Genomic DNA, 41365 nt, shown 5'->3' with positions numbered 1-41365 from the left:
ACCCCCCCCCCCCCCCCCCCCCCCCCCCCCCCCCCCCGCCACACCCCCCCCCCCCCCCCCCCCCCCCCCCCCCCCCCCCCCGGCGGCTCACGCCTCGGCGGCCGCGCTGAGGCTCATCCTGTAGATCTCCGTGTCGTCCTCGAAGAGGGTGACCCGGTCCGCGCCCCCGTCGAGGAGCTCCTTCCAGACCTCGCCGATCCAGGATTCGGCGTCCCCCTGGGTGGTGAACTCCTCCGGTTCCACCGCCGGGGTCGTCTCGGCGCCGTCGGCCTTCTCGAACCGCCATGTCCACACCATGTCCGCCTCCGTTGCTCGCACGCGATCTCACACTTCTCGGCATGAGTGTGCCCGCAGAGTAACCGGACGCGCACCAGTACCGGCGACGCGGGAGGATCTCTGTGTGGAACTCACCTTGCTCGGCACCGGAACCCCCGAAGGACTGCCCCGCCCCGGCTGTCCCTGCGCCGCCTGCGCGGTCTCCGTGGGCACGCTCGCCCGCGCCGCGACCGCCGTCCTCGTGGACGGCGCGCTGCTGCTGGACCTGACGCCCGGGGCGGTGCTGGCCGGGGCCCGCGCGGGGCATTCGCTGGCCGGCGTACGGCAGGTGCTGCTGACGCACCCGCACGACGGGCCGCCCGTCGAGCTGCCGCCCGGACTGCCCGCCGCGGGCCGGGTGCCGGACGGGCGGGAGCTCGCGGTGATCAGCGGGCACCGGGTGCGGGCGGTGCCGATGGATTCGCCGGGCACCGGGTACGAGGTCACCGGCCCGGACGGGAGCCGGCTGCTGTACCTGCCACCGGGCGGGGCGCCGGCCGGCACCAACGGGACGACGGCGCGGCGCGCGTACGACGTGGTCTTCGCGGACGTGCTCGGCCGCCCCGAGGCCCTGGCCCGGCTGCGCGCGAGCGGTGCCGTCGGCCCGGCCACCGACGTGATCGCCGTGCACGTGGACCACGACACCCCGCCGGGCCGGGAACTGGAACGCCGGTGCGCGGCCGCCGGTGCCCGCGCGGTGCCCGACGGCACCACGGTGGTGGCGGGCGACTACCACGCGGTGCCGGACGTACCGCGCCGCACCCTGGTGCTGGGCGGTGCCCGCTCGGGCAAGTCCTTCGAGGCGGAGCGACGGCTGGAGTCCTTCCCGGAGGTGGTCTACGTCGCCACCGGCGGCACCCGCGACGGTGACGCGGAGTGGGCCCAGCGCGTCGGCCTGCACCGCGAGCGGCGTCCGGCCGGCTGGCGGACGGTGGAGACCTGCGAGCTGGCGCCGCTGCTGGAGCGGGCCGGCCCCCCTCTGCTGATCGACTGCCTCGCGCTGTGGCTCACCGACGCAATGGACCGGGCCGGCGCCTGGGACGACTCGGTATGGGCGGCGGGCGGCCAGAAGGAACTGCGCGAACGGATGGCCGGCCTGGTGGCGGCGGTCCGCGCGACGCGCCGCCGGGTGGTGCTCGTCAGCAACGAGGTGGGCGCCGGCGTGGTCCCCGCGACGGCGGCGGGACGGCGGTTCCGCGACGAACTGGGCCGCCTCAACAACGCGGTGGCGGGCGAGTGCGAGCACGTCCTGCTGGTGGTGGCGGGGCAGCCGCTCGCCCTCAAGGAGCAGCCCCGGTGACGGCCCGCCAGGGGATCGGCGGGAGCGCCCCTGAGGGAGGGCCTGACCGGCTGTAGTCTCTGGCAGATGACCACGCTGAATCTCGACGACTTCTCCGATCTGATCGAACGCCCCGACGGGGGCGTCCGGCGTGACGCCGAGGATCGCCGTGAGCGGCTGGCCGTGCCGCCCGGCGCGCTGGGACGGCTCGACGACCTCGCCGAATGGCTGGCCGCCGCACAGGGGCGGGTCCCGGTGAAGCCGATCGACCGGCCGCGCGTCGTGCTGTTCGCCGCCGACCACGGGATCGCCGCCCAGGGTGTCTCGGCACGGGCCGCGGGCAGCACCCACGAGCTGGTCCGTTCCGTCCTGGAGGGGACCAGCCCGGTCTCCATCCTGGCCGGGCGGCTCGGCGCGGGCGTGCGCGTCGTGGACGCCGGACTGGACTGCGACCCCGGGCTGCTGCCCGAGGACGTGACCCGGCACCGCGTACGGCGCGGCAGCGGCCGGATCGACGTGGAGGACGCGCTGACGGCGCAGGAGGCCGAGGCCGCACTGCGCCTGGGCATCCGGATCGCCGACGAGGAGGCCGACTCCGGTACGGACCTGGTCGTCCTCGGCGACATCGGCGTGGGCGGCACCACCGTGGCGGCCGTGCTGGTCGCCGCGCTCTGCGGAACGGACGCGTCCGTGGTCACCGGCCGCGGCGGGGTGCCGATCGACGACCTGGCCTGGATGCGCAAGTGCGCCGCCGTCAGGGACTCGCTGCGCCGGGCCCGCCCGGTCCTCGGCGACCAGATGGCACTGCTGGCGGCGGTCGGCGGCGCGGACGTCGCCGCGATCACCGGCTTCCTCCTCCAGTGCGCGGTACGCCGTACGCCGGTCATCCTCGACGGGGTCGTCTCGGCGGCCTGCGGACTGGTGGCCCAGCGGGCCGCCTTCCGCTCCCCGGACTGGTGGCTGGCCGGACAGACCAGCGGGGAACCGGGCCAGGCCAAGGCCCTGGACCGGATGGCACTCAACCCCGTGCTCGACCACGGCGTCACAGTGGGAGAAGGAACCGGGGCCTTGCTGGCACTCCCCCTGGTCCAGGCGGCCGCCGCACTCGCGGCGGAACTTCCGGAGCGGGCGGCTGTGGAACAGCCGACGGACTGAGACACCGGGCACTACGGGCCTGACCAGTCCGCAGTGCTCGCACTGCCTGTGGACGGTGACGCCCCATATCATCGCTTTTCATGGGAGAGGTCCGCTTGACCAGCGCAGACACCGACCGGAGCCTCGATCAGGCCTCCGGCAAGGGTTCCAACAACAAGAAGGAGTCCGGCGGCGAGCCCGCCGCGAAGGCCGAGAGCCGCAGAGGAAGCGCCTCGTCGAGGCGCAGCGCCGCCTTCGCGGTCTGGTACCTGCGGGCCGTCACCTTCGTGAACTTCCTCAGCGCGGTGTGGCTTTCGCTCGGGCAGGACCTGCGCAGGCACAACACCGCCGACTTCTACACCCCGTACCTGCTGACGGCCGGGTTCGCGTCCGGCCTGTTCTCGATGCTGCTCGCGGTGACCATGGGCCGCCGCAAGCGGGCCGCGTGGATCCTGAACCTGGTGGTCAGCGGCATGCTGCTGCTGGCCTTCGCGGTCGCCGCGTTCGCCCCGTGCACGAGCGGCGAGTTCAACCTGTGCTACCCGGAGTTCCGCGACCACGCGCAGAACTGGGTCTCGCTCGCCCTGACGGCCGCCTTCGTCGGCGCGCTGCTGGTGGGCCGCCACGAGTTCTACGCCAAGGGCGACCGCTCGAACCCGAAGCTGGCCACCGCCGTCGCCGCCGTCGGCCTGCTGCTGACCTCGCTGGTCGCCGCCCTGCTGGTGGGCGCCACCAACACGGACCCGGACAGCGCCGACGCGACGTTCCTGGCCCGCTGGCGGTACGGCGTGATGCGGCTGATCACGCTCGCGCCCGACGACAAGGCGTACAACGCGATCACCACCCCCGCCTGGGTGGACGTCTTCATCAACGTGATGTCGATGCTGCTGCTGCTCGCCGTGCTATTCGCGGCCTTCCGCTCGCGCCGCGCCGTCGACCCGCTCACCCCCGAGGACGAGGAGCGGCTGCGGGCGCTGCTCGCCAAGCAGGGCGACCGCGACTCGCTCGGCTACTTCGCGCTGCGCCGCGAGAAGTCCGTGATCTGGTCCCCCACCGGCAAGGCCGCCGTCACCTACCGCGTCGTCGGCGGGGTCTCGCTGGCCTCCGGCGACCCCATCGGCGACCCCGAGGCCTGGCCGGGCGCGATCGAGCCGTGGCTGGCCGAGGCCCGCGAGCACGGCTGGGTACCGGCCGTGATGGGCGCCAGCGAGGAGGCCGGACAGATCTACGCCCGGCACGGACTGGACGCCCTGGAGCTCGGCGACGAGGCCATCGTGGAAACCGACGAGTTCACTCTGGAGGGCCGCGCGATGCGGACCGTCCGGCAGGCCTTCAACCGGGTCAAGCGGGCCGGGTACACGGTCCGCATCCGCCGCCACGCCGACATCCCGGCCGAGGAGATGGACGTCCTCCTCAAGAGGGCCGACGACTGGCGCGACGGCGCGACCGAGCGCGGCTTCTCCATGGCCCTGGGCCGCCTCGGCGACCCCGACGACGGCCAGTGCGTGATGCTGGAGTGCACCGACGGCAACGGCGACCTGCGGGCCGTGCTGTCCTTCGTGCCGTGGGGCCCCAAGGGCCTGTCGCTCGACCTGATGCGCCGTGACCGGGACTCCGAGAACGGCCTGATGGAGTTCATGGTCATCGAACTCCTGGAACGCTCCAAGGAGATCGGCGTCACACAGGTCTCACTGAACTTCGCGATGTTCCGCTCCGTCTTCGAGCGGGGGTCCAAGCTCGGCGCCGGACCGGTGCTGCGCATGTGGCGCTCCCTGCTGAGCTTCTTCTCCCGTTGGTGGCAGATCGAGTCCCTCTACCGGGCCAACGCCAAATACCGGCCGATCTGGGAGCCGCGGTTCATGCTCTTCGAGAAGAGTTCCGACCTGCTGCGCATCGGTGTCGCGGCGGGCCGGGCCGAGGGCTTCCTGGAGGCACCCGGCCTGCCGAAGTGGCTGCACCGCAGACATCTGGAGACGATTCGTTGACGTCGTGGTCGACGGCCCCACTACGGCGGTTCGCCCGCCGGGAGTGGGGCCCCATGTTCTGGACCATCCGGGACGCGCTCGTCCGCGACAAGTGGCGCGCGATCCCGATGACCATCGGCGCCGTCTGCCTGACCTCCTTCTTCCAGGTCGTGCAGAACACGTCGTGGGGCTTCCAGCCCGTCCAGGACCTGGGGTCCGTCAAGGCCGTCGACCCCCTGTGGCTCGCCGTGCTGCGCACGCCGCTGTCACTGTTCGTGCCCGCCCTCGACCTGCCGGTGTGGGGGGCCCTCGCCCAGATCCTGCTGGTGTTCGGGATCTCGGAGATCTGCATCGGCTGGTGGCGCACCCTGCTGATCGGCTACATCGCCACCCTCGCCGGGACCACCTACGCCCGGATCGGGCTCTCCCTGGGCCCCGACCACCCCTTCGGCCTGCCGCTGTCCGACCGGATCGTCAACGACACCGGCCCGTCCGCGGCCGTGGTGGGCCTCGCGATCTACGTCTGCTGGCGCTACCGGGCGTACTTCACCGGGTCGCTGGTGATCCTCGTGATGATCGGCGAGGTGCTGTTCAAGGACAACCTGGCGGGCAAGGAACACCTGGCGGCCATCGCCGCCGTGATGGCCGTGTGCACGGTCCGCGCGAAGTGGGGACCCGCCCGCTCCCGCGCCGCGGTCGTCCGCAGGCCTCCGCCCGTCCCTTAGCGGCACCCTGCCCTCCGGCCGGCAGGCCGTACCGTATCGGGGTGACGACAGACCTCGGGCCCTTCGCCCCCACCCGGCTGTGGATGCGGGCGCACCCGCTCGCCACCGACGCCGTGCTCGCGTTCGGGGCGTTCGTCTCCATGGTCGTCGGGTCCTTCGCCGATCCGCACGGACCGCACGGGCCCACCTTCGGGACCCGCACCCCCGAACCGTTCTCCCTGCTGCTGATGCTGATCGGCTCGGCGGCACTGGTGCTGCGCCGCCGCAGGCCGTGGACCGTACTGGCCGTCGCCTGCGGGGTCTCGCTGCTGGAGCTGAGCACCGGGGAGCCGAGGGCGCCCGTCGCGATGTCCGCGGTGATCGCCCTGTACACGGTGGCCTCCCGTACCGACCGGCCGACCACCTGGCGGATCGGGCTCGTGACGATGGCCGTGCTGACCGGCGTGGCGATGCTCGCCGGGCCGCTGCCCTGGTACGCGCAGGAGAACATCGGCATCTTCGCCTGGACCGGGATGGCCGCGGCCGCCGGGGACGCGGTGCGCAGCCGCAGGGCGTTCATCGACGCCATACGGGAACGGGCGGAGCGGGCCGAGCGGACCCGCGAGGAGGAGGCCCGGCGGCGGGTCGCCGAGGAGCGGCTGCGCATCGCCCGGGACCTGCACGACGTGGTGGCCCACCACATCGCCCTGGTCAACGTGCAGGCGGGGGTGGCCGCGCACGTCATGGACAAGCGGCCCGACCAGGCGAAGGAGGCCCTGGCCCACGTACGGGACGCGAGCCGCTCCGCCCTGAACGAGCTGCGCGCCACGGTGGGGCTGCTGCGGCAGTCGGGCGATCCGGAGGCGCCGACGGAACCGGCTCCGGGGCTGGCCCTGCTGGACGAACTGCTGGACACCTTCCGGCACTCCGGACTTCCGGTACGCGTGCTCATGCAGGTGGGGGCGGACGCCGAACCGCTGTCGGCCGCCGTGGACCTGGCGGCGTACCGGGTGATCCAGGAAGCGCTGACCAATGTCCGCAAGCACGCCGGCCCGGGAGCGAAGGCCGAGGTCAGCGTGGTGCGGGTGGGCGCCTCGGTGGAGGTGACCGTGCTGGACGACGGCGGGGACTCGGCCGACTCCGCCCCCGCGCCGACGGACCCGGGCGGCGGGCACGGCCTGCTCGGCATGCGGGAGCGGGCGGGCGCCCTGGGCGGCTCCTGCTTCACCGGCCCCCGCTACGGGGGCGGTTACCGGGTGCACGCGATCCTGCCGGTGGCCTGACCCGGCGCTAACAGGACTTCCTCCAGGGGCCCAGTTCGAGCTTCTTCTGCAGCGAGCTGAGCTTCAACTCCCGCGAGCGCGGACAGAACTCGTCCGTGGACAGTTCGTACTCCACGTGGAAGACGGCCTTGCCCGCCCGGATGAACGGGGTCAGCTCGTCGCACTCCCGGTACTGGGCGCACTGCTCGTTGACCGCGAAGTCGTAGTCGCCGAGCAGCTGCGGGATCTGGTCGAGGTCGTTCTTGAGGCCGACGGCCAGGCCCCGGTCGTGGGCGAGCTTCGCGATCATCCGGTTGAACTTCAGCTGGTCACCGGCGGTCACCGGGAAGCCGGAGTCGTTGTTGTAGGCGTCCATGTTGTCCGGTTCGACGGCGTCGAAGCCCTTGTCGCGGCACATGTCGAAGCGCTTGGCCATCAGCCGCTCGACGTCGGCCAGGCGCCGGACGTCGATCCACCGCTCGCCCTTCCAGCCGTTGCCCTCGCCGAGCATGTCCTTCGGGAAGTCCCCGGAGTCGGGGCGGAAGTCCTCCCAGGCGCCGGTGGAGATGTAGCAGATGGTGCGGCGGCCGGCCTTCTTCAGGCCGGCCACCTCCTCCTTGGAGGTGAGGAACCCGTCGATGTCGTACACGGGCACGTCCACGGAGGCGTCGAGCCCGCCGCTGAGCTGCCACTGCCAGGCCGTCCCGGGCAGCGGCTGCCAGCGGCCCCCCGGCGCCGGGGAGGGGACCGGGCTGGCGGCCGTGGACGGGGTGGGTCCCGGTTCGGGGGTCTCCTCGTCGTCGGGTTCGGAGGAGCAGCCGGTGAGCACGAGCAGGGCGCCGGCGGCGATGACCGCGAGCCCGGTGGTGAAACGCTTCATCCGGCTGCCTCCAGGGCGTTCGGGAGGGTCCCCCAGGGATGCGCGCCGGTGCCGGGGACCGCGCAGTGCACCCCGGCCCGGCGCACCGCCGCGAGCTCCGCGGCGGGCGCGCCCGGCGGGACCGCGTACACGAGGTGGCAGAACGTCCGGGCCGGGTGGCCGGCGGTCCAGGCGGGCGGCTCGGCCGCCGCGTCGCGGTAGGCGTCCCAGGGTCCCTCGAAGGTGACGAGCAGGTCGGCGAGTTCGACGTACCCGGGGTGCGGGTGGACGCCGTGGTTCAGGACGAGCGTACGGGCCCCCGCGGCACGGGCCGCGACGGCGAGCCGTCCGTAGTGGGGCAGCAGCCCGGGATCGGCGGCGGCCTGGTCGAGGAAGGCCCCGTCGGTGGCGTACCAGTCGCGGTGGCGCAGCAGGTCCTGGACCACCTCCGCGTGCGGGCGGCGCCCGTAGTCCGTGTCGACGTACCCGAGGACGGGCACGCCGGCGTCCCGCAGCCGGGCGCAGACGTCGGCGAACCGTTCGTCGGGGGCCCGGCCCGGACCGCTGTCGGGGTTGAGCACCACGGAGTGGAGCCGGCCCGCGGAGCGGATGAGCAGCTCCCAGTCCTCGGGCCGGTCGGCGGGGTGCTCGTAGAGCGGCACCAGCAGCATGGGGTCCTTCTCCTCGTACGCGGACACGTGATCGGAGCTCACCGGTGGGCCGTGGCCCTGCCGAGGAGCAGGCACACCAGGACGGCCAGGGCCGCCGCGGCGCCGCCCGCCACGACGAGCTGCACCAGCCGGGGCTGCCCCGCCCCGGCGAGCAGGGCCAGGCTCTGGGCGACGGCGGCGCAGGCGCAGACCACGGCCGCGGGCCGGACGGCGCCGAAGGACTGCAGGAGCAGTCCGGTCCACATCACGGCGCCCAGGAGCAGCAGGGTCGCGACGCGGATCCAGGTCAGGCCGGGGGCGTGCGGCCACAGCAGGGTTCCCGTGACGCCGAGGGCGAGCAGCACCGCCAGGTAGACGGCCAGGCAGCCGGTCAGGGTGGAGAGCATCCTGCGCCGGAACGCCCGGGGCGAGCGGGCGGCCCGCAGCCCGGCGAGGCTGCCGCTGCGGAAGCGGTGCAGCAGCCACTCGGCGGGGCCCATGCTGAGGGTGAGGGCCACCGCGGAGGGCGCGGCGACCGCCTCGGCGGGGCCGCCGGAGAGCACCTCCCCCAGCGCGGCGTACAGCACGAGCAGGCCGGTGCCGAGGCCGAAGACCCCGTAGGGCACCGAGTCCCCGATCCGGGGGCCGCGCCGGGCGTGGTCCTCCTCGGCGCCGCGCAGCATCCGCCAGCGCACCGGGCCCCGTTCGCCGGGCCGGCTCCGGAGCCGGCCGCGGATCCGGCGCACGGCGGCCCGTACGCCCCGTTCGACCGGGAGTTCGCGCAGGGCGAGCGTGCAGGCGGCCAGCAGGGACACGGCGAGCAGGGCCACCCGGAGCGGCACGGGCAGGTCCGTGAAGAGGGAGAGCACCGCCCCCGCGGCCATCGGGCCGAGCGCGGCGAGCAGCGCCCGCTCGCGGCCGAGCACCAGCAGGACGGTGGCGGCCCCGACGTACAGGGCCTGGCCGGCGGCGAAGCCGTACGAGAACGGCGGGCCGCCGGGGACGGCGAGCGCGGCGGCGGTGCCCAGCAGCGCCCCGGCCGGGGCTCCGGCGAGCAGGGTCCGCCGGGCGGCGGCCCGGTCGCCGAGGCCGAGCCAGGAGTAGGCGCGGTGGGACAGGGTCTGGTCCCAGACCCAGCCGATGAGGGCCCCGGCGAGCAGGGTCAGGGTGCCGGCGGGCAGTCCGAGCCGGTCCGGGGGGCCTTCGAGGAGGGGGGCGCCCAGGACGTAGGCGAGACCGGGCAGGACGAAGATCACCCCGCGGAGCAGGCAGGCGGTGAGGGAGACCTTCCAGGGGTCGGTGACCTCGTCCGGTTCCGGGAAGGAGCGCGGGACGCGGGCGTAGAGCTCCTCGGCGAGGGCGAAGGAGTCGTGGCGGCCGTAGGTCAGGCGGATGTACTCGTCGTTCATGCCGTCGGATTCGAGGACGGCGGCGATCTCGTCGGGGTGCACGGCGGCGGCGATGAACGCGCCGAGGCGGTCGGCGAGTTCGTCCATGGGATCGGCGGCGGCCACCGCCCCCGGACCGGTGCGCCGGGGCCGGGGGACGGCGGGGAGGGTGTCGGTGCGGCCGGCCCCCGCGCCGGGGCCGCCGCTCCCGCGGCCCGCGGCGGCGGCGTGGCCGACGTGGACCCAGCCGCCCTCCGGTCCGGGGGGCCTGAGCCAGAGCGATCCGCTCACCACAGGCTCCCGTCCGCGGCGAGTTCGCGGTACCAGGGGTCCGCGAGCCGCTGGGTCCAGTCGTCGCCCGCACGGACGGGCAGGACGGGCTGCCCGGCGAGTTCCCGGTAGATGTGCCGGAAGCCGTCGACGGACTGGTGGAGGGTGAACTTCTCGACGACCCGTTTGCGGGACGACCGGCCGAGCTCGGCCCGGCGCTCGTCGTCGCGCAGCAGGGCCAGGGTGGCGCGGGCCATGGTCTCGGGTTCGCGGGGCGGGACGACGAGCCCGGTGTCCCCGACGGCCTCGCGGACGCCCCCGACGTCCGTGGAGACGGTGGTGCGCCCGCAGGACATGGCCTCGATGATGCTGAAGGGGAAGCCCTCGCTGATGGAGGAGAGCATCACGACGCTGCCCGCCGCGTACGCCTTGGCGACCTCGGCGATGCGCCCCTCGTAGCTGATCCCGTCGCCGACGCCGAGTTCGGCGGCGAGCTTCTCCAGGCGCAGCCGGTACTCCTCGCAGCCCGCCGGGACCGGCCCGAAGAGGCGCAGGCGCAGGGCGGGCAGCTCCCGGCGCATGAACGCGTAGGCGCGGATGAGGGTTTCGAGGTCCTTGATCGGGTCGATGCGGCCGCACCAGCTGAGGGTGGGGACCTCGGGTTCGGGCCCGGCCTCGGGGAAGGCGTGCGGATCGACCCCGTTGTAGACGGTGCGGATCCGCTCGGCGTCGGCGCCCCCGCGCTCCTCCCAGCGGCGGTTGTACTGGTTGACGGGGGTGATCAGGTCGGCCTGCCGGTACCCCTCGGAGTTCAGCTCCCGGTAGAAGCCCAGCATCAGGGCCTTGACGGGCCAGCGCTGGGCGGCGGTGCGGTAGCCGAGGTAGCGCTCGCGCAGGTAGATGCCGTGCTCGGTGAGGAGGAACGGCACCTGGTCGAGGCGTTTGGCGGCGAGGGCCGGGAGGGTCGCGAGGCCGCTGCTCACGGCGTGGGCGACGCTGTCGGGCGGGATCCGCACGGACAGCGGGCGCAGGGCGTGTTCCAGCAGGTCGGTGGCGGTGAGCGCGTCGTGGACGGTGGGTTCGGCCCGGGCGGTGACCAGGCCGGGCCGGGTCCAGACGTCCATCAGGAGGCGGAGCACCGACTCGGAGCGCAGGGCCGGGGTGAGGCGGCCGGCCCGGGCGAGGCGGGCGAACTCGCCGAGGGCCTCGGAGAAACCGCCGTGCGCGGGGTCGATCAGCGAGAGCAGGAAGGTCTCGTAGAGGGCGGCGAAACGGCGGTGGGCCTTGCCCCGCAGCGCGGACCGGCGGGTCCGGGAGGGCGGCGGGCCCCAGAGCGGGAAGGAGGTGTGCCGGTAGACGTTGCGCGGCAGTTCCCAGGTGACCGGCTCACGTCCGGAGCCGGTCAGGGCTATGACGTTGAAGTCGACCTCCGGCATGCCGCGGACGAGCTGGTCGCACCAGGTGCTGACGCCCCCGTGGACGTGTGGATAGGTGCCTTCGGTGAGCATGGTGACATGACGCCCATGGCTCATGCGGTGTGTCCCCCCAGGACGGAAAAGGGGCCGGCGCCCGTGGGTTGGAGCGCCGGCGCTAGGTGGTACGCGTGACGGCCGGCAGGCGTTCCGGCCGTCGGGTCAGGCGAGCTTCAGGGTGACCGCCGACTGGAGCAGGTCGGGAGACGTCCAGGCGGAACGGGTGCCGGCGTAGGCGGTGCCGAAGTCCGCCGTGCCGAGCAGGAGCTGCTTCTTGGTCCCGTTGGGTGCGGTGACCGGGGCGACCACGCCCGAGGGCGCCTTGACGGTGACGTCCTTGCCGATGCGGTAGGCGGTGACCTGGTTGTTGGCGACCGCCTTGTCCCAGGCGGCGCGGCGGCTCAGCTCGACCCCGGAGTCCTTCATGCTCTGGTTGACGATCGGCGCGCTGGTCGCGTACAGCGAGCGGTAGGTGTCGAGGACCTGGTTGAGCACCGGGTACAGGGTGCGGTCCTCGGCCAGGTTGGACTGGTGGACGTAGTGCGGTTTCGGGTCGTTGGCGAGCACGTGGCGCAGGGCGGTCCGCGCCTCGGCCGGGACGATGTAGTCCTGGTAGCCGGTGTTCACGTCGAGCGGGGCCGGCAGACAGGTCGAGGTCGCCGGGTTGTCCTCGCAGAGGCCGCTGCCGCCGTCGGCCCGGCTGGTGTAGATCCAGTTGTACTCGTCGGCCATCTCCGCGTTGGTGCCCGTGTTGTAGTACACGTTCATCGGGTAGCGCGGGACGGTCAGGGCGGCTCCGACGGCACGCTGCGCGGGTTCGCGGGAGTTGTCGCTGCCCGCCCATTTCACGCCGTTGTCGGCGAAGGCGCCCGCCAGGTTGGGGTTGTCCGTGGGCTGCTGGGGGAGGGTCTTGAGACCGGAGTGCTCGCCGGTGACGATCTCGGTCCGGTCGGTGGCGATGCCGTGCGAGGCGGCCCAGTTGTTGTTGTCGCGGATCTGGGCGGAGATGTCGGCGCGGCTCATCCAGTTCGTCGCGCCCTGGGCGTTCTTCGTGCAGGTCCAGGGGGTGATGGAGGTGTCCTGGGTGCAGCCGAGGAAGAGGTGGGTGTAGGTGTGGTTCATCCACCGGTACTTGGCCCGGTCCGCGACCAGTTGCGCGGTCAGGGCGTCGGTGCCGCCGTTCTCGGTCTTCCACTCCTCCCCGGCGCCGGCGTTGAAGAGCATGTCGAGCTTGAAGTTCTTGCTCGTCTGCCACTGCGCCGCGTACTGGGCGTCGGCGGCGGTCATGCGGATGGTGCTCTCCTTGCCCTCGCCGCCCGCGCAGGCGTAGTCGCCGGGCGTGCAGTTGAGGGTCTTGTCCCAGCGGGCGTCCGGGGCGAAGACGTCGTCGACGTGGACCGCGAAGTAGTTGCGCTCCTGGCCGAGGTGGACGCCCTGGGTGAGCCACTCGACGATGCCCCGGGCCAGCAGCCGGAACTGCTGCTGGTACTGGTTGTAGGCGAAGGTGGCGACCAGTTCGCTGCGCCCGTCGTGGGTGTACTCGCCGAGGAGCGAGGCCCGCCCGGTGCCGCCGGGGACGGGGGCGTCCAGGTAGCTGGTGTAGCCGGCGCGCGGCTGCGCCATGAACCCGTAGCTCTCCATGATGAGCGGAGAGTTGTCCTCGAAGGCGACCTGACCCTGCAGGTACCCGAAGGGACCCGCCTTCCCCGCGGTGGTGACGGCGGCCTGGGTGCCGTCGAGCGTGCCGCCGTAACCGCCGTTGTCGGTGTACTCCAGGCCGACCTCGGGGTGCGCCCAGGTGTAGGCGTCGACCTGGCGGATGCCGTACGTCGTCTCGTACGCGGTGAGGGCGGCGAGCTCGGCCGAGCCCGCGCCGAACGGGTTCTCGTTCGGCAGGATGACCCCCTGGAACTTCGCTCGCGGACGGCCGGAGACCGTGTCGCTGAGGAACGCCGCGTCGATCACCGGGCGGCTCGCGCTGCTCAGGTCGACGCGGGTGTACGGGACTCCGGTGTCGCGGAGCTCGGCGGTGAGCGCCTGGACGGCGCCGCCGCCGTCGTCGACGACCAGCACCTTCAGGTCGATGCGCGGTGCGACGGTCGCCGCCTGGGCGGTCGCCGCGGGTACCGCGACCGCCATCAGGGCTGCTGCGGCCATCGCCGCGGCGGCCCTGTTCATCCGGTTCTTGTTGACCATTTCGGCCTTCCCCCCGCAGGCGTCCCTCGGCGGCGGCCCAAGGCGGAAGGCCGGGCCGGGGAGGCTCTGTGGAAATCATGCAAAGGGACCCCGCGTCCCCTTGCGAGAGTGGGTCGAGTCTCTCGGACCTCGTCAGGTCTAAAGAGCAAACCTGGAGCAGAGTCCACAGATGGGTGAACCTGATGGCCCTTTGATCGAACAACTTGCCAAACCTTCGAGTGACGTACGGGCGAGTACGTGCGCGTAGGCTCGTTTCCGGCGGCCGCCGGGCCCGAATACGATCGCTGCGGAGCGGCCGGAGATCCCGACGTGTCCGCAGCGCCCACACACACAAACGGAAGCGAGACTTCACCACCGTGACTGCTCTGACTCTCAGCACTGCCGGCGCGGCGACGCTGCGCGCCGACGCCCTCGTCGTCGGCGTGGCGAAGGGCCCCAAGGGGCTCGTCGTGGCCGCGGGCGCCGAGGCCGTGGACAAGGCGTTCGACGGAAAGCTCGCCACCGTGCTCGACGCACTCGGCGCCTCGGGCGGCGAAGGCGAGACCACCAAGCTGCCCGCGCCGGCCGGCCTCAAGGTCCCGGTCGTGCTGGCGGTCGGCCTGGGCGCCGCACCCGAGCAGGACGAGTCCTTCGACGAGGAGGCCCTGCGCCGCGCCGCCGGCGCCGCCGCCCGCGCCCTGCACGGCGCGAAGAAGGCCGCCTTCGCCCTCCCCCTGGACGACGCCTCCGCCGTCACCGCCGTGGCCGAGGGCGCGCTGCTGGGCGCGTACGCCTTCACCGCCTACCAGGGCGGCGAGAAGAAGGCCGGCAAGGGCTCCGGACCCAAGCAGCCGCTGGCCGAGGTCGCCCTGCTGGGCGCCAAGCCGCGTGACAAGGAGCACAAGGCCGCGGCCGAGCGCGCCACCGTGGTCGCCACCGAGGTCAACATCGCCCGCGACCTGATCAACACCCCGCCGAACGACCTCACCCCCGAGGCCTTCGCCGCCGTCGCGTCCGCGACCGCGAAGGAGAACGGCATCAAGGTCCAGATCCTGGACGAGAAGGCCCTGGTCAAGGGCGGCTTCGGCGGCATCATGGGCGTCGGCAAGGGCTCCGAGAACCCGCCGCGCCTGGTGAAGCTCTCCTACACCCACGCCAAGGCGGAGAAGACCCTCGCCTTCGTCGGCAAGGGCATCACCTACGACTCGGGCGGCATCTCCCTGAAGCCGGCCGGTCACAACGAGACCATGAAGTGCGACATGGCCGGCGCCGCCGCCGTCTTCGCCGCCGTCGTGGCCGCCGCCAAGCTGGGCCTCCAGGTCAACGTGACCGGCTGGCTCGCGCTCGCCGAGAACATGCCGTCCGGCTCCGCCACCAAGCCCGGCGACGTCCTGCGCATGTACAGCGGCAAGACCGTCGAGGTCCTCAACACGGACGCCGAGGGCCGTCTGGTCCTGGGCGACGCCCTGACCAAGGCCTCCGAGGAGAACCCGGACGCGATCGTCGACGTCGCCACCCTGACCGGCGCCATGGTGCTGGCCCTGGGCGACCGGACCTTCGGGATCATGGCCAACGACGACGCCTTCCGCACCTCGATCCACGAGATCGCGGAGGAGGTCGGCGAGGCCTCCTGGCCGATGCCGCTCCCCGAGGACCTGCGCAAGACCATGGACTCCCCCACCGCCGACATCGCCAACATGGGTGTCCGCATGGGCGGCGGTCTGGTGGCCGGCCTCTTCCTCCAGGAGTTCGTCGGCGAGGGCATCACCTGGGCCCACCTCGACATCGCCGGTCCCGCCTTCCACGAGGGCGCCCCGTACGGCTACACCCCCAAGGGCGGCACCGGCTCGGCCGTGCGCACCCTGGTCCGGCTGGCCGAGCGCACCGCCACGGGCGACCTGGGCTGACGTACCACCCCGTGAGACACGTCCTGTGAGACGCGACGCGCCCCGGAACCCGGTCACGGGTCCGGGGCGCGTTCGCTCTGGAAGAAACCTTGAGGATCAGTAGGTTTCTACGCCGCGGTAACCCCTACTTCGGGCAGAACGACCGTGCACACCCGGGGCCCGGCGTCCCGCGTTCCCCCGACAAATGCGAAGATGGGTTCTCGGCAGGACAGGGCCCCCACCACAGGGCCGAAGAAACAAGCGGCCGATTACCAGCCGCCGCCCGGTCACAGAGGACCGGTGCTCGGCGCACATGCATGGAGGACGTGACGTGGCGAACGACGCCAGCACCGTTTTCGACCTAGTGATCCTCGGCGGTGGCAGTGGCGGTTACGCCGCGGCTCTGCGCGCATCCCAGCTGGGTCTCGACGTTGCGCTGATCGAGAAGAACAAGCTCGGCGGCACCTGCCTGCACAACGGCTGCATCCCCACGAAGGCTCTGCTCCACGCCGGCGAGGTCGCGGACCAGGCGCGCGAAGCCGGACAGTTCGGTGTCAAGACCTCTTTCGAGGGCATCGACATCGCCGGTGTGCACAAGTACAAGGACGAGGTCATCTCCGGCCTCTACAAGGGCCTGCAGGGGCTGGTCGCCTCCCGCAAGGTCACCTACATCGAGGGTGAGGGACGCCTCTCCTCCCCGACGTCCGTCGACGTGAACGGGCAGCGCATCCAGGCCCGCCACGTCCTGCTGGCGACCGGCTCCGTGCCGAAGTCGCTGCCGGGCCTGGACATCGACGGCAACCGGATCATCTCCTCGGACCACGCGCTGGTCCTGGACCGCGTGCCCGAGTCCGCGATCATCCTGGGCGGCGGCGTCATCGGCGTCGAGTTCGCCTCGGCGTGGAAGTCCTTCGGCACCGACGTCACGGTCATCGAGGGCCTCAAGCACCTCGTCCCGGTCGAGGACGAGAACAGCTCGAAGATCCTCGAGCGCGCCTTCCGCAAGCGCGGCATCAAGTTCAACCTCGGCACCTTCTTCGAGAAGGCCGAGTACACCGAGACCGGTGTGCGCGTCACCCTCGCGGACGGCAAGACCTTCGAGGCCGAGGTGCTGCTGGTGGCCATCGGCCGCGGCCCCGTCTCGCAGGGCCTGGGCTACGAGGAGCAGGGCGTCGCGATGGACCGCGGCTACGTCCTGGTCGACGAGTACATGCAGACCAACGTGCCGACCATCTCGGCCGTCGGTGACCTCGTCCCGACCCTCCAGCTCGCGCACGTCGGCTTCGCCGAGGGCATCCTCGTCGCGGAGCGTCTGGCCGGCCTCAAGCCGGTCCCGATCGACTACGACGGTGTCCCGCGCGTCACCTACTGCCACCCCGAGGTCGCCTCCGTCGGCATCACCGAGGCCAAGGCCAAGGAGATCTACGGGGCGGACAAGGTCGTGGCCCTGAAGTACAACCTGGCGGGCAACGGCAAGAGCAAGATCCTGAAGACCGCGGGCGAGATCAAGCTCGTCCAGGTCAAGGACGGTGCCGTGGTCGGCGTCCACATGGTCGGTGACCGCATGGGCGAGCAGGTCGGCGAAGCCCAGCTGATCTACAACTGGGAGGCCCTGCCTGCCGAGGTCGCGCAGCTCATCCACGCGCACCCGACCCAGAACGAGGCCCTCGGCGAGGCCCACCTGGCCCTGGCCGGCAAGCCGCTTCACGCACACGACTAATCCACAGTCACGGGCGCGACGACCACTTCCGCACTTTCGTTAGGAGCAACAGAAACCATGTCGGTTTCCGTAACCCTTCCGGCGCTCGGTGAGAGCGTCACCGAGGGCACTGTCACCCGCTGGCTGAAGGCCGAGGGCGAGCGCGTCGAGGCCGACGAGCCGCTGCTCGAGGTCTCGACCGACAAGGTCGACACCGAGATCCCGTCGCCCGTCTCCGGCATCCTGGCCTCCATCAAGGTCGCCGAGGACGAGACCGTCGAGGTCGGCGCCGAGCTCGCCGTCATCGACGACGGCTCCGGCGCCCCGGCCCCGGCCGCCGCTCCGGCCGCCGAGACGGTCGTGGCCGAGACCCCGGCGGCTCCGGCCCCGGTGGCCGAGGCCCCGGCCGCCCCCGCACCGGCCGAGGCCCCCGCCCCCGCCGCCGCCCCGGCCGCGTCCGGCACCGATGTCGTGCTCCCCGCCCTGGGCGAGTCCGTCACCGAGGGCACCGTCACCCGCTGGCTGAAGGCCGTCGGCGAGTCGGTCGAGGCCGACGAGCCGCTGCTGGAGGTCTCGACCGACAAGGTCGACACCGAGATCCCCGCCCCGGTCTCCGGCACCCTGCTGGAAATCCTGGTCGGCGAGGACGAGACCGCCGAGGTCGGCGCCCGTCTGGCCGTCATCGGCGTCGCGGGTGCGGCTCCGGCCGCCGCCCCGGCCGCCGCCGCTCCGGCTCCGGTTGCCGCCCCGGCCCCGGCCGCTCCGGCTCCGGTCGCCCCCGCTCCGGTCGCCGCCCCGGCTCCGGTCGCCCCGGCCGCCCCGGTCGCCGCTCCGGCCCCCGTGGCCGCTCCGGCCCCGGTCGCCGCTCCGGCTCCCGTCGCCGCCGCTCCCGTCACCCCGGTCTCCGCCGGTGACGAGGGCGCGTACGTGACCCCGCTGGTGCGCAAGCTCGCCTCGGAGTCCGGCGTCAACCTGTCCACGGTTTCGGGCACCGGTGTCGGTGGCCGCATCCGCAAGCAGGACGTCCTGGCCGCCGCCGAGGCCGCCAAGGCCGCCGCTGCCGCCCCGGCCCCGGCCGCCGCTCCGGCCGCGAAGGCTCTGGCCGCCGCGGTGTCCGAGCTGCGCGGTCAGACCGTCAAGATGACCCGCATGCGCAAGGTCATCGGCGACAACATGATGAAGGCCCTGCACTCGCAGGCGCAGCTCAGCTCCGTGGTCGAGGTGGACATCACCAAGATCATGAAGCTTCGCGAGCAGGCCAAGGCCGGCTTCCTCGCCCGTGAGGGCGTCAAGCTGTCCCCGATGCCGTTCTTCGTCAAGGCCGCCGCCCAGGCGCTGAAGGCCCACGCGGTCGTCAACGCCCGGATCAACGACGACGAGGGCACCATCACCTACTTCGACTCGGAGAACATCGGCATCGCCGTGGACTCCGAGAAGGGCCTGATGACCCCGGTCATCAAGGGTGCCGGTGACCTCAACCTGGCGGGCATCTCCAAGGCGACCGCCGACCTGGCCTCCAAGGTCCGCGGCAACAAGATCACGCCGGACGAGCTGTCGGGCGCGACCTTCACCATCAGCAACACCGGCTCGCGCGGTGCGCTGTTCGACACCGTCATCGTGCCCCCGAACCAGGTCGCCATCCTGGGCATCGGCGCGACGGTCAAGCGCCCCATGGTCATCGAGACCCCCGAGGGCACCGTCATCGGCGTCCGCGACATGACGTACCTGACCCTGTCCTACGACCACCGCCTGGTGGACGGCGCGGACGCGGCCCGGTACCTCTCGGCGGTCAAGGCGATCCTCGAAGCCGGCGAGTTCGAGGTCGAGCTCGGCCTGTAAGGCCCCGCGCGCAGCCCCGGCTGCCGCTGGCGGCGCCCCCGTCCGGATCCGTCCGGGCGGGGGCGCCGTCGTTGTAACGAGCCTCACCCGGCGTCCCTGACCGGGAACGCATCGCAGCAGGCCACGACCGCCGTATTGTCTACGCATCAGGCCCCGCGTGCCCCTACAGGAGTTGAAACGCCGATGATCACCCCACCCGTCGTGCACTCGCTGCGCGAGCAGATCCGCGAGCACATCGTGGAGGGGATCGTCAGCGGCCGCTGGAAGCCCGGCGAGCGGATCGTCGAGCGGCGGATCGCGGTCGAGCTGGAGGTCAGCCAGACGCCCGTGCGGGAGGCCCTGCGCGAGCTGGAGACACTGCGGCTGATCGAGTCGGCGCCGAACAAGGGCGTCCGCGTACGGAACCTCTCCGCGGCCGACCTGGAGGAGATCTACCCGGTCCGGGCCGGTCTGGAGCAGATCGCGGCCGAGCTGGCCGCCCCGCGGCTGGCGGCCGACTGCACGGCCCTGGAGCCGCACGTGGCCGCCCTGTGGGAGGCGGACCGCAGCGAGGACGGCACGGCGCAGGTGCGGCACACCGTGGGCTTCCACCGCGAGATGGTGCGGGCGGCCGGGAACAGCGTGCTGCTGCACACCTGGGAGAGCCTGGGCATCGAGGTGTTCACGGCCCTGTCCATCCGCTGGCTGGGTACGGTCCAGAAGTCCTACGCGGAGGAGCACGAGGCCCTCGTGGCGGCCTTCCGCAGTCAGGATCCGGACATCGGACTGCTCGTGAAGCGGCACGTGCTGGGCTGCGCACCGCGCGCCTGAGCCTTTTCCGCGAGGGGTGCGCGGCCCGCCCCGGGCTCCCCGGGGCGCCCGGTTTCCGTACCTTGGGGAACACCCTCTGACCTGCGGCTTTTAGCAGATCGCCAGAGAACCGCTAGGGCTCGCTCGTGTACTCGTCCCATGGGCACCGGGTGCCTGAATTCATGGCACCCGGTGCCGACTTTTGGCGTAGTGACATTTATTCGCCACTTTTATTTGATCGATCATCGATCAGCGCTTTACAGTCGACGCGGACCCCACCCGGGTCCATCGACCCTGTCCTGCCCGTCAGGGTGTTTGATCACCACCTCCTCTCCTTTGTCCGGAAGGCGGCGCACACCGATGTCCGACCCCGTAGGAAAGCTTCCGAGCGAGCTCGACCAGCTCCCGGACCGCGACACCGAGGAGACCGCCGAATGGGCGGCCTCGCTCGACGCCGTCGCACAGGCCGCCGGTACGCGCCGCGCCGAATACCTGCTCCGCCGCACCCTCCAGCACGCCGAGGCCGCCGGCCTCGCCCTGCCGAAGCTGCTGGAGACGGACTACGTCAACACCATCCCCACCGCCGCGGAGCCGGAGTTCCCCGGTGACGAGGCGATGGAAGCCAGGATCACCGCCTGGAACCGCTGGAACGCGGCCGCCATGGTGACCCGCGGCTCCAAGTACGGCGTCGGCGGCCACATCGCCACCTTCGCCTCCGCCGCGTGGCTCTACGAGACCGGCTTCCAGCACTTCTTCCGCGGGAAGGAGGCCGACGGATCGGGCGACCAGCTCTACATCCAGGGCCACGCCTCCCCCGGCATCTACGCCCGCGCCTTCCTCGACGGGCGCATCTCCGAGCAGCAGCTCGACAACTTCCGCCAGGAGTCCGGCGGCAACGGCCTGCCGTCCTACCCGCACCCGCGGCGCCTGCCGTGGCTGTGGGAGTTCCCCACGGTCTCCATGGGCCTCGGCCCGCTCTCCGCGATCTACCAGGCGCGCTTCAACCGCTACCTGCAGAACCGGAGCATCAAGGACACCGCCAACTCGCACGTCTGGGCCTTCCTGGGCGACGGCGAGATGGACGAGCCCGAGTCGACCGCCGCACTGGCCCTCGCCTCCCGCGAGCGGCTCGACAACCTGACCTTCGTCATCAACTGCAACCTGCAGCGCCTCGACGGTCCGGTCCGCGCGAACTTCCGCGTCGTCCAGGAGCTGGAAGCCCAGTTCCGCGGCGCCGGCTGGAACGTCATCAAGTCCCTGTGGGGCTCCGCCTGGGACGAGCTCTTCCAGCTCGACACCACGGGCGCCCTGGTACGCCGCCTGCGCGAGGTACCGGACGCGCAGTTCCAGACGTACGCGACCCGCGACGTGGCCTACATCCGCCAGCACTTCTTCGGCGCCAACGCCGAGCTCGTCGCCCTGGGCGGCCTGCTGTCCGACGCGAAGATCGCCGAGTGCTTCCACAGCTCCCGCGGCGGCCACGAGCCCCGCAAGGTCTACGCCGCGTACAAGGCCGCCCTGGAGCACAAGGGTGCGCCGACGGTCATCCTCGCGCAGACCGTCAAGGGCTACACGCTGGGCGCCGGGTTCGAGTCGAAGAACGCGAACCACCAGATGAAGAAGCTGACGATCGACGAGTTCAAGGACATGCGCGACCTCCTTGGCCTCCCGATCCCGGACAGCGCCTTCGCCGACGGCAAGGTCCCGTACGGCCACCCGGGCGCGGACAGCCCCGAGGTGCGGTACCTCAACGAGCGCCGCGCGGCCCTCGGCGGCCCCGCCCCGGCCCGCAAGGTCCACCACGTGGCCCTGCCCGCCCCGGCCGACCGCTCCTTCGCCCCGCTGCTCAAGGGCTCCGGCAAGCAGGAGATGGCCACCACCATGGCCTTCGTCCGCCTCGTCAAGGACCTGATGCGGGACAAGGAGACCGGCAAGCGCTGGGTGCCGATCGTCCCCGACGAGGCCCGTACCTTCGGTATGGAGTCCCTCTTCCCGTCCGCCGGCATCTACTCGCCGCTGGGCCAGACGTACGAGCCGGTCGACCGCGACCAGCTGATGTACTACAAGGAAGCCAAGGACGGCCAGATCCTCAACGAGGGGATCACCGAGGCCGGCGCCATGGCCGACTTCATCGCCGCCTGCACGTCGTACGCGACGCACGGCGAGCCGATGATCCCGTTCTACATCTTCTACTCGATGTTCGGCTGGCAGCGCACCGCCGACCAGATGTGGCAGCTCGCCGACCAGCTCGGCAAGGGCTTCATCGTCGGCGCCACCGCCGGTCGCACCACGCTGACCGGTGAGGGCCTGCAGCACGCGGACGGCCACTCGCACCTGATCGCGTCCACGAACCCGGCGTCGCTCAACTACGACCCGGCCTTCGCGTACGAGATCGCGGTGATCGTCAAGGACGGTCTGCGCCGGATGTACGGCGAGCAGCCCGAGGACGTCTTCTACTACCTCACGGTCTACAACGAGCCGAAGGTGCAGCCGGCGATGCCCGAGGGCGTCGAGGAAGGCATCCTCAAGGGCCTGTACCGCTTCAACACGGCGGCGGACCTGGCGGAGGCGGCCCCGGCCGCCGACGCCCCGAAGATCCAGCTGATGGCCTCGGGTACGGCGATCCACTGGATCCTGGAGGCCCAGAAGCTCCTGGCCGCCGACTGGAACGTGGCCGCCGACGTCTGGTCCGCCACCTCCTGGGGCGAGCTGCGGCGCGACGCGCTGGAGTGCGACGAGGCGCTGCTGCGCGGCGAGGTCCGCACCCCGTTCGTCACCCGCGCGCTGGAGGGTGTCACCAGCCCGGTGCTCGCCGTCTCCGACTGGATGCGTCAGGTCCCGGACCAGATCAGCCAGTGGGTGGAGCAGGACTACACCTCGCTCGGTACGGACGGCTTCGGTCTGTCCGACACCCGTGAGGGCGCCCGCCGCCACTTCGGTGTCGACGCCCAGTCGATCGTGGTGGCCGCGCTGGCCCAGCTCGCCCGTCGCGGCGAGGTCCCGGCGTCCGCCATCAAGGAGGCCCGGGAGCGCTACGGCCTGTAGGCCGTACGCACCGATCCGACCGTGAGGCGGTCCGTCCCTCCGGGGGCGGGCCGCCTCAGCGCGTCTGCTGGGGCGGGGGCCGGTCCTCCCCCTGCATCCAGGCGGCCGTGCCCGCCGCGCCGGTCAGCTGGGCCAGCGTCTCCCGGACGCCGGCCAGCTGGGCGCTGATGGAGTCACGGCGCTTGGTGAGCGCGGCCAGCTCGCGCTCGGACTCGGTGCGGACCCGATCGGCCTTGGCGTTGGCGTCGGCGACGATGTCCTCGGCCTGGCGCTTCGTGTTCTCCATCAACTGGCGGGCACGGCGCTCGGCGTCCGCGCGCAGCTTCTCGGCACTCTCGCGGACAGCCGTCACGTCCCGTGTGACCCGCTCCCGCAGCTCCCTGATGTCCCGTTCGGCCTCGGCGCGTATCCGGGCCACCTCCGCCGCGCCGTCCACGTCTCCCGGTGCGGCCGGCGGCTGCGACGGGGGCTGCCGGTAGGCGGCCAGGAGGCGGTCCAGCTCGCGGACGACGGCGGCCGCGTCGGGCGGGCGGTGTGCCGGGTCCTTGGCCAGGAGGTGCATCACCAGCCGAAGTCCAGGACCTTGATCACGCCGGCGGAGGTGAGCATCGCGTTCCCCGGTTTGACGTCCCGGTGGACGATGCCGCGCGCGTGCGCGGCGGCCAGGGCGGTGGCGATCTTATCCGGACTACGGGCAGTGGCGGGGCCGGGGCCAGAGCGTCCTCTTGCCTGCGGCGTAGAGCCACACCGGGTCGGCATCATGCCAGGTCACAGACCCCAATGCCCGCCTGACCTCAAGGGACTCGGGAAGCTACTGTTCGAAGTGTGATGACGCCTGAGGGAATGAAGCTGGGGGCAGAGGCCGCGCATCTGCTGGCCGCCGCCGACTGCTGTGAGATAGAGCCCGGCTTGAGCGACGCCGAGTTGCAGCGCATCGAAGAAGAGTACGGATTCGAGTTTGCCGATGACCACCGCGCCTTCCTGGCAGCCGGGTTGCCGGTGAGCCAGCCGCCCGAGGAAGGGGCCACCTGGGAGAATCCATGGCCTGACTGGCGTCATGGCGATCCTGCGAAACTGCGGGAGCATCTTGACTGGCCGGTCGAAGGCATCGTCGTGGCGGTCCAGCATGGCTACTGGCACTCAGGATGGGGACAGCGGCCAGCAGGTGCCGACGACGCGGTCCGCGAGGCCAAGACGCTACTGGACCGGGTGCCAAAGCTCGTTCCCGTATACGCGCATCGATTCCTGCCCGCCGGCCAGGGGTCCCACGGCCACCCAGTCCTGTCGATCTGGGGAACCGACATCGTCTACTACGGTGCTGACCTGGCCGACTACATCAACCACGAATTCGACGATTTCAGCGCACACACCCCTAACGATTGCAACCCGAGAGCGACCGTCGCATTCTGGCAGAACTTCCTCGCATAACTCCTCCGAGCCAGCAGGCGCGCGCTTGGGCAAACCCATCATCGCGGTCTGGTGATGACGGGCATGCCGAGGTCGGTGGGACCGCTGTGGCCGGTGCTGCGGCCGCGTTCCAGACTGCGGTCGAGGGTGACAAGCTTCTCCTTGGCCTTGGTGAGGCTGACTTGGAGTCCTTGGACTTCGCCGAGCCAGCCATTCGCCCGCGCTTCTGCGATGCGCTCGGCGAGATTGCGGATGATCTCGATCAACCGGGGCCGCTGCCTGGGGGAAACCCGCAGCATCGGGCAGCGCAGACACGGGTGCTCATGCTGGCACGGGGTTCCATAGGGCCGCGCGCAGTCGCCGAGTTCCAGTTTGCGGGTGTGAAAGTGTTCCTGGAACTCGCGCCATTCGTCGGTCGTGGGTTCGCGGTACTCCTCTGCAGGCCGCGTCGCTCGCCGCTGGTCGAGGAAGCGTCCGAGGCTGGTACTGATCTCCGGGGTTCCACTTGCGGGTGATCGGGTTGACCGTCCCTGCGGTGGACGCTGACTTTGTACGTGGCGAGTTGCGTGGCTTGGTCGTCTGCTTCAGCCAGAGCACCAGATCCCGCACCTCCGCCGACGTTGCCCTGTCCCACTCGACCTGCACAACGCGCAGCCACCGCCACCACCGCAGCAACGCGTACGCGTAACTGCGTACAGATCCGGGCCGGTTCCGGGCGACAAAGTCCCGAAGGTACCGCCGAACGGGCTCTACCGGCATACCCTCCGGGTCGACCACGAGCCAGGGCACCACGCCCTCCGACGGCACGACCTTGCCCCACCTCGGCAGAGGGATCGAACCGAGATCCCGTCGGTCAGACCTTGCCCGACTCATCCAATGCCTCGGAGTGTCGTCCGGTAGTCCGGTCAACAGAGATGGCCGCCCCAGTGGGCGACGTCGTACCAGGGCACGGGGACGGCCCCGCGGAACAGCTCACCCCTCCCCGTCCCGCACCCGTCGGGTTCGGGTATGGGCCGGGCGGGGGATCGGACACCGGCCTTTGGCCGTATGAGCGGTGGCGGCGCGGGGGTGGACCCGTGATGCTGGAGCGGTGATGGACGAGACGGAGTTCTGGGAGATCGTCGACCGTACCCGCGAGGCCGCCGAGGGCGACCCCGAGGAGCATGCCGAGCTGCTCGTGGAACGGCTCGCGCAGCTCGACCCCGACTCCGTGCTGGACTTCGCGCGGCACTTCGAGTCCCGCTACAACCGGGCGTACACCTGGGACCTGTGGGGCGCTGCGTGGGTGCTGCTCGACGGAGCGAGCGACGACGCGTTCGACTACTTCCGGTGCTGGCTGATCGGGCAGGGCCGGGAGGTCTTCGAGGGGGCGGTCCACGAGCCGGACCAGCTGGCGGAGCTGCTGGCCGAGTTCGACGAGGACATCGACGGGGACGGCGAGGAGCTGGGGTACGCGGCCGACGAGGCGTACGAGCAGCTGACGGGCGCGGTGGCACCGGACCTGGGGATCGCGCTGCAGGCGGCGGAGCCGGAGGGCGCTCCGCTGGACTTCGAGGACGAAGCCGTGCTGGCGGAGCGCTTCCCCCGGCTGTGGGACCGCTTCAGGGCCTGAGGGCGCCCAGGCCCAGGCAAGATCCGGAAGAGGCGGCCTAGTAGTGCGTGCCGCCGTCGATGCGGATCTCGGTGCCGGTGATGAAGCAGCCGTCCTCGGATCCGAGCATGGCGACGACGCCGGCGACGGCCTGCGGGCCGGCGAAGCCCTGGCCGAGGGCGGGGGCGAGCTTGGTGAACAGGCTCCAGTCGGTGTCCTCGGGCAGGCCCGGTCCGGTGCCGGTGGTCATGCCGGACTCGATGGAGCCGGGGGCCACGGAGACGAAGCGCAGGCCCTGCTTGCTGTACTCGGCGGCCAGCGCGTGGGTCATGGACTGGATGCCGCCCTTGCTGGCCGCGTAGGCGGACATGTAGGGGTGGGCGAAGGTCGCCGAGGTGGAGCTGAAGTTCACGACGACGGGCTGGTCGCCCGCGAGCAGCGCCGGGAGCGACTCCCGGATCATCAGGAAGGTGCCGGTCAGGTTGACGGCGATGATCTTGTTCCAGAAGTCGAGCGTCGTCTGGTGGGTGTGCGAGGAGCGCAGGATGCCCGCCGCGTTGACCAGGACGTCGATGCCGGTCATGGCGCCCACGGCGGCGGCCACGCCGGCCCGGACGGCGACCTCGTCGGATATGTCCAGGATCGCGGTGGTCAGCCGGTCGGCGTGACCGTCGGCGGCGGCCTGCTCGGCGGTGGCCTTGAGACCGGCTTCGCTGACGTCCACGGCGTGGACGCGGCCGCCCTCGGCGAGAATGCGGTGGACGGTGGCCTGGCCGATGCCGGAGCCGCCGCCGGTGATGAGGACGCGTCGTCCTTCGTAACGGTTCATGGGGTGAGCGTACCGAGCAGATGGCATGTTTTGCCACTCTGGCATGAAATGCATTCGCCGGACATGCCGGACGGTACGCTTCACCCGTGAGATCTCCCCGTCCGTACTCCCCCCAGAGCGGCCCCGGAACCCCGTCGCTGACCGAGCGCCGCAAGGCCGCCACCCAGCTCGACATCGCCCGCGCCGCATGCGAGCTCTTCGCGGAACACGGTCCCGACGGCACCACCGCCGAGGACATCGCCCACCGCGCCGGCGTGGCGCTGCGCACGTTCTACCGCTACTTCCGCAACAAGCAGGAGGCCGTGGCCCCGCTGCTCGCGGGCGGCGGCGACGCCTGGCGCGCACTGCTCGCCGAGGAGGACCCCGGCACCCCCCTCGCGCAGGCCCTGGAGCGCGCGGTTCGCCGTGCGCTGAGCGACTCACAGGCGGTGGAGGAGGGCCTGGAGGTCACCCGCGGCCTGCTGCGGGCCGCGGCCACCGACGAGGCCCTGCGGGCCGTCTGGTACCGCGTGAACCAGGAGTCGGAGGAGCGCCTGGTCCCGGTGGTGGCCCGGCTGGCCGGACCGGGGGCGGACGCGATGTCGGTACGCCTGCTCGCCGCGGCCTCGACGGACGCGATCCGGGTCGCCCTGGAGGTCTGGTCCACCTCGGACGCCCCCGTGTCGGGGCCCGGCTCCCCCTCCGACCTGGCGGTGCGCTGCCTGACGGAGCTGACCGGCGCGATGCCCCTGCTCCGCTGAGGTGGGCGGGGCAGGGGCATCGAGGCAGATCCGGCAGCAGGTCAGCGCCAGCCTCCCCAGTCACCGTCGTGGTTCCAGCCGGAGTCGTTCCAGCTGCCCCAGTCGCTGTCGTTCCAGTGACCGTTCCCGCCGCAGTCGTCGTCGTTCCAGTTGCCGTTGCCCCAGTCGTTGCGGTTCCAGTCGTTGTGGTTCCAGCGGGCGTGGTTCCCGCGCGAGTCCCAGCCACCACTGTGGTCGTGGGCGGACGCGCTGGTGAGCGGCAGCAGACCGAGGGTGAGACCCGCGGCCCCGGCGACGACGACTCCGATGATCCTACGGCGCATTTCCATGCACCTCCGAACATGTCTCGCTTATCGGGCTTTTAGGTACCGTTCCACCGTCGCCCCGGCCGCTCGGGCTGTCAAAAGCAGAAGGCCCCCCGCCGCTCTCCGGGAGAGCGGCGGGGGGCCTTCCATCAGGCACGATCCCGGGTTTCGAAAAGATCCCGGCGGTGTCCCGGCCTAGAGGTCGAAGTAGAGCTCGAACTCGTGCGGGTGCGGGCGCAGCGCGATCGGGGCGATCTCGTGCGTGCGCTTGTAGTCGATCCAGGTCTCGATCAGGTCGGGGGTGAAGACACCGCCGGCCAGGAGGTACTCGTGGTCCTCCTCCAGGGCCTTGAGGACGTCCTCAAGGCTGGTCGGGACCTGCGGGACGCTCGCGTGCTCGTCGGGCGAGAGCTCGTAGAGGTCCTTGTCGATCGGCTCCATCGGCTCGATCTTGTTCTTGATGCCGTCGAGGCCCGCGAGCAGCAGCGCCGAGAAGGCGAGGTACGGGTTGGACGACGGGTCCGGGGCGCGGAACTCGACGCGCTTGGCCTTCGGGTTCGAGCCCGTGATCGGGATGCGCATGGCGGCGGAGCGGTTGCGCTGCGAGTACACCATGTTGACCGGCGCCTCGAAGCCCGGCACCAGGCGGTGGTACGAGTTCACCGTCGGGTTGGTGAACGCCAGCAGCGACGGGGCGTGCTTGAGGATGCCGCCGATGTAGTAGCGGGCGGTGTCCGACAGGCCCGCGTAGCCGGCCTCGTCGTAGAACAGCGGGTCGCCGTTGGCCCACAGCGACTGGTGCACGTGCATGCCCGAGCCGTTGTCACCGAAGATCGGCTTCGGCATGAAGGTCGCGGTCTTGCCGTTGCGCCAGGCGACGTTCTTCACGATGTACTTGAAGAGCATCAGGTCGTCGGCCGCGGCGAGCAGCGTGTTGAACTTGTAGTTGATCTCGGCCTGGCCACCGGTGCCGACCTCGTGGTGCTGGCGCTCGACCTGGAGGCCCTGGGCGTCCAGTTCGAGGGAGATCTCGGCGCGCAGGTCGGCGAAGTGGTCGACCGGGGCTACGGGGAAGTAACCACCCTTGTAGCGGACCTTGTAACCACGGTTGTTCTCCTCGGAGCCCGTGTTCCAGGCACCGGCCTCGGAGTCGATGTGGTAGAAGCCCTCGTTGGCGGAGGTCGCGAAGCGCACGCTGTCGAACACGTAGAACTCGGCCTCGGGGCCGAAGAACGCGGTGTCGGCGATGCCGGTGGAGGCGAGGTAGGCCTCGGCCTTCTTGGCGATGTTGCGCGGGTCGCGGCTGTACGCCTCACCCGTGATCGGGTCGTGGATGAAGAAGTTGATGTTGAGCGTCTTGTCCTTGCGGAACGGGTCCAGGCGCGCGGTGGTGATGTCGGCCCGCAGAGCCATGTCGGACTCGTGGATCGCCTGGAAGCCGCGGATCGAGGAACCGTCGAAGGCGAGCTCCTCCGCCGGGTCGAACGCTCGCGCCGGGATGGTGAAGTGCTGCATCACACCGGGCAGGTCGCAGAAGCGGACGTCAACGAACTTGACGTCGTTCTCCTCGATGTACTGCTTCACTTCGTCGGCGTTCTTGAACATCCAACTCCTCCTACTCCCGGTCCCCGGGGCAGGGACGGGCTTTTATAGCTCGTGGTGCGTCAGTGCGGTGCCGCACGCTGACCCGACCATAAGCAGACGGGATTTCCCAAGCATGACCCATTTGTTTCGCACAAGTTAACCAGGGTCCCGTCCAGGGCCCGTCGAACGCCACCGGTACCGTGGTGGAGTGGACAACAGGCAAGCAATCGGATCCTGGCTCTCCGGCCCCCGCGCGACCGCCGAGGAGATGGGCGTCGACTTCGGCCATCCGGGCGAGCGGCTGGGCCTGCCCCGGTCCGGGCCCGGCTCCGTGGCCCGCTTCGGACGCCGGCTCGGTGCCGTCTTGATCGACTGGCTCCCCTGCCAGCTCATCGCATACGGACTGATCACGCACGGGAACCTGCAGACCACGGGCAACTGGACGCTGGGGCTCTTCGTGGCCCTGTCGATCCTGACCGTGGGCACCGTGGGATTCACCCCCGGGAAGCGGATCCTCGGCCTCCGGGTCGTCGGACAGGACGGCGGCCGCCTCGGTCTCCTCCGCGTGGTGGCCCGCACCCTGCTCCTGGCCCTCGTCATCCCGGCGCTGGTCTGGGACCGGGACGGACGCGGACTCCACGACCGGCTGGCCGGCGCGGTCCAGGTACGGATCTGACGGCCCGATCCGACGGTCCGGGCCCGAGGGTCCGGACCCGACGCGGAACGGCACGACGCACCGGCCCGCACGGCACGACGGCACGACGCACCGCACGACACGAGGACACGACACAGGGCGCCCCCGGCCTGACGGCTCGGGGGCGCCCTGTGTGATGTATACGAAGAGCGGGTCAGCGCATCTTTCCGCCGCGCGGCATCCGCATGCCCTTGGGCATGGGACCCTTCGGCACGGGCATGTTGCTCATGAGGTCGCCCATGGCCCGGAGCTTGTCGTTGACCTGGGTGATCTGCGGGCCGGTCAGGACGCGCGGCAGCTTCAGCAGCGTCGTGCGGACCTTCTTGAGCGGCACCTCGCCCTCGCCGGTGCCGACGATGAAGTCGTGGACCGGGATGTCGGGCATGATCCGGGCCAGCTTCTTCTTCTCGGCCGCGAGCAGGGTCTTCACCCGGTTCGGGTTGCCCTCCGCGATCAGGACCACGCCCGCCTTGCCGACCGCCCGGTGGACGATGTCCTGGTTGCGGTTCATCGCGACGGCCGGGGTGGTCGACCAGCCCCGTCCCACGTTGTCCAGTACGGCCGCGGCGGCGCCCGGCTGGCCCTCCATCTGCCCGAAGGCAGCGCTCTCGGCCCGTCGCCCGAAGATGATCGCCATCGCCAGGAACGCCACCAGGAGGCCCAGGATGCCCAGGTAGACCGGGTGGCCGATCAGGAAGCCGATCGCAAGGAAGACACCGAAGGTGACGATTCCCACGCCCGCGACGATCAGACCGACCTTCGGGTCGGCCTTGCGCGTCATCTTGTACGTCAGGGCGATCTGCTTCAGTCGCCCGGGGTTCGCAGCAGTCTCTGCGTTTGACTTCCTCGCCATAGAGCGAAGTTTACGTGGCCTGCGGGGTCCGGGTCGCCGCGGCCTCAAGTACGTGTTCGGTTTCGACCCTGTCCTTGGCCCTTCGGCGGTCCTCCAGGACGGCCGTCCAGGCGTTCCGGCGGGCACCGCTCATGAGCAGCGACTCGATGCCACGGAAGGCCTCGGTGAAGGAAGGGATGGCAATGGCGCGTACTGGCGCGGCCTGCATGATGTCGGACCCTCTCTCGGTGCTCACGTCGATGGGGTGGCGTGCGGTGTGTGCGGTGCGTGGATCCAGCGTCACTGACTGGTGTTACCAGGGCGTGGCCGGTCGGTCAAATGTGATTGACACGTTGCAAACGCGGACGCGGCCCGCCGGGCTCCTCCGAAAAGAGCCTAGGGGCCGCGCCACTGCGGTGTTACCCGTTGGTAAGTCATTGTGCGTGACCTCACACGCACACGCGGTCAGTTTTCAGACCGCCGCGCGCTTCTCCATCGCCTGGCCGTACAGACGGCCCGCCCGGTAGGAGGAACGGACCAGCGGGCCGGACATCACGCCGGAGAAGCCGATCTCCTCGGCCTCCTTCGCCAGCTCGACGAACTCGGCCGGCTTCACCCAGCGCTCCACGGGGTGGTGCCGCGGCGAGGGGCGCAGGTACTGGGTGATGGTGATGAGCTCGCAGCCGGCCTCGTGGAGCTCCTTCAGCGCCTCCGAGACTTCCTCGCGCTCCTCGCCCATGCCCAGGATCAGGTTGGACTTGGTGACCAGGCCGTAGGCGCGGGCCTGCCGGATCACGTCGAGCGAGCGCTCGTAGCGGAAGCCCGGACGGATGCGCTTGAAGATGCGCGGCACGGTCTCGACGTTGTGCGCGAAGACCTCGGGGCGGGAGGCGAAGACCTCCTCCAGCAGCTCCGGGACCGCGTTGAAGTCGGGGGCCAGCAGCTCGACCTTGGTGTGGCCGCCCTCGCGGCCCGCCGTCTGCTGGTGGATCTGGCGCACGGTCTCCGCGTAGAGCCAGGCACCGCCGTCCGCCAGGTCGTCGCGGGCGACGCCGGTGATGGTGGCGTAGTTCAGGTCCATCGTGACGACGGACTCGCCGACGCGGCGCGGCTCGTCGCGGTCGAGGGCCTCGGGCTTGCCCGTGTCGATCTGGCAGAAGTCACAGCGCCGGGTGCACTGGTCGCCACCGATGAGGAAGGTGGCCTCGCGGTCCTCCCAGCATTCGTAGATGTTCGGACAGCCGGCTTCCTGGCACACCGTGTGCAGTCCTTCGCCCTTCACCAGGGCCTGCATCTTCGTGTACTCGGGACCCATCTTCGCCCGGGTCTTGATCCACTCGGGCTTGCGCTCGATGGGGGTCTGGCTGTTACGGACCTCCAGGCGCAGCATCTTGCGTCCGTCGGGTGCGACTGCGGACACGACCGGCTCCCTGTGACTTCGATTCTTCGGCGCCCACCAGGGTACGCCCGTAATTTCGTACGCTCTTACGTCGGCCAACCGGGTGTCGGTCGGACGCATTCCCCCCGGCGGTCAGCCGGCGGCCGGCTCGATCTCGCGCGGCTTCAGCTCGGCCTGCTCCAGCACGTCCTTCAGGTGCCGTTCGACGACCGGCAGCACCTCGGCGATGGTGATCTCGCGGCCCAGCTCGTAGGAGAGCGAGGTCACACCGGCGTCCCGGATCCCGCAGGGGATGATCCGGTCGAACCAGGTGGCGTCCGGGTTCACGTTCAGGGAGAAGCCGTGCATCGTGACGCCCTTGGCGACGCGGATGCCGATGGCGGCGAGCTTGCGGTCCTCGCGGCGCTGTCCGGCGTTGGACGGCGCGTACTCGGGGCCGTTGAGGCGGGCGTCGAACTCGTCGTCGCCGATCCGGGGGTCGAAGTCGAGGGAGAGCCCGCCTATCGCGGGACGCTGCTCCACGGGGTCGCCGAGCACCCAGACGCCCGAGCGGCCCTCGACCCGCGTGGTCTCCAGGCCGAACTCGGCCGCGGTGCGGATGAGGGCGTCCTCCAGACGGCGGACGTGCGCGACCACGTCGACGGGGCGGGGCAGCTTCATGATCGGGTAGCCGACCAGCTGGCCCGGACCGTGCCAGGTGATCTTGCCGCCGCGGTCCACGTCGATGACCGGGGTGCCGTCCAGCGGCCGCTCGCTCGGGTCCGTGCGCCGGCCGGCCGTGTACACCGGCAGGTGCTCCACGAGCAGGCAGGTGTCCTCGACCTCGTCCGCGAAGCGGGCGGCGTGGACGCGCCGCTGCTCGTCCCAGGCCTCGGTGTACTCGACGGATTCCGGCCCGAAGCCCAGATGGACAAACCGAAGCTCAGTCACCGCAGCGCCTCCTCGTTGAAACTGCTGTGTGCACGCGATCGCACCAGGCCAAGAGTACGGCGACCCGTGCGCGCGCCTTCAGGCCCCCGGGTCCCCGGCCTCCGGCGGCGGGCCGGGCAGCTGCCGGGGGCGCCTGCGCCCGGCGGGCGGGCGGTCCGGGTCCTCGTCCGCCCTCGGCAGCCGGCGGTGGCCCTCGGAGTGGTCGTTGACCCAGCCGCACACCCCGCACGCGTACCGGCCGTCCAGTCCCGCGATGTACGTACCGCACCGGCGGCACTCCGCCTCGGTGAGCTCGGGGGCGGGGAGCGGGGCGGTGGAATCCGTGTACATGTCGGGGGCATGTGCCCCGGGGGGCCGGCGGGTCATGGGGCGCAGCGTACGCGGACAGCGGGGACCGACCCGTAAAGGGCCCTCCTCATTGGGCACACGATCGGATGAATGTGGGACAGAGAGGGCGGCAAGAGCGGACTTGGCCGCTACATTCACGCCGTTCAGGGGCCGGGACTCCGGTCCGTCACGTCAGGAAACCGTGGAGCCGATGACGGAACGACCTGCCCAGCGCGTCCCCAACCGGCAGCTCGCGGCGCTGATCGCGGAAGCCGGGTTCTCCAACGCCGGGCTCGCCCGCCGCGTCGACCAGCTGGGCCTGGAACACGGTCTGGACCTTCGCTACGACAAGACGTCCGTGACCCGCTGGCTGCGCGGCCAGCAGCCCCGCGGCACCACCCCGGCGCTCATCGCCGAGGTCTTCACCCGGCGCCTGGGCCGCCGGCTGTCCGCGCAGGACCTCGGACTGGACGCCTGCGCGCCCGTGTACGCGGGACTGGAGTTCGCGGCCACCCCCGAGGAGGCCGTGGACATCGCGAGCGGGCTCTGGCGCAAGGACTCCGGCTCGCACGCCGAGCTCCGCAAGATCGCCTTCACCCCGGCCGGACTCGTGGTGCCCAGCCGCGACTGGCTCATCGGCCGCGCCGACGAACGGGTGGGGCGCGGCGTGGACCCCGCGGCGAGCCGCGTCCCGGCCCAGGGCCGCCCCTCCGTCCCCCGCCAGCGGCAGATCGACCGCGGCCCCGGCCAGCGCGTGACCGGCGGGGACATCGCCGCGCTGCGGTCGGTGAGCGAACTGTTCCGGACCCTGGACCACGCCTACGGCGGCGGCCACGCCCGGCAGGCCCTCGTGCGCTACCTGGAGCACGAGGCCGAGCCGATGCTGCGCGGCACCTACGGCGAGACCACCGGGCGGCGGCTGTTCGCGGCCGCCGCCGACCTGACCCGGCTCGCGGGCTGGACCTCGTACGACATCGCCGCTCACGGACTGGCCCAGCGCTACTTCGTGCAGGCGCTGCGGCTGGCCCAGGCCGCCGGGGACCGGCCGTACGGGGCCTACGTGCTGGTGACGATGAGCCGGCAGGCCGTCTACCTCGGGCACGGCCGGGAGGCGGTGCAGCTGGCCAGGGTCGCCCAGCAGGGCGTGGGATCGGGCCCGCCCCCGGTCGTCCAGGCCCTGCTGCACGCGGCCGAGGCGCGCGGGCACGCCGTCCTCGGCGAGGTGCGGGCGGCCACGGCCTCCCTGGTGCGGGCCGAGCGGGCGCTGGGCGCGGGGCGGCCCGGCGACGACGTGCCGCACTGGGCGCGGGCCTTCGACGAGGCGCAGCTCGCGGACGAGTTCGGGCACTGTCACCGGGACCTCCAGCAGTACCGCGCCGCGGCGCAGCACGCGGAGCGCTCGCTCCAGCTGCGGGCGCCCGGGTTCGCTCGCTCACGGCTGTTCTGCCGGGTGGTGCTGGCCACGGCGCGGCTGGGGCTGGGCGAGCTGGACCAGGCGTGCGCGCTGGGGGCGGAGGCGGCGCAGCAGGCCGGCGAGATGCGGTCGGCGCGCGCGGTGGAGTACGTACGGGACTTCGAACGGCGGCTGGAGCCGTACCGGGACGCCTCGGCGGTGCGGAACTACCGGGACCGGGTGGCGGCGATGTCCTGAACCCCCGCGGGGGTTGAGGCCGGCCGGGCCGTGGGCGCCCGGCCGGCCTCCGCTGGTGTCCGTCGCGCCGGTCCCCTTCCGCCGGCCCTTCCGCCGGGAGGGGCCGTCGGCGCCTCCCGGCGGTCCGCTCAGGCCGCCGCCGGCACCGCCGGTTCGGGGCGGACCGGGAGCGGGATGCCGAAGTCGCGGAGCAGGGCGGTGGCGGCGCGCCGGGCGGAGTGCAGGGCGCCGTCGACGGTGTTGGAGTCGCGGTGGTCCCCGCACACGTAGAGGCCGGCCAGCACCCGGACCGGGCGCCGCGGGTCGTACGGCGGGGGCATGGCGGGAACGGCCTCCGGGGTGTGGTGGACGGCCAGGAGCTCCCAGTCCCGGGTCGAGGTGTCGTAGAGCCGGGCCAGGCGCGAGGCGACCGTCCGGGCGGGCGGCGGCGGGCCGTGCACCGTGGTGGTGACCAGGCTCCGGCCGGCCGGTGCCCGGCCGGGGTCGACCGCGCTCATCACGGTGGTGTGCGCGAGGGGCCACTTGGGGTCGGCGTCCAGGAGCAGCGAGCCGTCCCAGGGCAGCGGGGCGGGGGTCGCGTGGTGGATGACGGTGACCTCGTGGAAGGCGGGCACCCGCAGTCCGGGCAGCAGGTCGGCCGCGGCCCGCGCGCCGGTGGCGAGGAGGACGGACCGGCAGCCGAAGTCGCCGTGGTCCTCGGTGGTGACGAGGTTGGTCGCCACCGACCGCACGCGGACCCCCGTGCGTACGGTGCCGGGCGGCAGGCCGGCCGCCAGCAGGTCGGGCAGGGCGGCGGCGCCGCCCTCCGGGACGGCGAGCCGGCCGCGGGCGAAGGTGCGCAGGGCCAGGTCGGCGACGCGGCTGGAGGTGGTGAGCGCCGGGTCGCGCAGCAGCGCGGCGAGCAGGGGCCGCAGGACTCCGTTCACGGTGCGCGGGGGCAGGCCGCGGGAGCCGAGGGCGGCCAGCGCGGTGCGCTCGGGCCGGGCGAGCAGCCGGTCCACGGGCAGTGCCGCGAGCCGGCCGAGGGCGGCGCTGAGCCGGGCCTGGTCGAGAGAGCCGCTGGCCAGTGCGCGGGCCGGGGTCAGGGCGGCGGCCCGCTGCTGCCGGCCGTCGGCGCCGTGCACCAGGACCCCGGGGGCGAAGGGGCGCAGGACGAGCCCCTCCAGGCCGGGGGTGCGGGCCGGTTCGGTGTACGAGGTGCTGAGGAGCTGGCCGACCCGGTCGAGCCGGAAGCCGTCGGCCGAGGCGGTGGCCATCCGGCCGCCGGGGTCGTCGGCGCTCTCCAGGACGCTGACCGTGACCCCCGCCGCGATCAGGTGGTGTGCGGCCGCGAGTCCTGAGACTCCGGCTCCTACGATGACGACGTCCGCATGGTGTGCGGCGTGGTGTGCGACGTGGTGTGCGCTGCTGAGCACGTGCCCCTCCCCGAGGTCGGCGCGGCTGTGTGGGGTCCTCCTTCCCCCAACGGGCTCCAGGAGAACCCCAGTCCGGTGGGCTATTGCGCACAATTCCGGTCGCACGACGGTCGCATCCGGGTCACGAACGGTCGCACATGGTCGTGCGGTGCGCCTACGCCAGCGCTGCCCTGATCGACTCCTCGATCCCCGGGTGCCGGAAGGCGAAGCCCGACTCCAACAGGCGTGCGGGCAGCACGCGCTGACTGCCCAGCACGTCCCCGGCGAACTCCCCGAGCGCCAGACGCATCACGGGGGCGGGCACGGCGCACACCGTGGGGCGGTGCAGCACGCGGCCCATCACGGCGGTGACCTCACGGTTGGTCAGGGGGTGGGGAGCGGTGAGGTTCACGGGGCCGGTGAGGGCAGGGGTGTCGATGATGTGCCGCAGCGCGGCGATCTCGTCGTCCAGGGAGATGTACGACCAGTACTGGCGGCCGTTGCCGAGCCGGCCGCCGATGCCCGCGCGGAAGACGGGGAACAACTTGCCCCAGGCCCCGCCGTCGGCCGCGACCACCAGCCCGGTGCGGGCGAACACGGTCCGGATCCCGGCGGCGCGGGCGGGGGCGGCGGCGGCCTCCCAGTCCACGCAGACCGAGGGCAGGAAGCCGGTCCCGGCGGGGGCGGTCTCGTCGACGGGGCGGTCGCCGGTGTCGCCGTAGTAGCCGATGGCGGAACCGCAGACCAGGACCGGTGGCGGGCTGCCGAGGGCGGCCACCGCCCGGGCGATCGCGGCCGTACCGAGGACCCGGCTGTCGCGGATCTCCTTCTTGTACGCGGCCGTCCAGCGGTGGTCCCCGACCCCGGCCCCGGCCAGGTGCACGACGGCGTCGGCGCCTTCGAGACCGGCGGGGTCGACGTATCCGGCGCGAGGGTCCCAGCGCGCCTCACCGGGGGCGGCGGGCGCGCGGCGCACGAAGCGGACGGTGTCGTGGCCGTCGGCGTGGAGGGAGCGCACGAGGGCCTTGCCGATGAGTCCGGAGGATCCGGTGAGGGCGATACGCATGCTGCCAGTGTGCCGTTGCCCTGGCCGGGCGGTTCTCCGCCACGGCGGGGCCGGGGACGGCCGTTGCCCTGGCCTGGGCTGCGGGACGGCCTGGGTCGGCGCCGGGGTCCGGTGGGATCAGGTGGTGCCGAGCCAGGTGCCCACCGCGTAGGTGACGGCCATGGCGAGCGCGCCGCCCAGGACGTTGCGCAGGACCGCCCGCGGGACCGGGGCCCCGCCCAGCCGGGCGCTGACCACCCCGCACAGGGTGAGCGCGGCCAGCACGGCCGTCACCGTGACCGGCACCCGCCCGGACGGCCCCGGCAGGACGATCGCCAGCAGCGGCAGCACCGCCCCCACCGTGAAGGCCACCAGGCTCGCGAACGCCGCGTGCCACGGGTTCGCCAGCTCGTCCGGCTCGATGCCGAGCTCCACCCGCGCGTGCGCCCGCAGCGCGTCCCGCTCCGTCAGCTGCTCCGCCGCCTCCCGGGCCACCGCGTGGTCCAGGCCCCGGTCCATCAGCATCCCGGTGAGTTCGTCGAGCTCCGCCTCCGGCTCCTCGGCCAGTTCGCGCCGCTCCACCTCCAGCGCCGCCCGCTCGGAGTCCCGCTGCGAGCTCACCGACACGTACTCCCCCGCCGCCATCGACAGCGCCCCGGCCAGCAGGCCCGCCACCCCCGCCGTCAGGATCTCCGTGCGCGAGGTGGTCGCGCCGGCCACGCCCACGACCAGGCCGGCCGTCGAGATGATCCCGTCGTTGGCGCCCAGCACCCCGGCCCGCAGCCAGTTCAGCCGGGTACTGATGGCGGCGCTCTGCGTATCCGTCACGGGACCACTGTCGCGGCCCGCGCCCGCCGGGACCACCCGGCGTGCGCCCCCCCGGCGCCGGTACCAGGGTGGAGGGGTGAGACGCGGACGGGAGGACCTGGGCAGCCTGCACGGAGCACCGCCACCGCGCTGGGCCCGGCTCGCGCCCGCGGTGGCGCTGGTGGTGCTCTGCTTCATCCAGTGGCTGACGCCCGGGACGGCCGAACTGGGCTACTTCCTGGCCGCCCTGCCAGCCGTGGCCGCCTTCTCCTACGGGGCCGGCGGCACCGCCGCCTTCGCCGTCGTGGTGCTGGTGCTCCTCGGGGTACCCGCGCTCGGCGTCGGGCACGCCCACGGCTCGGACCTGGCGACCGTGGCCACCGTGGGGCTGCTCAGCGTGGTCATCGCCCTGGTGCGGCGGCGCCGGGACGCCCAGCTGGTGAGCGTCCGCACGGTCGCCGAGGCCGCCCAGATGGCGGTGCTGCCGCCGGTTCCGGAGCAGGTGGGCACGGTGCGCTGCGCCGCGCTCTACCGGGCGGCCCAGCGCGGCACGCTGGTCGGCGGCGACCTGTACGACGTACGGGCCGGACCGTACGGGGTGCGGGCGGTGGTGGCCGACGTGCAGGGGCACGGGCTGACGGCGGTCGGGACGGTCGTCGCCCTGCTCGGCGCCTTCCGGGAGGCGGTACTGGACGATCCGGAGCTGACCGGGGTCGCGGCCCGGCTGGACCGGCGGCTGACCGAGGACGCCGCGGCGGACTCCACTCCGCACCCGGAGCTGTTCGCCACGGCGGTGCTGCTGGAGTTCCCGCCCGGCCTGGACCTCGTGCGCATCGTGTCGTGCGGGCATCCCCCGGTCCTGCTCCTCCGGGACTTCGAGGTCTCGGAGGTGAAGGCGGAACCAGGACCTCCGCTGGGCCTGGGACTGGCCGGGACCACCCTCCCACCGGTGACCGAACTCCCCCTGCTGCCCGGCGACCGGCTCCTCGCCCACACGGACGGGGTCACCGAGGCCCGCGACGCGGCCGGGTTCTTCTACCCGCTGGCCACCCGCCTGCCGGCGCTGTCCGCCGACCCCGCGGGCCTGGTCCCGGCGGTGTGGCAGGACCTGGAGGCCTTCACCCGGGGCGGCCCGGGCGACGACGTGGCCCTGCTGATGCTGTCGCCCGAAAGGCGGTTGCCCGGTGGTCCGCCGGGTCCCTAGATTCACCGGACATGCACTGTGCGTAGTCGGTGACCACGCTCGGTAGCGACACCGTCCCGACCGACGTTCGTGGGAGTCGCCATGTCCATGCTGCTCATCAGAGGAACCTTCCGCGCCACGGGCTCCAAGCCGGACGGCGACACGATCACCTTCACCCCGGACGACGTGACCGACTGGAAGCGCGTACCGGGGGACCACCAGGTCCTGCCCAAGGCCGACGGCCGCGCCTCCATCCGGCTGGAGGCCATCGACGCGCTGGAGACCCACTACGGCGACGACGACTCCGGGGTGCAGCACCAGCCCCTGGACCTGGCCCACAGCGCCGCGAACGAGCTGCTGACCTGGCTCGGCTTCACCCAGTTCGTGCGCGACGACCGGGAAACCATCACCAGCACCACCCCCGAGACCGTGCCCGGCTACATCCTCACCGGCGGAGCCGACGTCTTCGGCCGGTGCGTGGCCCTGGTCGGCCGCAGGACCCCGCCCGTCTTCAACGGCTACGAGATCGAGGTCGACGACAGGCAGCTGAGGAACACCGCCAACCACCACCTGGTCAGCCTCGGCCTGGCCTACCCGACCTTCTACACCGGCTTCCCCGACCACCTGCGCGCCTCCCTCACCCTCGCGGCGCAGGCGGCGAGGAGCTCCACCCCCAAGAAGGGCGTGTGGGAGCGGGACCGGACGACCGACGGGGCCGAGGTCACCGGGATGTCCTCCCTCACGGCCGACGCCGGGGCGGTGATCCTCCCGAAGCTGTTCCGCCGGCTGAAGGACTACCTGGACCTCAACCCGGCGGCCCCCGCCCTCGGCTGCTTCCGCGCCTTCCTCGCCGGGGCCGCGGACCGGTTCTACCTCCAGGGACAGCCGGAGCCGCTCACCGGTCTGCACCGCATCGTCGAGGTCGACACGACCCTGCAGACCGTGAAGATGACCCACCCGGTCGAAGACATCACCTTCGACGAGAAGTGAGCGGTCCGGCCGGGCCGCCGGGGCGGAGAGCCCCGGCGGGCCGGCCGGCCGTCACGTCAGCGTGTGAGCGCGTCAGCTGTGGGCGGTGATGAAGGCCCGGACCATCCTGCAGGTGAGGTTGGACGGCCGGTGGATACCCACCCGCACCGCCATCGTCCGTATCTTGCGGTTGGTGGCGCGCTTGGCGTCGTACGTCCCCGTGTCGAGCAGGGAAATCGCCAGCCGCATCGCCTTCAGGCGGCGGTTGTGGCTCTCGTACCACTCGCGGGGCAGGCCCGCCGGCAGCGGCTTCTTCTTGGGCATCACAATGATCGCGGCAGCGGCCATCTACAGCCTCCCAAACAGTAGTTGGCTTCCTGTCGTGCTCCCTCGATTTTACCGGGGGGCACTGACAAAAGCCCCTGGCCAGACGGAGTCTGACTACCCTGGTGCGCATGGAGATCTGGATCAATCCCGCCTGCTCGAAGTGCCGTAGCGCACTGACCCTGCTGGACGCGGAGGGCGCCGAGTACACCGTGCGCCGGTACCTGGAGGACGTGCCGTCCGAGGCCGAGATCCGCGAGGTGCTGGGACGCCTGGGCCTGGAGCCGTGGGACATCACGCGCACCTCCGACCCCCTCGCGAAGGAGACCGGCGTACGGGACCTGCCGCGCGAGGCGACGGAACCGGCCCGGCAGGCCTGGATCACCCACCTGGCGGCCCACCCGAAGCTCATCCAGCGCCCGATCATCACCGCCGAGGACGGCACGGCCCTGATCGCCCGCTCCGACGACGCCGTCCACGAGGCCCTGTCCCGGAGGGGGTGAGGGGGGCGGGGGGGCGGACGGGCAGTCGGGGTCGGGGGGCGGCGGGACTCGACTCGGCCCGTGTCGGGGAGGGTTTGGGGGTTTCCCGTCAGTCTCATCGTCCTTCCGCGTCGGGCCGGGC

General features: G+C 72.0%; 39 protein-coding genes. 18 read left to right on the top strand and 21 right to left on the bottom strand.

The genetic code is table 11. The features are described 5' to 3' along the window. Window positions 1–87 precede the first annotated feature (87 nt). On the bottom strand, window positions 88–297 hold the full coding sequence (locus tag ACZ5D2_RS37835; RefSeq protein ID WP_371678858.1) for a hypothetical protein: 210 nt from the start codon (window positions 295–297) through the stop codon (window positions 88–90). Between the two features lie 103 nt (window positions 298–400). Here ACZ5D2_RS37835 and ACZ5D2_RS37830 point away from each other — a divergent pair, with 103 nt between their 5' ends. The 5 genes from ACZ5D2_RS37830 to ACZ5D2_RS37810 all read left to right on the top strand — a co-directional run bounded on the left by ACZ5D2_RS37830 (window position 401) and on the right by ACZ5D2_RS37810 (window position 6679). Continuing rightward, the gene (locus ACZ5D2_RS37830) at window positions 401–1615 is read left to right on the top strand and encodes a bifunctional adenosylcobinamide kinase/adenosylcobinamide-phosphate guanylyltransferase (protein WP_371678857.1); all 1215 of its coding nucleotides are present in this window, start codon (window positions 401–403) and stop codon (window positions 1613–1615) included. 66 nt (window positions 1616–1681) lie between these two features. Then, the gene (gene cobT / locus ACZ5D2_RS37825) at window positions 1682–2749 is read left to right on the top strand and encodes a nicotinate-nucleotide--dimethylbenzimidazole phosphoribosyltransferase (RefSeq protein ID WP_371678856.1); all 1068 of its coding nucleotides are present in this window, start codon (window positions 1682–1684) and stop codon (window positions 2747–2749) included. Window positions 2750–2829: 80 nt separating this feature from the next. Next, window positions 2830–4713, top strand: a complete 1884-nt coding sequence (locus tag ACZ5D2_RS37820; RefSeq protein WP_371678855.1) for a phosphatidylglycerol lysyltransferase domain-containing protein — start codon at window positions 2830–2832, stop codon at window positions 4711–4713. Between the two features lie 53 nt (window positions 4714–4766). Then, a complete protein-coding gene (locus ACZ5D2_RS37815) occupies window positions 4767–5417 on the top strand; it encodes a hypothetical protein (protein WP_371678854.1) in 651 nt (216 codons plus the stop codon). Window positions 5418–5500: 83 nt separating this feature from the next. Beyond that, complete coding sequence (locus ACZ5D2_RS37810) at window positions 5501–6679, top strand: sensor histidine kinase (protein WP_371681294.1); 1179 nt, start codon at window positions 5501–5503, stop codon at window positions 6677–6679. A gap of 7 nt (window positions 6680–6686) precedes the next feature. On the opposite strand, the gene ACZ5D2_RS37805 is transcribed toward ACZ5D2_RS37810, so the two are convergent. From ACZ5D2_RS37805 to ACZ5D2_RS37785, 5 genes are all read right to left on the bottom strand, one after another. Beyond that, window positions 6687–7538 (bottom strand): endo alpha-1,4 polygalactosaminidase, encoded by an 852-nt coding sequence (locus ACZ5D2_RS37805; RefSeq protein ID WP_371678853.1) that lies wholly within the window; start codon window positions 7536–7538, stop codon window positions 6687–6689. After that, entirely contained in the window at window positions 7535–8188 is a 654-nt protein-coding gene (locus tag ACZ5D2_RS37800; RefSeq protein WP_371681293.1) for a spherulation-specific family 4 protein, read from the bottom strand. The genes ACZ5D2_RS37805 and ACZ5D2_RS37800 overlap by 4 nt, the downstream gene beginning before the upstream one ends. Window positions 8189–8226: 38 nt before the next feature. Then, complete coding sequence (locus ACZ5D2_RS37795) at window positions 8227–9846, bottom strand: hypothetical protein (RefSeq protein WP_371678852.1); 1620 nt, start codon at window positions 9844–9846, stop codon at window positions 8227–8229. Beyond that, window positions 9843–11357: a GT4 family glycosyltransferase PelF gene (gene pelF / locus ACZ5D2_RS37790; protein ID WP_371678851.1), complete on the bottom strand. Its 1515-nt coding sequence runs from the start codon at window positions 11355–11357 to the stop codon at window positions 9843–9845. The genes ACZ5D2_RS37795 and pelF overlap by 4 nt, the downstream gene beginning before the upstream one ends. 102 nt (window positions 11358–11459) lie before the next feature. Further along, entirely contained in the window at window positions 11460–13493 is a 2034-nt protein-coding gene (locus tag ACZ5D2_RS37785) for a hypothetical protein (protein ID WP_371678850.1), read from the bottom strand. Between the two features lie 356 nt (window positions 13494–13849). On the opposite strand from ACZ5D2_RS37785, the gene ACZ5D2_RS37780 reads away from it, so the two are divergent. The 5 genes from ACZ5D2_RS37780 to aceE all read left to right on the top strand — a co-directional run bounded on the left by ACZ5D2_RS37780 (window position 13850) and on the right by aceE (window position 22730). Further along, window positions 13850–15379 (top strand): leucyl aminopeptidase, encoded by a 1530-nt coding sequence (locus ACZ5D2_RS37780; RefSeq protein WP_371678848.1) that lies wholly within the window; start codon window positions 13850–13852, stop codon window positions 15377–15379. 310 nt (window positions 15380–15689) lie between these two features. Next, window positions 15690–17078 (top strand): dihydrolipoyl dehydrogenase, encoded by a 1389-nt coding sequence (gene lpdA, locus ACZ5D2_RS37775; protein ID WP_266838656.1) that lies wholly within the window; start codon window positions 15690–15692, stop codon window positions 17076–17078. Window positions 17079–17135: 57 nt separating this feature from the next. Continuing rightward, window positions 17136–18896 carry a 2-oxoglutarate dehydrogenase, E2 component, dihydrolipoamide succinyltransferase gene (gene sucB / locus ACZ5D2_RS37770; protein ID WP_468935871.1) on the top strand — a complete coding sequence of 587 codons (1761 nt, stop codon included), beginning with the start codon at window positions 17136–17138 and terminating at the stop codon, window positions 18894–18896. A gap of 186 nt (window positions 18897–19082) precedes the next feature. Further along, complete coding sequence (locus ACZ5D2_RS37765; RefSeq protein WP_030233098.1) at window positions 19083–19706, top strand: GntR family transcriptional regulator; 624 nt, start codon at window positions 19083–19085, stop codon at window positions 19704–19706. Between the two features lie 339 nt (window positions 19707–20045). After that, window positions 20046–22730: a pyruvate dehydrogenase (acetyl-transferring), homodimeric type gene (gene aceE / locus ACZ5D2_RS37760; protein WP_371678846.1), complete on the top strand. Its 2685-nt coding sequence runs from the start codon at window positions 20046–20048 to the stop codon at window positions 22728–22730. Window positions 22731–22785: 55 nt separating this feature from the next. Here the strand turns inward: aceE and ACZ5D2_RS37755 are convergent, their stop codons facing one another. Together ACZ5D2_RS37755 and ACZ5D2_RS37750 are read right to left on the bottom strand one after the other, a co-directional pair. Continuing rightward, window positions 22786–23295, bottom strand: a complete 510-nt coding sequence (locus ACZ5D2_RS37755; protein WP_468935867.1) for a hypothetical protein — start codon at window positions 23293–23295, stop codon at window positions 22786–22788. Continuing rightward, complete coding sequence (locus ACZ5D2_RS37750) at window positions 23292–23489, bottom strand: protein kinase domain-containing protein (RefSeq protein ID WP_468935883.1); 198 nt, start codon at window positions 23487–23489, stop codon at window positions 23292–23294. The genes ACZ5D2_RS37755 and ACZ5D2_RS37750 overlap by 4 nt, the downstream gene beginning before the upstream one ends. A gap of 69 nt (window positions 23490–23558) precedes the next feature. Between ACZ5D2_RS37750 and ACZ5D2_RS37745 the strand changes: the two genes are divergently transcribed. Continuing rightward, a complete protein-coding gene (locus tag ACZ5D2_RS37745; RefSeq protein ID WP_371681292.1) occupies window positions 23559–24158 on the top strand; it encodes a hypothetical protein in 600 nt (199 codons plus the stop codon). Between the two features lie 38 nt (window positions 24159–24196). Here the strand turns inward: ACZ5D2_RS37745 and ACZ5D2_RS37740 are convergent, their stop codons facing one another. After that, window positions 24197–24403, bottom strand: coding sequence for a hypothetical protein (locus ACZ5D2_RS37740; protein WP_371678844.1), 207 nt, complete (start codon window positions 24401–24403; stop codon window positions 24197–24199). A gap of 827 nt (window positions 24404–25230) precedes the next feature. Here ACZ5D2_RS37740 and ACZ5D2_RS37735 point away from each other — a divergent pair. Then, the gene (locus tag ACZ5D2_RS37735; protein ID WP_371678843.1) at window positions 25231–25749 is read left to right on the top strand and encodes a DUF4240 domain-containing protein; all 519 of its coding nucleotides are present in this window, start codon (window positions 25231–25233) and stop codon (window positions 25747–25749) included. Window positions 25750–25786: 37 nt separating this feature from the next. Here ACZ5D2_RS37735 and ACZ5D2_RS37730 read toward each other — a convergent pair whose 3' ends face one another. After that, window positions 25787–26557 carry an SDR family NAD(P)-dependent oxidoreductase gene (locus ACZ5D2_RS37730; protein ID WP_371678842.1) on the bottom strand — a complete coding sequence of 257 codons (771 nt, stop codon included), beginning with the start codon at window positions 26555–26557 and terminating at the stop codon, window positions 25787–25789. An 86-nt stretch (window positions 26558–26643) separates the two neighbouring features. On the opposite strand from ACZ5D2_RS37730, the gene ACZ5D2_RS37725 reads away from it, so the two are divergent. Further along, the gene (locus ACZ5D2_RS37725; protein ID WP_371678841.1) at window positions 26644–27297 is read left to right on the top strand and encodes a TetR family transcriptional regulator; all 654 of its coding nucleotides are present in this window, start codon (window positions 26644–26646) and stop codon (window positions 27295–27297) included. A gap of 41 nt (window positions 27298–27338) precedes the next feature. On the opposite strand, the gene ACZ5D2_RS37720 is transcribed toward ACZ5D2_RS37725, so the two are convergent. Both ACZ5D2_RS37720 and glnA read right to left on the bottom strand, forming a co-directional pair. Then, window positions 27339–27620: a hypothetical protein gene (locus ACZ5D2_RS37720; protein ID WP_371678840.1), complete on the bottom strand. Its 282-nt coding sequence runs from the start codon at window positions 27618–27620 to the stop codon at window positions 27339–27341. Window positions 27621–27797: 177 nt separating this feature from the next. After that, window positions 27798–29207, bottom strand: coding sequence for a type I glutamate--ammonia ligase (gene glnA / locus ACZ5D2_RS37715; RefSeq protein ID WP_371678839.1), 1410 nt, complete (start codon window positions 29205–29207; stop codon window positions 27798–27800). Between the two features lie 187 nt (window positions 29208–29394). On the opposite strand from glnA, the gene ACZ5D2_RS37710 reads away from it, so the two are divergent. Then, complete coding sequence (locus tag ACZ5D2_RS37710; RefSeq protein ID WP_371678838.1) at window positions 29395–29862, top strand: RDD family protein; 468 nt, start codon at window positions 29395–29397, stop codon at window positions 29860–29862. Between the two features lie 172 nt (window positions 29863–30034). Here ACZ5D2_RS37710 and ACZ5D2_RS37705 read toward each other — a convergent pair whose 3' ends face one another. From ACZ5D2_RS37705 to ACZ5D2_RS37685, 5 genes are all read right to left on the bottom strand, one after another. After that, entirely contained in the window at window positions 30035–30733 is a 699-nt protein-coding gene (locus ACZ5D2_RS37705) for a DUF4191 domain-containing protein (protein ID WP_468935857.1), read from the bottom strand. 10 nt (window positions 30734–30743) lie between these two features. Beyond that, on the bottom strand, window positions 30744–30941 hold the full coding sequence (locus tag ACZ5D2_RS37700; protein ID WP_030233071.1) for an SCO2195 family GlnR-regulated protein: 198 nt from the start codon (window positions 30939–30941) through the stop codon (window positions 30744–30746). A gap of 243 nt (window positions 30942–31184) precedes the next feature. Further along, entirely contained in the window at window positions 31185–32132 is a 948-nt protein-coding gene (gene lipA / locus ACZ5D2_RS37695) for a lipoyl synthase (protein WP_030233070.1), read from the bottom strand. Window positions 32133–32243: 111 nt separating this feature from the next. Then, a complete protein-coding gene (gene lipB, locus ACZ5D2_RS37690) occupies window positions 32244–33041 on the bottom strand; it encodes a lipoyl(octanoyl) transferase LipB (protein WP_356216113.1) in 798 nt (265 codons plus the stop codon). A gap of 78 nt (window positions 33042–33119) precedes the next feature. Then, window positions 33120–33407: a hypothetical protein gene (locus ACZ5D2_RS37685; RefSeq protein WP_371678836.1), complete on the bottom strand. Its 288-nt coding sequence runs from the start codon at window positions 33405–33407 to the stop codon at window positions 33120–33122. A gap of 172 nt (window positions 33408–33579) precedes the next feature. On the opposite strand from ACZ5D2_RS37685, the gene ACZ5D2_RS37680 reads away from it, so the two are divergent. Further along, entirely contained in the window at window positions 33580–35019 is a 1440-nt protein-coding gene (locus ACZ5D2_RS37680) for a regulator (RefSeq protein ID WP_371678835.1), read from the top strand. A 128-nt stretch (window positions 35020–35147) separates the two neighbouring features. Here the strand turns inward: ACZ5D2_RS37680 and ACZ5D2_RS37675 are convergent, their stop codons facing one another. From ACZ5D2_RS37675 to ACZ5D2_RS37665, 3 genes are all read right to left on the bottom strand, one after another. Further along, the gene (locus ACZ5D2_RS37675) at window positions 35148–36434 is read right to left on the bottom strand and encodes an FAD-dependent oxidoreductase (RefSeq protein WP_371678834.1); all 1287 of its coding nucleotides are present in this window, start codon (window positions 36432–36434) and stop codon (window positions 35148–35150) included. Between the two features lie 154 nt (window positions 36435–36588). Then, complete coding sequence (locus ACZ5D2_RS37670) at window positions 36589–37479, bottom strand: TIGR01777 family oxidoreductase (protein ID WP_371678833.1); 891 nt, start codon at window positions 37477–37479, stop codon at window positions 36589–36591. A 117-nt stretch (window positions 37480–37596) separates the two neighbouring features. After that, entirely contained in the window at window positions 37597–38286 is a 690-nt protein-coding gene (locus ACZ5D2_RS37665; RefSeq protein WP_371678832.1) for a VIT1/CCC1 transporter family protein, read from the bottom strand. A 76-nt stretch (window positions 38287–38362) separates the two neighbouring features. On the opposite strand from ACZ5D2_RS37665, the gene ACZ5D2_RS37660 reads away from it, so the two are divergent. Beyond that, window positions 38363–39469 carry a PP2C family protein-serine/threonine phosphatase gene (locus tag ACZ5D2_RS37660; RefSeq protein ID WP_371678831.1) on the top strand — a complete coding sequence of 369 codons (1107 nt, stop codon included), beginning with the start codon at window positions 38363–38365 and terminating at the stop codon, window positions 39467–39469. A gap of 81 nt (window positions 39470–39550) precedes the next feature. Next, window positions 39551–40438, top strand: coding sequence for a nuclease (locus tag ACZ5D2_RS37655; RefSeq protein WP_371678830.1), 888 nt, complete (start codon window positions 39551–39553; stop codon window positions 40436–40438). Between the two features lie 72 nt (window positions 40439–40510). Here the strand turns inward: ACZ5D2_RS37655 and ACZ5D2_RS37650 are convergent, their stop codons facing one another. Further along, window positions 40511–40765: a hypothetical protein gene (locus ACZ5D2_RS37650; protein ID WP_030233041.1), complete on the bottom strand. Its 255-nt coding sequence runs from the start codon at window positions 40763–40765 to the stop codon at window positions 40511–40513. Between the two features lie 107 nt (window positions 40766–40872). Between ACZ5D2_RS37650 and ACZ5D2_RS37645 the strand changes: the two genes are divergently transcribed. After that, window positions 40873–41244 (top strand): ArsC/Spx/MgsR family protein, encoded by a 372-nt coding sequence (locus ACZ5D2_RS37645; RefSeq protein ID WP_371678829.1) that lies wholly within the window; start codon window positions 40873–40875, stop codon window positions 41242–41244. The last annotated feature ends 121 nt before the right edge of the window (window positions 41245–41365 follow it).

It is taken from the genome of Streptomyces sp. NPDC031479 (assembly GCF_055581065.1).
The sequence above is the reverse complement of the archived record's forward strand: the minus strand, read 5'-3'. Positions and strand labels throughout refer to the sequence as shown.

Bases quoted from the DNA above. Each gene is read 5' to 3' on its own strand.
- ACZ5D2_RS37835 (WP_371678858.1), bottom strand. From the start codon at position 297: ATGGTGTGGACATGGCGGTTCGAGAAGGCCGACGGCGCCGAGACGACC.
- cobT (WP_371678856.1), top strand. From the start codon at position 1,682: ATGACCACGCTGAATCTCGACGACTTCTCCGATCTGATCGAACGCCCC.
- ACZ5D2_RS37820 (WP_371678855.1), top strand. From the start codon at position 2,830: ATGGGAGAGGTCCGCTTGACCAGCGCAGACACCGACCGGAGCCTCGAT.
- ACZ5D2_RS37815 (WP_371678854.1), top strand. From the start codon at position 4,767: ATGTTCTGGACCATCCGGGACGCGCTCGTCCGCGACAAGTGGCGCGCG.
- ACZ5D2_RS37810 (WP_371681294.1), top strand. From the start codon at position 5,501: ATGCGGGCGCACCCGCTCGCCACCGACGCCGTGCTCGCGTTCGGGGCG.
- ACZ5D2_RS37805 (WP_371678853.1), bottom strand. From the start codon at position 7,538: ATGAAGCGTTTCACCACCGGGCTCGCGGTCATCGCCGCCGGCGCCCTG.
- ACZ5D2_RS37800 (WP_371681293.1), bottom strand. From the start codon at position 8,188: ATGCTGCTGGTGCCGCTCTACGAGCACCCCGCCGACCGGCCCGAGGAC.
- pelF (WP_371678851.1), bottom strand. From the start codon at position 11,357: ATGAGCCATGGGCGTCATGTCACCATGCTCACCGAAGGCACCTATCCA.
- ACZ5D2_RS37785 (WP_371678850.1), bottom strand. From the start codon at position 13,493: ATGGTCAACAAGAACCGGATGAACAGGGCCGCCGCGGCGATGGCCGCA.
- sucB (WP_468935871.1), top strand. From the start codon at position 17,136: ATGTCGGTTTCCGTAACCCTTCCGGCGCTCGGTGAGAGCGTCACCGAG.
- aceE (WP_371678846.1), top strand. From the start codon at position 20,046: ATGTCCGACCCCGTAGGAAAGCTTCCGAGCGAGCTCGACCAGCTCCCG.
- ACZ5D2_RS37750 (WP_468935883.1), bottom strand. From the start codon at position 23,489: ATGCCGACCCGGTGTGGCTCTACGCCGCAGGCAAGAGGACGCTCTGGC.
- ACZ5D2_RS37745 (WP_371681292.1), top strand. From the start codon at position 23,559: ATGACGCCTGAGGGAATGAAGCTGGGGGCAGAGGCCGCGCATCTGCTG.
- ACZ5D2_RS37735 (WP_371678843.1), top strand. From the start codon at position 25,231: ATGGACGAGACGGAGTTCTGGGAGATCGTCGACCGTACCCGCGAGGCC.
- ACZ5D2_RS37730 (WP_371678842.1), bottom strand. From the start codon at position 26,557: ATGAACCGTTACGAAGGACGACGCGTCCTCATCACCGGCGGCGGCTCC.
- ACZ5D2_RS37720 (WP_371678840.1), bottom strand. From the start codon at position 27,620: ATGCGCCGTAGGATCATCGGAGTCGTCGTCGCCGGGGCCGCGGGTCTC.
- glnA (WP_371678839.1), bottom strand. From the start codon at position 29,207: ATGTTCAAGAACGCCGACGAAGTGAAGCAGTACATCGAGGAGAACGAC.
- ACZ5D2_RS37705 (WP_468935857.1), bottom strand. From the start codon at position 30,733: ATGGCGAGGAAGTCAAACGCAGAGACTGCTGCGAACCCCGGGCGACTG.
- ACZ5D2_RS37700 (WP_030233071.1), bottom strand. From the start codon at position 30,941: ATGCAGGCCGCGCCAGTACGCGCCATTGCCATCCCTTCCTTCACCGAG.
- ACZ5D2_RS37685 (WP_371678836.1), bottom strand. From the start codon at position 33,407: ATGACCCGCCGGCCCCCCGGGGCACATGCCCCCGACATGTACACGGAT.
- ACZ5D2_RS37680 (WP_371678835.1), top strand. From the start codon at position 33,580: ATGACGGAACGACCTGCCCAGCGCGTCCCCAACCGGCAGCTCGCGGCG.
- ACZ5D2_RS37670 (WP_371678833.1), bottom strand. From the start codon at position 37,479: ATGCGTATCGCCCTCACCGGATCCTCCGGACTCATCGGCAAGGCCCTC.
- ACZ5D2_RS37655 (WP_371678830.1), top strand. From the start codon at position 39,551: ATGTCCATGCTGCTCATCAGAGGAACCTTCCGCGCCACGGGCTCCAAG.
- ACZ5D2_RS37650 (WP_030233041.1), bottom strand. From the start codon at position 40,765: ATGGCCGCTGCCGCGATCATTGTGATGCCCAAGAAGAAGCCGCTGCCG.
- ACZ5D2_RS37645 (WP_371678829.1), top strand. From the start codon at position 40,873: ATGGAGATCTGGATCAATCCCGCCTGCTCGAAGTGCCGTAGCGCACTG.